The organism is Bradyrhizobium sp. Ec3.3, from assembly GCF_000472925.1.
Classification (GTDB): domain Bacteria; phylum Pseudomonadota; class Alphaproteobacteria; order Rhizobiales; family Xanthobacteraceae; genus Bradyrhizobium.
This window is the reverse complement of the sequence record NZ_AXAS01000017.1, coordinates 114,440-172,110: the sequence shown is the minus strand read 5'-3', so window position 1 is coordinate 172,110 and position 57,671 is coordinate 114,440. Positions and strand designations below refer to the sequence as shown.

The following is a 57,671-nucleotide window of genomic DNA, read 5'->3' as shown; positions in this document are numbered from 1 at the left end:
GCATGGGTCCCTACGCAGCCTCGAAGGCCGGCGTGCACCGCCTCACAGAGGCACTCGCCAACGAGTGGAAAGGCAAGGTCACAGTGAACGCGGTGCTGCCCTCGATCATCGATACGAAGGCCAACCGCGCCAGCATGCCGGATGCTGATTTTTCCAAATGGGTGCGACCTGAGGAACTCGCCGAGGTGATCCTGTTCCTCGCAAGCGACGCCGCAAGCGCCGTGACGGGCGCACTGATCTCGGTGAGCGGACGGGTTTAATCCGGCACCAGTAGCCGCAGATTGCCCTTGAAGCGGATGCTCTGCTTGCCGGCGAGCGCGATGCCTTCGCCACAGGCGGTCTCGTCGGCGTAGGTGCCGCTGAAGCCCATGGTCACGACCTTGCGGCCCCACACCGGCCGCTCGTCGAACGAGTGCGAATGCTCTTCGTTAGTCAACTCGCCCTTCCATTTGCCGTCGGCCGAGGTGTAGCTGCCGTAGGCGAAGAAAAAAGAATCGCCGCCCCGCATGGCGCCGTCGCGCAGCATGACGCCTTGATTGCCGCCCTGCACGCCATCCAGCATCTCGATCCGGATGTGATAGAGCCCGTTCCTGATTGTCATCTTCTGCAAAGCGCCCGACTGTCCCGCTGGCAAGATAGCCGGCCCATCCACCCCCGATCAAATGGCGCGAGAAGCGTCTCAGATCCGGGCTAGACTGGCCGCAACTGATTCTCCGACGGAACGGCCTTTGGAAACCGCGCTTTATCTGCCTGTCAAACGCTTTCTCGAAGAGCTCGGCTTCACCGTGAAGGGCGAGATCGGCGGCTGCGATCTCGTTGGTCTCAGCCCCGGCGATCCGCCGGTCGTGGTGATCGGCGAGCTCAAGCTCGCCTTCAATCTCGAGCTGATCTTGCAGGCGGTCGATCGCGCCCCGGCCGGCGATGAGATCTGGATCGCCGCAAAAATGTCCGCGCGCGGCAAGGGGCGCGAGAGCGATGCGCGCTATCGCAATCTCTGCCGCCGCCTCGGCTTCGGCATGCTTGGAGTCACCGAGCGCGGCCAGGTCGAGGTGCTGGTGAAGCCGCCGACCGCGGCGCCGCGCCGCGAGCCGAAGAAGCGCTCGCGACTCGTCGCCGAACATCAGCGCCGCCACGGCGATCCAGTCCTCGGCGGCAGCACGCGCGCGCCGATCATGACCGCCTATCGCCAGCAGGCGCTGGCCTGTGCCTCGGCACTCGCCGACGGCCCACGGGCGGTGCGCGATCTGCGCGCGCGGTGTCCTGATGCCGGCAAGATCCTGCTGCACAACGTCTATGGCTGGTTCGCACGGGCCGAGCGGGGAATCTACGGATTGACCGACGCCGGACATGCAGCACTTAAACGCTGGCCGCAGCCGAAGATCGCGCTCGACGCCGGTCAGCCGTCACCGCCCTGACATGGGATCAATGCAAGAGGCGAATAACTGAGATGCCACACCAAATTCATATTGCAATGCAACATAGGCGGCACTAGGTATCCCGGATCGAAATGAGGCTACCATGAGCGCAGACTGGAATACCAAATATGGCACGCGGCGCGTCCGCCACGATCCGCCGACCCTGGACGAGGCGATTTTCGCCGCGATCGGCATCACCGACGATCAGGAGCAGCAGGCCGAGATCGCCGCGTCCCTGATGGGCATGCCGCTCGACGTCGTACAGGCCGAGGTGAAGAAGCAGGCCCGTACCAACAGCCGTATCACCGCCACGCGCGTCATCGCCGGCGAACAGGGCGCGCAGCGCTCGGTGGTGGTCGAGCGCCGCGTCGTGCGCCGCTTCGGCAACGACAAGCGTACTGGCACCTGAAGCGCTCTAGTCTTTGAAGATACGAAAGCGGACCGGCCTCGCCGGTCCGCTTTTTGATTCTCTTTGTCTGCGCACGATCTCGGTGCAAACACTTCGCGTTTGTCGCGAGGCAAAACCGCCGCGCACTTTTGCGAATCGTGCTCAGGCAGCGCGATTGCCGTACATGCTGGAAAACAGCTTCCACCACGTGCTGTTGAAGCTCAGCAGCGCGCGGCCGGCCTTGAATGGCGCAGCAGCGAGATCCGCAAGCTCCGCCTCCGGCGTCTTGGTGAGATCGATCGTGCCGGTCGACTCGCCGTGCCGGAATGCCAGATGCGCGCCGAATTTCTTCGCCAGCGCCCGCATCGCGTGATTCTCCGCGCCCGTCGTGATCCGCAGGCGACCAAAACCCTTCCAGCGCGCTTCCGCGATCAGCCGCCGGAACAGCACGGTCCCGACGCCCTGGCGGCGCGCGGAGGCTTCCACGCTGAACGCCACTTCGGGCAGCGAATCGCCTTCCGGCGGATGCAGCTCGGCCGCGCCGCGGACCACGCCTTCGACGATGTAGGCGACGATCACGGTACCGTCGTCCGCGCAGCGCGCGGCGTAACGCTCGATGAAGCTGTCGTCGAGAAAACCGTTGAAGCGGTCGTGCCGGCTCTCGGGATCGAGCCTCAGCAGATGATCGCGCAGGAGCGGCAATTCCTCTTGCTGGATCAGGGTCCGCACATAGCCCCGAACCGACTCTGTGCGGATGGTCTCTTCAAGTGCCACGTCAAAACTCCTCTTGGTGTCCCTCGAGGAGGCGTTCGAATCCCTAGGCCTCCTATATTGTGCGTCGCAGCATGGTTTGCAAGACGGGAACCTGCCCAAGTTAGAGGCATGGCAAACGACCAATTCGTTAACAAAATCAAAGCCCCGTAATCATACGAGGACCATCTGGGTCTGGGTCACCAGCGCCACCAGCTTGCCGTCCTCGGTCTCGAGACGGGTCTGCCAGACCTGCGTCCGCCGCCCCCGATGGATCGGAGTCGCCGTGGCGACCACCGTCGCCCCCTCCATCGCCCCGCCAATGAAATTGGTCTTGCTCTCCAGCGTCGTCGTGCCCTTGGCGTCCGCCGGCAGATTGATCACGGTCGCGGCCGCCCCGACCGAATCGGCCAAGGCCATGATGGCGCCGCCATGCGCGATGTGGCCGAGCGTGCAAAGGTCGGGCCTGACCGTCATTCTCGCCACCACGCGATCCGGCTCAGCCGCGACGAACTCCACACCCTTGAGCTCGGCGAACGGCATCTTCATCGCATGAAGTCTTTCGAGCGGCGTCATCGGATCTCCTCCCAGTGTCTTGAATTCTCAACGTGAATTGTCCCGCGGCGCAAAGCAATGACGTCCGAGGTCATAGCCGCGATGATATCGATGCTGCCTCCACGCGCCACGTTTGCCTGAGGACTCCAGGGTCGCCAAACCGGCTGCAACCGGACACAATGACAGGCCTGACGAGCCCTGAGGATCATGACAGCGCCGCGGAAGACCGCTCCCTTTGCGCCGTTCGAATGGATGCTGTCTGCGCGCTACCTGCGCGCGCGGCGCAAGGAAGGCTTCGTCTCGGTCATCGCTGGGTTTTCGTTTCTCGGCATCATGCTGGGCGTCGCGACCCTCATCATCGTGATGGCGGTCATGAACGGCTTCCGCAAAGAGCTTCTGGACAAGATCCTTGGGCTCAACGGGCATGTTCTGGTTCAGCCGCTGGAATCGCCTCTGACCGACTGGAAGGACGTGACCGAACGGATCAACCAGTTGAAGGGGGTTCGACTGGCGGCGCCCGTCGTCGACGGGACGGCATTGGCATCATCCGCAAACGCCTCCGGCGTTCTGGTGCGCGGGATCCGAGGGGTCGATCTCAACAAGCTCGCTTCGGTCGCCGGCAACATCAAGCAGGGGTCGATCGAGCATTTTGACGACGATCAGGGCGTTGCGATCGGCCAGGGCCTCGCCGATCAGCTTTCGCTGCATGACGGTGACGCCATCACTCTCGTCGCGCAGCACGGCGCGGTGACGCCAATGGGCGTCATGCCGCGTATCAAGAAATACAAGGTCACGGCCGTGTTCGAGATCGGCATGTCGGAGTACGACGCGAGCATGGTTTTCATGCCGATCGCGGAGGCGCAGTCCTACTTCAACCGCAGCGGCGATGTCACGGCAATCGAGGTGTTCACGACCGACCCTGATCGCATCGACATGTTTCGCAGGAACGTGATGGAGGCGGCCGGCCGGCCGATCTTCCTGGTCGATTGGCGACAGCGCAACTCGACCTTCTTCAGCGCGCTTCAGGTCCAGCGCAACGTGATGTTCCTGATCCTGGCCCTGATCGTCCTCGTGGCTGCCCTGAACATCGTGTCGGGCCTCGTCATGCTGGTGAAGGACAAGAGCAGCGACATTGCGATCCTGCGAACCATGGGTGCTTCGCAGGGCTCGATCATGAGGATCTTCCTGATCACCGGCGCCTCGATCGGCGTCGCAGGTACGCTGATCGGCTTCGTAGTCGGGCTTCTGGCCTGCCTCAATATCGAGTCGATCCGGCAATTCATGTCCTGGCTGACCAGGACCGAATTGTTTCCGCCAAAGCTCTACTTTCTTTCGAAGCTACCGGCGGACATCGAGGTCGGAGAAACCTCGGCAGTCGTGATCATGGCGCTGACGCTTTCGTTTCTCGCAACGCTCTACCCATCCTGGCGCGCCGCGCGGCTCGATCCCATCGAGGTGCTGCGACATGGGGGCTAGGGGTGGTTACGGCCAACATGGTGGGTTACGCTTCGCTACCCCACCCTACGAGCGTCGAGGTTAGGCGCGCAGCTCTATCAACGCTGTCATTGCGAGGAGCTCTTGCGACGAAGCAATCCAGACTGCCTCGGCGGAGACAGCCTGGATTGCTTCGCTGCGCTCGCAATGACGGGGTGTGGGCGCAGGCGCACCACACTATCGACGTCGCTATCTCCTGCTGTCGCCGGCCAGCGTATTCTTGTAGATCTTTCCGCCTTTCATGATGACGACGAAATTCTTCGCGGGGTCTGCGACCAGCTTGATGTTCTCGATCGGGTTGCCATCGACCAGCAGCAGGTCCGCCAAGGCGCCTTCCTCGACCACGCCGAGCTTGCCGGGATAGGGATTGCGCGGACCGGACAGGCTCAGGAGCTCGCCGTTCGCCGATGTCGCCATCGCCAGCGCCTCGGCCGGCGTGTACCAGCGGGTGAGGTCGGCGAGCATCGCGCCCTGCCGCTCGGCGAGCGCCTTGGAGAACAGGACGTCGGTGCCGAAGGCGGTCTTGATCTTGTACTTCTTGGCAAGTGCATAGACCCTGTCGGTGCCGGTGACCACCTGCTGCATCTTGTCCTGCTCCGAGGGCCCCAGCGCGGCGGCACCGGCGAGATCGAGGAACGGCTGCGTGCTCAGCCAGATGCCCTTCTCGGCCATCAGACGCGCCGAGGCCTCGTCCATGAGATGGCCGTGCTCGACGCATTTCGCGCCCGCCGCGATCGAGCGCTGGATCGCCACCGGCGTGTAGGCGTGCACGGCCACATAAGTGCCCCAGTTCTCGGCCGCCTCGACCGCCGCGCGCAGCTCGGGCTCGGTGAAGGTGGAGACGTCGAGCGGGCTGAACGGCGAGGCCACACCGCCGCCCGCCGTGAGCTTGACCTGCGTCGCGCCCTGCATGAGCTGCTCGCGGGCGCGCACGCGGACCTCGTCCGGACTGTCGGCGACCATGCTGCCGCCAATCAGCTCCATGCGGCTCAGCATGCCGCCGATCGTCCGCGGCAGGTCGGACAATTGCCGGAAGTCCCCATGGCCGCCGCTGATGGTGATCATCGCGCCGGAGGGATAGATGCGGGGACCTGCCACGAGATCCTCGTCGATGGCGCGCTTGAGCCCGAAGCTCGGGCCGCCCATGTCGCGCACCGTCGTAAAACCTCGCATCAGTGTGGCGGTGGCTTCCGCGGCCGCTTGCAGATTCAGGTAGCCGACGTCGCCCGCAATCGCAGCCGCCGGCGTCGGGCGCACCAGCATCGCGTGCCAATGCGCGTCGATCAGCCCGGGCATCAGCACGCGATTGCCGCCATCGATCGCCTGCGCATCCGCGGTCAGCGGCGCGGCCGAGATCTTCTCGATCTTGCCATTGCGGATAAGCACATTGAATGGCGCCGAGAGCGTACTGTTCCGGCCATCGAAGATGCGGACGTTCTGGAAAAGGACCGCGGAGTTCTGTTGCGCCTGCGCAGGCCGCGAAGCAACAAGGCTCACGCCAATTGCGACGAGCAACACAAAGACGATGAAGATGCAACCAGGCTTGCGCACTTCGAACATTTCCGCCCTCCTGCCGGCACGTCTGCTCGTTCCCCGGCAGCGATGCCTTGGGACTGACTCAGCGCCGGCGTGTGGAGCAAGTCAACTTACAACCCATACGGAAACATGCAGCCCAGCCATCCGGCACGAGCGGAGGTGCGATTGGAGCTGTCGCGCCTGGCTTGAATTGATTCAAGCTAGAGGCGTTCCGTCCAGGCGCGAGCGACGTCAGGCGCATCCCCGCTTGACGAATTCATAACTATCGGGTTATACGACAATTCATAACCAATGAGTTATCAATCTCACATGGCCAACACCCACGATGTGCTGTTCCGGACCCTTGCCGATCCGACTCGGCGGGCTATCTTCGAACGGCTGTGCCGCCACGGCGAGCAGACCGTTGGCGCGTTGACAGCGCGGGCCGGCGTGTCGCAACCAGCCGTTTCGAAGCATCTGATGGCGTTGAAACAAGCGGGCCTCGTGCGCGACCGCCACGAGGGCCGCCAGACGCATTACAGCGCGCAGCTTCGCGCGCTCGCCCCGCTGATCGACTGGACCAGCAAGATGACCGGCTTCTGGCAAAGCCGGTTCGATGACCTCGAGGATCTTCTCAAGAGGATGGACCAATGAACAAGACCGAGACCCGTTCCGTCGTCGTCGAGCGCGAGTTCGCACATCCGCCCGAGAAGCTTTGGCGGGCCCTGACGCAGCCGCATTTGATCTCGGAGTGGCTGATGAAGAACGATTTTGTGCCGGTGCCGGGCCATCGTTTCAAGCTCACCGGCGAGTGGGGCGGCGTGCTCGACTGCGAGGTCCTCACGATCGAGCCGAACAAGGCGCTCGCCTACACCTGGAACTTTGCGCATCAGGATGCGGCCTACAATCTGGAGAGCGTGGTGACCTTTACCCTCACCCCGACGCGCGGCGGAACTCTGCTCCGCGTCGAGCAGGTGGGATTCCGCCCGGACCAGAAGCAGGCCTATGGCGGCGCGCATGCCGGATGGAAGCAGTTCTTGGCGAAGCTGGAAGAGGTCCTGCCGCAGGCAGACTGACGCCGCCGTTGCACTCTAGGACAGGAGGTCTCATTGAACTGGAACATGTGGATTCGGCAGGTTCACCGCTGGCTGTCGATTGGCTTCACGGTGGCCGTCATCGTCAATGTCCTCGCCATGGGGCTGGAGATGCAGGCGGTCTGGATCGGCCTCCTGGCGCTGTTCCCGCTCATGCTGCTTCTGCTCTCCGGCCTCTATCTGTTCGCCCTGCCCTATGCCACCAAATGGCGAAGTGGCTGACGGCGATCGCTCGCCCGACGTAGAACAGGACCAGAATTGGGAGCACAGAACCTCAAATGACTCCATCGGAAAAAATCGACCAACTGATCGCCGGGATCACCGACTGGCGCGGCAAGATGTTTGCGAACCTGCGCAACGCCATCCTCGAGGCCGACAGCGAGATCGTCGAGGAATGGAAGTGGATGGGCAGTCCGGTGTGGGAGCGCGACGGCATCATCGCGGTCGCCAATGCCCACAAGGGCAAGGTGAAGCTGACCTTCATGTACGGAGCGCGTCTCGCCGATCCCGAAAAACTCTTCAACGCCGGCCTCGATGGCAACGAACGCCGCGCAATCGATTTCCTCGAAGGTGACAAGATCAACGCGCGGGCGCTGAAACAGCTCGTGCGTGCAGCGATCGAATACAATCAGGGCAAGGCGAAGAAGAAAGCGCCGGCAGCGCGCACGAAAGCGCGCAAGGCGGGTTGATACACAATCTCAGTCATGCCCTGGCTTGAACAATTGGGATACGACAGTGTGGATAGCGCTTGCCACAAGCTCGTCATTGCGAGGAGCGAAGCGACGAAGCAATCCAGAATCCCACCGCGGCGATAGTCTGGATTGCTTCGCTGCGCTCGCAATGACGTTGTGGAGACAGCGCGGGCTACGTCACCGCATTCACGACCTGGAATTCCGGTCGCCTCCATACTTCGCCAACGATCACCTCCTCGATGATCTCGGCGGCCTTCATCACCTCGTCCTCCCCGATATACAGCGGCGTCAGGCCGAAGCGCATGATGTCGGGGGCGCGGAAGTCGCCAATCACGCCGCGGGCGATCAGGGCCTGCATGGCGGCGTAGCCGCCGTCAAAGGCGAAGGAAACCTGCGAGCCACGCATCTCGTGCGCGCGTGGCGTCACGAGCTTAAGCTCCGGGCAGCGGCGCTCCACCTCCGCGATCAGGAGATCGCCGAGCGCCAGCGAGCGGGCCCGCACTTCGCCAAGATCGACGCGGTCCCAGATGTCGAGTGAAGCCTCCAGCGCAGCCATCGCGAGCACCGACGGCGTGCCGACGCGCATGCGTTCCACGCCGCCCGCGGGCGCATAGCCGAGATCGAAGGCGAACGGCTTTGCGTGGCCCATCCAGCCCGAGAGCGCGGCGCGCGCCCGATCGGCGTGGCGCGGCGCGACGTAAAGGAAGGCCGGCGCACCGGGACCGCCGTTGAGATATTTGTAGGTGCACCCCGCAGCGAAGTCGGCGTCGACGCCGGCGAGATCGACCGGCAGTGCGCCGGCCGAATGCGCGAGGTCCCAGACGGTCACGATGCCCAGCGCATGCGCCTTTGCAGTGAGCTGCGCCATGTCATGGCGGCGACCGGTGCGGTAGTCGACCTCCGTGAGGTAGAGCACCGCAATCTCCTCCGACAGCGCGGCCTGGACCGCCTCCGGCGCCACGAGGCGCAGCTGGTGCCCTCGCCCGAGCGTCGCGATCAGGCCTTCGGCCATGTAGAGATCAGTCGGAAAATTGCCGGTGTCAGAGAGCACGATTTTGCGCTCAGGCTTCATATCGAGCGCGGCGGCGAGCGCCTGGTAGGCCTTGAGCGAGAGCGTGTCGCCCATCATCACCGAGCCCGCCTCCGCGCCGATCAGCCGGCCGATGCGATTGCCCACGTTGCGCGGCTGCACGTACCAGCCCGCCGTGTTCCACGCGCGAATGAGCTCATCGCCCCATTCCTGCCGGATCACGCGGTCAACCTTTTCGGCAACGCCCAGCGGCAGCGCGCCGAGCGAATTGCCGTCGAGATAGATCACGCCCTCGGGCAGATGGAAGAGCGCTCTGGTGTCGTCGTAGACGCGAAGTCGGGTCTTGGTCATGGCTGGCTCAAAGAATGGTGCGGACGCGCCAAAGTTCGGGAAACAGCTCGACCTCCAGCATGCGCTTGAGATAGCTGACCCCGCCGGTGCCGCCGGTGCCGCGCTTGAAGCCGATGACCCGCTCAACGGTGGTGACGTGATTGAAGCGCCAGCGGCGGAAATAATCCTCGAAGTCGACGAGTTTTTCGGCGAGCTCGTAGAGCATCCAATGCGTCTCCGGCGCCTCATAGACCTCCCGCCACGCCTCCAGCACGCCTTCGTTCAGGCTGTGTGTCTCGCGGACGTCACGCGCCAGGACAGAAGGCGGCATCGCGAGCCCCTTGCGGTCGGCGAGGCGCAGCACCTCGTCATATAGGCTCGGCGTCGCCAGCTCCGCCTCGAGAAGATGCGTGACCTCGGCGTCATGCGCATGCGGCTTCAGCATCGCGTGATTGCGGTTGCCGAGGAGATATTCGATCAGGCGATACTGGCTCGACTGGAAGCCCGAGGATTGCCCGAGCTTGGAGCGGAAATGCGTGTACTCGCTTGGGGTCATCGTGCGCAGCACGTCCCAGGCGCTGTTCAGCTGCTCGAAGATGCGGGAGACGCGCGCCAGCATCTTCATCGCCGGCGATACCTCGTCACGCGCGATGGCGCGACGGGCGGCGCTGAGCTCGTGAATGGCAAGGCGCATCCAGAGCTCCGAGGTCTGGTGCTGGATGATGAACAGCATCTCGTCATGCGCATCCGACAGCGGATGCTGCGCGCCAAGGATCGCATCCAGCTGGAGATAGTCGCCGTAGGACATCCGCCGAGCGAAATCGGTCTCGGCGCCCTCGGCGGTGGGATCGTAGTCGTTGCTGGTCATGACATCCCCTCTCAGATCTGCGTCAGTCCAGGCCAACCAGGTTCGCGGTGATTTTCGACGAGGGATCCTTGAGCCCGTCGACGACCGTGAAATGGTTGTAGCCAGGCTCGACCACCAGACGCGTCGGCACGTCAAAACCGGTCCAGACGTTTGCCATCAGCTCGGCCTGGCGGACGAATTCGGGCCGCTCGGCGCCGCCGACCCAGGCCGTGAGCGGCACGTGTCCGCGCGGCAGATGCAGCGCGGCGCTTTCGAGCGTCGCCTCCTCCAGAGTCATGCCAAGCGTGGCGTTCATCTTGGTCTTCAGCAGCGGGCGCAGATCGTGCAGACCGCTGATCGACAGCGTCCCGGCGATGCGGTTGTAGACTGCAGGCTCAAGCCGGCTGTCTTTGCAGAGCATACGGGTGACGAGATGGCCGCCGGCGGAGTGGCCGGCAAGCCGGATCGGTCCGGCGACGAGCGCGGCCGCGGTGGCGATGGCAGCCGCCATCTCGGCCGTGATGTCGGAGATGCGCGCGGCCGGCGTCAGCGTGTAGCTCGGCAGCGCGACGGCAAAGCCATGGTGGCGCGCGCCTTCAGCAAGGTCGGTCCACGACGATTTGTCGAACCGCATCCAGTAGCCGCCATGGACGAAGACGACGAGGCCCTTTGTGTCGCCATTGGGCAGGATCAGGTCGAGACACTGGCGCTCGCCTGAGCCATAGGCGATGTCCGGACGAAATGCCCTGAGCCCCGCGCGATAGGACGCGGCGCGCTCGGCCCAGAGCGCGGGCAGTGTGTCCGATCCCGGCACATGAGCCGAGTTGGCATACGCATCATCCCAATCGCGCATCGTTACTCCCAGACTCGCAGGCGACAGGTCGCCAGTCTGCCACCGGCCGCGCCGCCATCCTAGTCTTTATTTTAAGCTTAAAGCATCTTGACGCGCCAGTGCCCTCCCCTCCCGAAGCGCTGCAAGCTACCAAGTCCGCCGATGGCCTTTTGGATACCAAACGCCTCGCCAGACTGGGGCTTCCATGTTGGGAATCGCGTGACCCTGGTCGAGCGTACGGATGTCTACGTCTTCGATCACCTCAGCCACGGCCAGCACGCCTTGCTCTTTGAAGACCGTTTGGCCGAGAATGGCCAATGCATCCTCATAACTGTAGGCCGTGACGCCACATCCTCTTTGGAGCGGGTCGTACGGTCCAATCCCGTCGAAACGAAACCAGTAGCGCCGCAACAGGCTTCTCATGGAGATAGGACCTACCCCTTCTCCACCCCGCACCATTCCGCGATGAACAGCGCCATCGCCTTGGTCGACTTCTTCAGCGACTCCAGATCGACATATTCATTGAAGCCGTGGATCTCGCCGCCGCTCGGGCCGAAGCAGAGGCTGGGGATGCCGTGGTTGAGGCCGTAGAAGCGGGTGTCGGTGAGCGCGGTGAAGACGAGGTCTTCGACCGCGCCGCCATAGACGGCGTTGAAGGCCTTGCCGAAGGCGGCTTCGGGCGCGGCCGCGTTGGTCAGCTCATAGCCTTCCGACAGGAAGCCGGACCATTCGACCTCGGGCGGATTGTTGGCGAGGAAGCGGTGGTTTCGCGCCGCGGCCGCGACGCAGGCCAGAATCTCCTTCTGGTGATCGGCGATGGACCAGCCCGGCAGAACCGCGATACGGCAATCGACGTCGCACCAGGCCGGCACGCTGGAGGCCCAGTCGCCGCCCTTGATGATGCCAGGGTTGAAGTTGATGGGATGGTTGAGCGTCTTGAAGTGACGATCACTCTTGGCGCGCTCGTTCCATTCTATCTCGAGCTTTTGCAACGCCTGGATCAGATGATAGGCGGCCATGATCGCATTCGCGCCGGAGCCGGCAAACGCCACATGGGTCGGATGGCCCTTCACGCGCAGACGAAACCAGATCACGCCGACCTGCGAGCGCACCATCTTGCCGCCGGTCGGCTCCGGAATGAAGCAGGCATCGGCGCGATAGCCGCGCTGGAGCGTCGAGAGCGCGCCGACGCCGGTGCTCTCCTCCTCGATCACGGACTGGAAATGGATCCGCGCCGTGGGCCGAAGGCCTGCGGCCTTGATCGCATCGAGCGCATAGAGTGCGCCGATGGTGCCGGACTTCATGTCGCAGGCACCGCGGCCGTACATTTTGCCGTCCTTGATGACCGGCGCAAATGGCGGGGTGTCCCAGAGCTCCAGCGGTCCCGCCGGCACGACGTCGCAGTGGCCTTGCAGTATCAGTGATTTGCCGCCGCTCGTTTGCGGGCGGTAGGTGCCGACCACCGTGCGCGCCTTGGAGAAATCATGCTCGATCGGACCGAAGCCGCGCAGATCCCTGAGTTCGTCGACGTTGACGTGCCAGTCGTCGACCTCATAACCCCGCGCGCGGAGCAGATCACCCATCATGTCCTGACAGGGCCCCTCAGCGCCGCGGGTCGAGGGGATCGCGACGAAATCGCGTGTGGTCGCAAGCTGGGCCTCGAAGCCGGCATCGACGGCGTCGAGAATCCTCTGCTGCGTATCGGCATTCATGCTGGCAACTCCGTCAGGCATTCCCAAGAGCGCCGCGAAGCTAGCCGATTTCAGCCCTCCGGGTACTCCTCAAAATAGGCATCCAGCAATGCATCTTCGAGCAGTCGGCCCTCCGAATAACCATTCAACGTCGCTGGCCGCGTGACGCCGTCGAGCAGGCGCTTGCAAGGTTCCGGCGCGCCGAGCACGGTGCGCACGGGGATCCGCTCCGCATAGATTGGCAATGCATAGTCTTCATCGTCGTCCGCAAGGCCCTTGGCGCGAACCTTGGCGGAGGCTTCCTCGATCTCCATCGCGATGAAGGACGTCGCCTTGGCCTCCTGCGTGCTGCTTGGGCGCAAGCCCGCACTGCGATCCGGGAAGAAGCGGTCGACCATGGCGACCAGCGCGCGCTGCTTCTCCTCCGCGTCCGTCACGAGGTAAGCGGTCCCGAAGGCCATCACCGCGCGATAGTCCGCCGAATGATTGAAGCCGCAGCGCGCCAGCACCAGGCTGTCGAGATGTGCAACGGTGAGACAGACCCTTTGCCCGCTCGACTGGTTGCGCAGCATGCGGCTCGCGCTGGAGCCGTGCCAATAGAGCTTGGTCCCTTCCCGCCAGAAGAAGGTCGGCGTGCAATAGGGCTGGCCGTCGATCACATAGGAGACGTGGCACAGCATCGAGGCGTCCAGGATGCGGTGAACGGTGGCGTGATCATAGGACCCGCGATCATGGCGGCGCTTCACCTGGTTGCGGGACGAGACCGGATAGGACGTGGTGGCGATACCGTCGGACACGGCGGCTCCTGTCGTGAAATTGAATCTGGAAGGAGTTGTAGCGCCCCATTTGGTCTGCGATAGTGCCAATTCCATGCGAAAAATTCCGACCAATTCAAAACCGCCCCCGAAAGCCGCGCCGCGCAGGGCCGAGCTGCCGCTCGATTTTTCGGGAGCGCACATTACGGCGAGCGCTCCCTCGGCGCACCGGCTCTACCAGGCGCTCTGCCACGCGATCGTGGAAGGCCTGGTCAGGCCGGGCGAGCCGCTGCCGCCATCGCGGACGCTGGCGAAGCAAACCGGTTTCCGGCGCAACGCCGTCGTCACGGCCTATGAGCGGCTGATCGCCGACGGGTTTGCAGAGGCAACCATCGGCTCCGGGACGTTTGTCGCCGCTAAAATTCCCTTGCGCGCAAGCGATGCGCGCAAGGCGAAGATCATCGTCGAGGCGCCGCGGCAGGGCACGCTGGCACTCGGCTGCACCCACATCGACGAGCGCTCACTGCAACGCTTCCGCGGCTTCGTCGGCCGGCGCATGCGCGCCTTCGGAAGTGAACATCTGCACTATGGTGATCCGCGCGGCAGCCGCGAGTTGCGCGTTGCGGTTGCCGATCATTTGCTCGCGGCGCGGGGCCTGCGCTGTGATCCCGACCAGATCATGCTGACCTCAGGCACGCTGCACGCCTTGCGCATCGTGCTCGGCGCGATCCTCAAAACCAACGACCAGATCTGGTGCGAGGATCCGGGCTACCCCACCGCGCGCGCGACTATCCTCCATTGCGGATATCGCGCTGTCTCCGTGCCGGTCGACGAGCACGGCCTGCGTGTCGCCAAGGGCCGGACGGCGGCACCAAGGGCGCGCGCGGCCTATGTCACGCCGTCGCATCAATTTCCGCTGGGCGTGCAGATGTCGATGCCGCGCCGGCTCGAGCTCCTGGACTGGGCGAGGGAGGCTGGCGCCTTCGTGCTGGAGGACGATTACGACAGCGAGTTCCGCTATGACGGCGCACCCCTGATGTCGCTCGCCGGCATCGATCAGCTCGAGCGCGTGATCTACATGGGCACATTTGCCAAGACATTGTTTCCGGGCCTGCGCATCGGCTATTGCGCGCTGCCGGAGCGCTTGATCGGCACGGTCGCGACTGCGCGGGCCGCGCTCGACCGTTTTCCCGGTACGCTGATGGAAGGCGCGGTCGCGGACATGCTCAACTCCGGTGCCTTCGCTGCGAACCTGAAGCGCGTGCGAAAGCTCTATCGTGAGGCGCGCGATGCACTGGCTGCGACGCTTCAGGCCGCGTCCGACGGCCGGCTGTCTGTTCCCGTGCCCTCGCAAGGCCTGCATCTGGTCGCGCGGTTCGAGCCGTCGGTGGATCTGCGCATCGCCTCGCAGGCCAAGCACGCGGCCGGCGCGGAAGGCTGGCTGCTGGCCGACACCTATGCGCGCGCCCGTCCCCTGCCCGGTTTCGTCCTCGGCTTTTCCGGCCATTCCGTTCCGCAACTGGTGGCGTCAGCCGAAAAGCTCGCGACGCAATCGCTGGCCGCGCTTCGCGGCAGCGACATGCCGGCACGGCGCGCGTGACGAAGGTTCACTATGAGAATCGCGCGCGGCTTTCTAACATCGCCGCATCGAGGTTTGGATTTTTCGTCATGACCCATTTTCGCGCGATGAGCCTGTGCGCGCTGTTTGCCGCAGCAACAATAACCTTGGCGCGCGCCGACACGGTCGGGCGCGAGCAGAATATCGTCGGCTTGCGGCTTGGCCAGCGCGTGATGGTCGATGACGGCACCTGCCCCGCCGGGCAGATCAAGGAAGTGCGCGGTGCTAAGATGACCGAAAGCGGCATCACGGCGACACGCACCTGCGTGCCGCGGTTTGGACCGAAGTCCAAATAGCGTGCGGTCTACTTCGCCGGGTCAAACATGCACTGAAGGGTCGGCTTGGCGATCTTGGTGAAGGTCGGTCCGATCTCGGACTGCTTGGCGGCCGGCACCCATTCGTTCTCGATGGTCGGCACGCCGGTCTCGCTGATGCCGCGAAGCAGCGCTTCGCGCAGGTCGCGGTCCTCGACGACGGCGGCGGCATGATCATGCAGGCAGCCACAGACTTCCTCCGGGTGCGCCCAACGCCCAAGCATGTGCGGCGCGCATTGGCGCACGAAATCGGTGCGCGGATCCGGCAACCTGTTGGGAGAGCGCACCTGAGCCTGGGCAGCGGTGATCGTGAGGACGGACGCGAGGAAAGCTGCGGCGCAGATGCGAAACATGATGGCTTTTCTTGATCCTACCGGTCTTTTTTTCTGCGATCAGAGACGCGCGGCCATCACGATCGGCTGAGGCGCCTTGGCCCCAACCGGCGAGCCGCTATAGGCAAAGGTCCCGACGCCCGGCAGTCCGCTGTCGCTCGTTCCGGCCAGCGAGGATCTGGCGAGGACGAAGCCGAAAGCGAGGATGAAGCGGAGCGCCCGCATGTGAAGTCTCCAGTTCCCGCGGCTGTGCGTCGCTACCGCTGATGGGGGTGATAACCATGGGCGGTTTCGTCCGTGATGCGCCAAATGCGGAAAATGGTTTCATCTTCGTGAGAATTGTTTCGTCGGCGCCGATGCGACGAAACATTAAGTCAAAAACCCCAATTATTTCAGTGAAGTCGCCTCGTGGCCGACGGCTGCTTCGCGGCCCTCTCCGGCGTTCCCGCAGCTGCCCGCGCGCGCTTGCGGTCACCGTCCCGAAGCAGCCGCTTCACACGCATTTTACGTTTCTCTGTTGAAGAGGAGCGCAAAGAAGCGCGAAGTTCCGCTGAACCGGGGTTGTTCCAGCGACGACCGACGCCTTCGAACATCGATAAGCCCGGCATCAAACCGAGGCTCAGGGTTGAGGGATGGCCATCATGATGGCTTTAGATCGCGCAATGGCGCGCGATGCGGACCAGGGTTCGGACCGCGCCAATAAGAGACAGAGGCAGTGCGGCGCCACCGGCGCGATGGCGCTGCAATCAGACCGCGGCTATGAGGCGGCACCGCAGGCGTTCGTGCGGCTGACCGGCTCGCTTCTCGCAAGGCCGCGCGCCAGCCGCAAACTCGTCACTGAGTGAAGAAGTCGCCGCACTTCTGAATGCTGGTATCGGTCGGCCCCCACGGCACGATCGGCACGGTCGAGGTCGAGTTCTTCGGCGAGCCCTCGATCAGCTTGTCGGAATAGACCATGTAGACCAGCACGTTGCGCTTGGTATCGCAGCCGCGCACGATCTGCATCTTCTTGAAGAACAGCGAACGGCGCCTTCGGAACATGTCGTCGCCCTGCTCCAGCTTGTCCTTGAACTTGATGGGACCGACCTGCCGGCAGGCGAGCGAGATGTCAGAGACCTCCTCGGCGAGCCCCAACCAGCCCTTGAAGCCGCCCTTCTCCGGTACCGTGAAATGACAGGCCACGCCCTCGACCTCGGGATCGTCGAGGCCATAGGTCGCGAGCTTGTCGTTCGGGCTCAGCCATTTGAACACGGTGGAGCGGCGGAAGATCAGATCGGGCTCATCGGCGGCTTGGGCGAAGCTGGCCGGCACGGCCATGAGCAGGAGGAATAAAGCGAGGCCTTTCAAGTGCATGCCAGAAAGACCGGGGAAACGAGATGACATGAAGTTCTCCGGTAACAAGTCCCCGCAATGTAGGGATGCGAGAGCTGATCAGGAAGGCGACCGGCTGACCCGCGCAGCCTCCGTTTACCGGTCTGTGAGGCTTTTTTGCTACGGCTTCGACAAAATTGGCTGATATCAGAACCGCTATAGTGGTGAACGCGTATCCCCTTTGCGAGACTAACTACTGATTTGGAAGACGGATTCGAGGATGAATAGCGTGAGCGTGACCGGTTCTTCTGGCGCAAGGGCGCGGTTGTGGCGGGTCGCCATTTTGACGGCGGCGGGTGCGATTGGCACCACGACCCATGCGGAAGCCGCGATGTATTACTGGTCGGACTACACCGACGGTTCTTACTATCACCAGCCGCAGCCGCGGATCGAGCGTGCGAATCCGCGCAAGCGCGCCACTGTTCTGGGCAAGAAAAAGAAAGAGAGCGGCGAGAAGGAGACCGGCGCCAAGCCGCAAGGGCCTCTGGTCATCGCCATCTCGATCGACCGGCAGAGGGTGACGGTCTACGATTCCAACGGCGTGTTCGCGGAATCGCCGGTGTCGACCGGCATGAAGGGGCATCCCACGCCGATGGGCGTGTTCAGCGTCATCCAGAAACACAAATTCCACCATTCCAACATCTATAGCGGCGCACCGATGCCGTATATGCAGCGCATCACCTGGTCGGGTGTCGCCATGCATGCCGGCGTGCTGCCCGGCTATCCCGCCTCCCATGGCTGCATCCGCATGCCGATGGCGTTCGCGGTGAAGATGTGGAATTGGACCAAGATGGGCGCGCGCGTGATCGTGACGCCCGGCGAGATGACCCCGCACAGTTTCTCGCATCCCCTGCTCGCGAGCCTGCGCGTCCCGCCGCAGCCGACGGCGAGCCTGGAGCAGCCTGCGACAACCGTCGCCGACAAGGCGGACAAGGGCGCCCCCGAGGCCATGTCTCCTGAGAGCAAGGCCGAAGAGAGCAAAGCCGCGGAGGTCAAGGCTGCTGAGGTCAAGAGTGTGAACGCCGAGCCGGCGATGGAGCTGCGCTCGACCGTCGGCCATACCGTGATGTCGGACGCAACCATCGGCAACGCGATGGCGCGCGAGGAGGCCCCCGCTGACAAGGCCGCTCCGAACGAAGACGCAAAGACGAACGGTGCGAAAACCGCTGACGCATCGGAGCCGGCAAAACCGCAAACGGACGAAGCGACCGCCAAGCCTGCTGCGAGCGCGAGCACCAAGCCCGAAGCTGTTCAGGCCGACGTTGCCAAGCCTGAACCGGCAAAGGCCGAAGCGGCCGAGGCCAAGAAGCCCGATGTCACCGTGACGGCGCCGACGCCTGCACAGCCCGCCGCCGATGCGAAAAAGGATCAGACCCGCATCGCCGAGCCCGCGCCAGCCGCAAAGCCCGAACCGCCGAAGCGTACCGGCCAGATCGCGGTGTTCATCAGCCGCAAGGATTCCAAGATCTATGTGCGGCAGAACTTTTCGCCGCTGTTCGATGCGCCCGTGACGATCGCGGCCAGCGACCGTCCGCTCGGCACGCATGTCTTCACCGCGGAAGCCGACAAGAGCGATGCCAACGCGCTGCATTGGTCGGTGGTGTCGGTGCCCGTCGCCGTCCGCTCGGTGGAGCGTGACGACGACAGCCGCATGACTCGCCGCCAGCGCATGGCCGGCGTCATCCCGATCGCCGCAAAGCCTGTGATCACACCGGACAGTCCGGCCGAGGCGCTCGACCGCATCTCCATCCCCGCCGACACCATGGCGAAGATCGGCGAGATGCTGACCACCGGCAGCTCGATCATCGTCTCCGACCAGGGCATCAATCAGGGCGAAACCGGCGAAGGCACGGATTTCATCGTCCGCTTGCGCTAGGCCTCCGCATAACGCGGTGTTGAGCGCGCTTGGTCGCGCGCGCGGAGTATCATCGTCCCCGGATCACCTTCGGGGACATCGCTATGCTGAACCGCAGGACAATGCTCACCGCGGCGCTTGCCGCGATCACCAGCCCCGTCGCGACTCGCGCCCTTGCGCAAGCGTCGATGAGCAAGATCTCGGCTTACGCCTTCTCCTTCCCCGCGCTCTCCGGCGACGATATCCGGCTTGCCGGGTTTACCGGCCGGCCGCTGATGATCGTCAACACAGCCTCGCTGTGCGGCTACACACCACAATATGCTGGTCTTCAGGAACTCTGGAACGAGTTCCACGAACGCGGACTAACCATCATCGGCGTGCCCTCGAATGATTTCGGCGGCCAGGAGCCGGGCGGAGTAACCGAGATTTCGGAGACCGCACATCACCAATACGGCGTTACCTTCCCGATCGCCGCCAAGGCCGTCGTGGTCGGTCCCAAGGCCCATCCGTTCTACAAATGGGCGGCGGAAGCCCGGCCGAAGGAAGTTCCGCGCTGGAACTTCCACAAATACCTCATCGGCCGCGACGGCTATATCGCCGAGGTTTTCGCCTCTGCTGTCGAGCCGACCGACACGCGGGTCAAGACCGCGGTCGCGAAGGCGCTCGCGGATAGCTGAGCTGGTCTCACGCGCCTGGGCACAATTGCCTAGCTGAGCCAAACAGCCGTTGCATTGGTGATGGCCCACCAACTAGGCTAGGATTGTCTGGGGCGGACAGGTTCGGACAGGGGCAAAAAAGCTACGGCCGAACAACGGGATCAATCTATCGAGGACAACATCATGCGTGTTGCGGCAGGACTGATTTTGGCGAGCGCGATCTCTCTTGCGATGGCGAGCGCCGCATGGTCGCAGACCCCAGCCGCGAAGCCCGCGGCAGCCGCGCAGGCCGCCCCCGCCGCAGCGCCGGCAGCGGCCCCTGCCGCGGCCGCCAGCCCGCCAGCAGCGGCACAGGGCGCGCAGCCGGCACGCGCCGCCTGCAGCAATCCCAGTGCGCTCGGCGTCGCCCGCACCGTCGAGATCGACACCACGGGTGGTCCAGGCTTCGGCTTCGAGCACTTCAAGGAGCTCGACTTCCTGCGCGACCACGAGGTCGTGCTGACCTTCGACGACGGCCCGTGGCCGAACAACACGCCTGCGGTGCTGAAGGCGCTCGCCGATGAATGCACCACCGGCATCTTCTTCCCGATCGGCAAGCACTCGACCTACGAGCCGGAGATCTTGAAGAAGGTCTATGCCGCCGGCCACACCATCGGTGCGCACACCTGGTCGCACGCCAACCTCAACAACAAGAAGCTCACCGATCAACAGAAGAAGGACGAGATCGAGAAGGGCTTCTCAGCGGTGAAATGGGCGCTCGGCGGCATCTCGCCCTCGCCGTTCTTCCGCTTCCCGGCGCTCCAGCACCCGCCGGAGATGGTGACCTATCTCGGCAACCGCAACATCGCGATCTTCTCCTGCGACCTCGACTCCTTCGACTTCAAGGCCTCCAAGCCGGAGAAGGTGATCGACACCGTGATGAAGAAGCTCACCAAGCTCGGCAAGGGCATCATCCTGATGCACGACTTCCAGAAGCACACCGCTGAGGCCTTGCCCGCGCTGCTCGCGCAGCTCAAGGCCGGCGGCTACAAGGTCGTGGCGATGCGCGCGAAGAGCCCGGTGTCGACGCTGCCCGAGTACGACCAGGAGCTGCTGAAGGACGTCAAGCTGCCGACTGTGAGCCAGCGCCCGGTCAACAGCGTGGTGACGACGGTCTCGGAATAGTCGCGCCGTTGTCTTTCCGTTTCGAAGGCTACGTCATCGTCTCCGCCGACGGCATGCTTGCCGACGCGCGGCACGTCATGCCCGACAGCCTGAAGTTCGAGGGCGACAAGAGGTTCTTCGAGCAGGCGCTCGATCGCACTGCGCTGATCGTGCACGGCCGGCACTCGCATGAGGGACAGCCGAATTCACCCAAGCGCAAGCGGCTGATCCTGACCCGCAAGATCGCAGCGCTCGTGGTCGATCCGGAGATGCCGAACGCGACACTGTGGAATCCGCTCGGCGCGAGCTTCGAGGAAGCCTGCTCTTTTGCCGACGTTGCCTCCGGCACGGTCGCGATCATCGGCGGCCCCGTCGTGTTCGACATGTTCATGGACCGCTACGACACCTTCTGGCTCTCGGAAGCCCCAAAGGTGCGCCTGCCTGGCGGCGAAGGCTGTTTCGTCGGTGTGCCAAAGCGAACGCCGCAGGAGGTGCTGACCTCACACGGGATGAATCCGGGCACACCGTATTTGCTTGACGCGGCGCATGGCGTGACTGTGACCCCGTGGCGGCCCGCGAGAGGGTCCCAATAAAACTCGAAAGACAACCCCATGCACAGTACCGGTGTTTTAATACCTGCGCATGCGTTTGCCACGCATAACGAACGACGCGCCTTTACCGGCATAACGACGCCCTCACCCACATAAGAGCGTGTGACATTCGAGAGTACGTGGCGCTACTGGACGGCGGATCGGGGCAAACTGCACTTCTCGAGTTCGGCCCGCACGTCCTGGAGGACCCTGCTCCAATCGCCGGGCTGAGGTTGGCGGAATTGGCGCAGCGTCGGATACCAGGGGCTGTCGTCGCGGTTCAGCAACCATCGCCAGCACCGATCGAAGCGATTGAGCAGCCAGACCGGGCGGCCAAGAGCTCCTGCAAGATGCGCCACCGCGGTATCGACACTGATGACCAGATCCAGTGCCTCGATCAGCGCCGCGGTTTCACCGAAGTCGTGGAGATCTTCCGTCCAGTCATGCAAGGACAGACCAGGCGGCGGCGACTGCCTGGCTCCCGATCCCTTCTGCAATGAGACGAAACTCACCCCCGGCAGGTCCGCCAGCTCCGAGAATCGTTCAAGCGGAATGGATCGGCGCCGGTCGCCGCTCATCGTCTGATTGCCGGCCCAGACGAGGCCGATCCGCAGGCCATCGAGCTGCCGGACCCGATGGCGCCAGGCCGCCACGCGTTGCGGATCGGCCCGGAGATAGGATGCCTGCTGCGGGATGGTTTCGATTGTGGTGCCAAGCACCCGCGGCAGACTCAATAGTGGACAATACAGATCGAATGGCGGCAGCGGATCGCCATGGGCGACGATGCTCTCAATTCCCGGCAACCCCGCCAGGAGCGGCACCAGCGGCCGCTGAACCTCGAGAACGACCCGCCGCCCCGCCGCAATTGCCGGCACGAAGCGACAGAACTGGAGCGTGTCGCCCAGGCCCTGCTCCGCATGCAGCAGCAGGACCTGATCACCGATATCTCCTCCATCCCAGAGAGGCTGGCTGAAGCCGCGCAGATGCTGCTTTTTCGTGTCCTGCTTCCACCGCCACTCATATTCCCGCCATCCCTCGTCGAACTGGCCGGCCAGCAACAGCGTGATCCCAAGGTTGAAATGCGCGTGGGCATAATCCGGCTTTTGCGACACCGCCGTTCGGAAGCTCTGGATGGCTTCTTCAGGCCGCCCGAGATCAAACAGCAGGGTGCCAAGATTGTTGAGCGCCTCCAGCCAGGTCGGATTGCGATCAAGAGCTGCCCGATAGCAAGACTCCGCTTCGTGGAAGCGGCCGGACTCGCGAAGGGCGTTGCCCAGGATCAGGTACGCCGGAACATAGTCCGGCTTCAGACGCAAAGCTTCCCTGCAGCATGCTTCCGCCTCTTCCAGCCGGCCCCGCAGTCGCAGCAAGTCACCGAGATTGTTCAAGGCCTCGGGGAAACATGAGTTCAGTTTGCAAGCTTCGCGAAGATTGACCTCCGCCTCGTCGAGGCGCCCCAATTTGATGAGAAGACCACCAAGATTGTTATGGGCCTCCGCAAATGTCGGGTTGAGGCGCAGGGCCTCACGATAGCAACGCTCGCATTCCTCGAAAGCGGACAGATTGAATAACACTGCCCCAAGGTTGCAGTGGGCCGCCGCAAAATCCGGTCTTTGCCGCAGCACCTGCCGAAACTCGCTGATCGCATCATCGAAATGCTTCCGTCTCATCAGCAGATTGGCGAGATGGAAACGAGCATCGACATGATCGGGAGCATACTGCAGCGCGCGCCGGTAATGGGCTTCCTCACCCGCGACGTCTCCGCATTCACCCAGCAGGATACCAAGCTGAATGTGCGTATCCAGATCGTCGGACTTATGCAGCAGCGCTTCCCGGTAGCTCGCGATGGCCTCGCCCCTTCGTCCGAGAGCGCGCAGAGTGGCAGCCATGCTGCTATGATACACGCTGTCGCGAGGCTGGAGCTTGACGGCACGGATGATGAGATCGAGCGCCCTGTCGGGGTGACCAGCCTGGAGCGAAACAAGGCCCAGGAGGTGAAGACTGTCCGCATGATCCGGCTCGGATGCTAGTATCTGCCGATAAATCGCCTCTGCTTGCGGCAAGCGGCCTGCGCAATGGTGCGCAAGACCGGCCTCGAATGATACAGAACCTGACGACTTATCAGCAAACATTACGATGGGCCCCATCATCGATGCGATTACGTAGGGTGCGAGACAGATGCCCCTTCGTGCGTTTGCCGCTCGTGCAGACTCTATGAAACGCGCCTGAGTCCCCCTACGAACTGCACAGCCAGACAAGCCGCCAGAACGCTGAGCAACTCTCGAATTTGCCTGACGCCTCGCTCCCCATCATTCTACAGCAACGACCTTGCGCGAAGCTGGGACGCACCACGCGCGTCCACGCGTCAGAAGTAGCCAACCCGCGATTTCTGCTACGATCTTGGGATTCCAGCTACAAGGGCACCAATTGCCGATCGAGACTACGCGCGGGCCCTCAATGCACCGCAGGCAGCTCAACGCGCCACGGAGCGATTGAACAACAAGGCCGGCTTCGTCTCGTCGCAACTTTCGCCGATCTGGTCGGCAAGACGCGGGCACGCTTTGCCGAGCATCGCGTTGTCCAGGATGTCAGGCAGCCTCGTATGTCGCACACAGACCGCGCCCGCAGGCGCCCAGGCCGCTTCGAAGGTCATCTCCGGTACTTTCCCGTCGGCGACGATACCGATCTTGTCGAAGATGTCGATCGCGGTGCCGTTGCGCGTATGCCCCTGCCCGTCACCGCAGTAATCGGCCCGTATCAGCCGAACGCAAGCCTGATAATAAGGCGCAAGCGAAGAGCCATCGGGCGTCGAGCCCCAGGGCTTATAGCCAAGACGGACGCATTTGCCTTCGGCGCCGCCGGTACAGGTGATCAACAGCCGGCTTCGTTCGGCTTCTCCCGAGGGAGGCAGGTACCGCCCGTCCTGGGTGAACGAACCGGCAAGCGGGAATCCGAGCCGCCTTCCCTCCGGATCGGGCTGGCAGAGATTGCGCCATTCTCCGCTCGCAGGCTCCTGTTCCGAGAGCTGGTACAGAACGACCTCTCCGCTTTGGTCCTTGGGATCGTGCTCCACCGCGTCGATACGGACCAGACGACGCGCTCCTGTCCCTTGACGACGGCGAACCGAGCGGGCTTGCGCCTTCGTCGATTCACCTGCACCCATTCTCGGGGAGCGAGAATATCTCTGCATGACAGATACTGTGCCTGAAGCGAACTAGTTCGCTTCCTTTTCTCAGGAATTCTGGTTTCGCTTCCCAATTTTTTCGATTTTGCAACAAGTGCCTTAGGCTAGAAACCGACGCGCAGCCCCGCGCGCCCACTCACGAGCGAGCTGTTGTCCGACAACGCGAGGTACTCGGCTGTCGAAAACAGCGAGACATTCCGCGTGCGCCATTCAAGCCCCAGGCCACCGCCGACCGCAAGGAACGGTTACGGCGTCGGAAAGTGATAGGCCAGCACGCCGCGCAGCGTGTGCACCGTACCGCCAGCGCTCAAGCTAGTCATGAAATCAGACGCCAAATCGTCTCTCGCCTCGAGATGCGTCACGCGATACTCGGCGCGGGCGGAGATCCTGTCGCTGAAGAAGCGCTCGAAGCCGCCGCCGAAGGTCGCGCCGTGATATTCCCGCGTCGGAGCGGTGCCGGGAAATCCCAGGAAGTTGTACGTGATCGACTGCGCGGTCGTTCCGCTGTAGCCGCCGAGCAGATAGACCAGCGTCTCCGGCGCAACGAGATAGCCGACGCGTCCGCCGACGGTCCAACCCCACTTCACCGCAGCGAGATCCGAGGAGATCGCCACACCACCTGCCCCGGTCGATGCACTGATCTTGGCGCCGCCATTCGTTCCGGCATCGATCAATCCGAACGCGCCGACGACCCATTTCGGCGCGATCTGGCGATCGTAGCCGATCGTGAAAGTACCGCCGACATCGGCGCCGCCGAGACTGGACGCGTTGAAATCCAGCACGCCTGCGAACGAGCCCGCGACATGAGGCGCGATGACATCGCCCCCCAAGCCCGCACCGACGTAGACGCCTGTCCATGTCGGATTCAACACCGGCGCTGCCGATGCGGTTACTGGCCCGCCGAACTGGCCGAAACGATAGGCCGCGCCGATCCGGACCACATGCTCGGACAGGTCGGTGGTCCAGACCGCGCCGAGCGGATCGACCGTCGTGTTGCGGCCGAGCGCGACGTAGCGGTATTCGCCGCGCAGCGACACGTTGTCAGCGAGGCGATATTCAGCGCCGGCACCGACCGTGTAACCATGCGACGTCAGCGTCGATTCCTGCGCAGTGAACGAGGGGCCTCACTTGCGGCCGCGCCTTGACGGGCAGATCGGCGGCACTTGCCGGCTGCGCGGCAAAACCCAAGACCTGTGCCACACAGAAAACCACGGCCGCGCGCGCAGCCGCGCCTCGCTTCGAATGAACCAAGCCCGCCCCCAATTGCCTCGAACCACGACGGCCGCCCCTTCACAACCGCACAACCGGTAGTATTCGGCGCCGGCGCACTCCGACAAGCCGAGAGATGCGCTTGCTTCACAGCGGTCGCGATTTTGCAGAAACCCTGTGATCCCAAAGCCATAATGTGTGAATGACGGTTCACGCGATCATCACAGACCGCGAGAATGGTCAGCTCGCGCTGCGAGCCTCCGACTCATGTCGGAGAGCAGGACGTCTGTCCGCAGCCAACGCCGCTAACTGGACTACACGTCCCCGTAGGCCGCCTCGGCCGGACGGGTGGCGCGGCCGTAGCCCATGATCATGAACAGCGCGCCGATGATCGAGAGGTTCTTCAGCGCGTCCACCAGCATTTTGCCGTTCTCGGGCGGGGTCTGGTTCCAGAAGTCGTAGAACAGGAAGGTCGCGGCCGCGACATAGATGACCAGCAGCATCGCGAAAAAGCGCGCGGCGAAATTCAGCGCGATCATCAGCCCTGCGATGATCTCGAGCCCGCCGACCGCGATCGCAAGCAACTGCGGCGTCGTCATGCTGGTGGCCTGCTCCACTTGCTGGGCATAGGGCGCGATCATCTCTGGAACAGTGACCTTGCTGGCGATGAAATCGGCAGTCGTCTGTATCGCGAACAGCTTCGTCGCGCCCGTATAGATGAACAGCACGGCGAACAGGATTCGCCCGAAAGTCACGAACGCTGGCATGGTCGGCCTCTTGGCAATGCTTTAAGGGCGGGACACGAAGCGATTATGAAGATTCCGCCCGCGGTTTTCAAACGGGGAAATGTCTTCCCCTCTCCCCTTGTACAAGGGGAGAGGATTTGCAGCTTCAATGCGGCTAGACTACGAGCTTACGTAAACAAACTCGGCTGCTGCCGTGCCGCGCGTTCCTGGGCCTCCACCACCGCGACTGCCGTCATGTTGAGGATGCCCCGCGCCGTGACACCCGGCGTGAGGATGTGCGCCGGGCGCGCCGGTCCGATCAGGATCGGCCCGACGGGAAGCGCGTCGGCCAACACCTTGATGGTCTGGTAGGCGATGTTGGCCGCGTCCAGCGTCGGCATGATCAGGATGTTGGCCTCACCTTCCAGGTTCGAGTGCGGCAGCACCAGCTTGCGCGCCGCGCCCGACAGCGCGGTATCGGCCTGCATCTCGCCATCGGCCTCGATCTCCGGATGCTTCTCCTTCAGCAGCTGCGTCGCCCGGCGCATCTTGCGCGAGGTGTCCGTGTCATAGCTGCCGAAGTCGGAATGCGACACGAAGGCGACCTTCGGCTTCAGTGCGAAGCGCTGCACGTGGATTGCCGCGAGCGCCGCGATCTCGGCCAGCTCCTCCGCGCTGGGATTGGGCCGCACCTGGGTGTCCGCGATGAAGAACGCGCCCTTGGTGGTGATCATCAGCGCCAGCGCCGCATAGTCGCTGATCCCGCTCGAGAAGCCGATGATCTCGCGAACGTGGCGCAGATGGCTCATGTAGCGCCCCTCGACGCCGCAGAGCATCGCATCCGCCTCGCCGCGCCCCACGGCAAGCGCCGCGATCACCGTGTTGTTGGTGCGGACCACCGTGCGCGCTCCCTCCGGGGTAACACCGCGGCGGCCGGCAACCTCGACATAGGACTGCACATAGGAGCGGTAGCGCGGATCGTCCTCGGGGTTGACGAGGTCAAAATCCTTGCCCGCCTTGATCGAGAGACCGAAGCGCTTGATGCGCGCCTCGACCACCGACGGGCGGCCGACCAGAATGGGACGCGCCAGCTTCTCTTCCAGCACGACCTGCGTGGCACGCAGCACGCGCTCGTCCTCGCCCTCGGCGTAGATCACGCGCACCGGCTGGGTCTTGGCCTTGGCGAACATCGGCTTCATGACGATGCCCGAGCGGAAGGCGAAGCGCATGAGCTGGGCCGCATATTCGTCGAAATTGGTGATCGGGCGCGTTGCGACGCCCGATTCCATCGCGGCCTTGGCGACCGCCGGAGCGATGCGCAGGATAAGGCGGGGATCAAATGGGCTCGGGATCAGCGAGCCCGGGCCGAAGCCGCCCGCCTCGCCGCTGTCGAAGCTGCCTTGCGAGACCGCATCCGACGGCGCCTCGCGCGCGAGCTGCGCGATGGCGTCGACCGCGGCATGCTTCATCTCCTCGTTGATCGCGGTGGCGCCGACATCGAGCGCGCCGCGGAAGATGAAGGGGAAGCACAGGACGTTGTTGACCTGGTTCGGGTAGTCGGATCGGCCGGTGCAGATCATGGCGTCGGGGCGCGCTTTCCGCGCCTCCTCCGGCATGATCTCCGGCGTCGGGTTCGCAAGCGCCATGATCAGCGGATGGTCGGCCATCGCCTTGGCCATGTCGGGCGTCAGCACGCCCGGTGCCGAGAGCCCGACGAAGATGTCGGCGCCGCCGATCACGTCGCCGAGCGTGCGCTTGTCGGTCTTCTGGGCGTAGACCGCCTTCCAGCGGTCCATCAGCGTGTTGCGCCCGTCATAGACGAGGCCGTCGATGTCGCAGACCCAGATGTTCTTGCGCTGCGCGCCCATCGAAACCAGGAGGTTCAGCGTCGCGAGCGCAGCCGCCCCTGCCCCCGACGCCACGATCTTGACGTCCGAGAGCTTTTTACCGTTCAGCCGCAGGCCGTTGGTGATCGCGGCGGCGACGATGATCGCGGTGCCGTGCTGGTCGTCATGGAAGACCGGGATCTTCATGCGCTCCTTCAGCCGCGCCTCGATCTCGAAACACTCTGGGCCCTTGATGTCCTCGAGATTGATGCCGCCGAAGGTCGGCTCCAGCGCCGCCACCGTCTCGACCACGCGCTCGATGGTATCGGCGGCGATCTCGATGTCGAAGACGTCGATGCCGGCGAACTTCTTGAACAGCACCGCCTTGCCTTCCATCACGGGCTTGGAGGCCAGCGGGCCGATATTGCCGAGGCCCAGGACCGCGGTGCCGTTGGAGACCACGGCGACCAGGTTGGCGCGGGTCGTCAACGAGGCGGCCTCCGCCGGGTTCTTGGCGATCTCGGTGCAGGCGGCGGCGACGCCCGGCGAATAGGCAAGCGCGAGGTCGCGCTGGTTGGCGAGCGGCTTGCTCGCCTGGATCTCTAGCTTTCCGGGACGCGGCAGGCGGTGATAGGCCAGCGCCGCCTGGTGGAGATCTTCAGAATAAGACGACATGCCCTGCCTCGCCTCGCGTTTTGCGGCCTCAAAACTTTCTTCCCCCGGACCCGCCCCGGCCCGAAGGCGGTATTCCGGATCATGGAAACGGGATCAAGCACGGCCGGCGGCTTGGTGGCAACATCCGATTGCGGCCCCATCAACAGACGGCGCCGTCAAACATTTGAAAACCATAGCTTTCCCTGGACCGCGCGGCGTTTCGCGAATATGGCAGGTTGTTCCGCCCCGAGCCAGCAACTGGAGCTAACCGCATGAGACGAATCCTGATCGGCCTGATCGCGCTTGCGTTGCTCGCAGGCGGCGGCTGGCTCGGCTTCAATCTCTACGCTCAGCACCGCGTCACGGCCGACGTCGAGGCCGCGTTCGACCAGATCCGCGGCCGCGGCGGCAAAGCGAACCACGGCAAAGTGGCGTTCGATTTGATGACGCGGACCCTGACGGTCGAGGACATCGCCGTCGAGCCGGGCCAGCAGTCGCAGATGCATATCAAGATTGCCGGCGTCAGGGCGATCGGTATGCGCCAAGCCGACCAGGGGCAGTTTTCTGCCGATACCATCGAGTTTTCGGGCATCGAGTTTGCGATCGACAGTGCTGTCGGCCCCTCGCAGATGAAGGCCGCCTACAAGATCGCACAGGCCACGATACGGGATTACACCGGAGCGATCGGGGCTCGGGCCTTGCCGCCGTCAAACGCCATCACCGACCTCTATCGATTTGGCCTCGAACAGTTCACCAGCGTCTCGGCATCCGCAATTGAGGTGCCGACTATTGCCGCAACCATCGTCACCAAGCCAGATACTGCCAAACCCGAGGGTGGCGATCTCACCTATTCGGGCCTTGCCATGAAAAATCTCAGGCACGGCAAGGTCGAAGCGACCAGGGCGGACCGGTTTGCCTTCACGTTCAAGACGGCGCAGCCGGGCAAGTCCGGCCAGTTCACGGGAGAGCTGTCGAACCTGGTCATGAGCGATTTCGATGCAGGCAGCATGCTCGCCGCGCTCGACCCGGAAAAGGCGAATGACGACGGCACCCATCAGATGTACAGGCAGGTTTCGGCGGGACCTTACACGGTGACGTCCGGGGATGTTCGTCTCCAGATCGACAGCTTCGCCGTCGACGATATTGGAGTGCAGCCGTCGAAGTTCCGGATGGCCGAGATGCTTGCGATGCTGCCCCAAGATCAGTCGGCGCCGCCAACGCCGGCTCAGGCGCGAGAGATGATGGAGAAGCTTGCCGGCTTCTATGAAGGCCTCCATGTCGGCAGGCTCGAGATCGGCAAGACGTCGATCGCGACGCCGCAAGGAACGGGCAGCATCAATGTGGTCAGGTTCAAGGACGGCGAGTTCGCGGTCGAAGGCGTCGACACGCCATCTCCACAGGGGCAATTCAAGATGGAACGCTTCGCGCTGAAGTCCTTCAGCGTGACGAACCTGATGCGCTGGGCGGCGAGTCTGACCACTCCCGGGCGGGCGCCCTCGCCCGACCAGATGCTCGGGCTGTTCGGTGTGCTCGCAGGCGCAGAGGTCAAGGGCGTGGCCGCGCCCTTCAAGAACTCCAAAAAGCTCGTCACGATCGACACGCTGAGCCTGGACTGGGGGCAGCTGATCGGCTCGATCCCGAGCAAGGCGCATGTGGTTGCGAAGTTCGTCACGCCTACCGATCCATCCGATCCGAAGCAGCTTCCGTTGGTTCTCGGCGGGATCGACAAGCTTCCAATCGACCTCGATCTCGGCGCAACCTGGACCGAGCAGTCCAACAGTTTCGCGCTGGCGCCGGCGACGCTCGACATCGGAGGAATCGCAAAAGCGCAATTGCGCATCGCACTCGGCAACGTGCCGCGTGGGCTGTTCTCTGCCGACTTGGCGCAGGTCATGGGCCAGGCGGCTCAAATCGAGGCCGGTACCATCGAGTTCTCGCTGCGCGACAATGGCGGCGTCGATTCCGCGGCGGCGCAGTACGCACGGGGGCAAAATGTCAGCCGCGAGGCCGCCCGTCAGGCGCTCGCCGACAGCGTCAGGGTGCACCGCGAGGAAGTCGCCGCCGCCAATCCGGATGCGGGCACGGCCGTGGATGCGATCGCAAGTTTTGTCGGGACGCCGGGTCAGACGCTCGTCATCAAGCTCACGCCCCGCGCCAAGGTGCCGCTGATGCAATTGATGCAGCTTCTGCAAACCGATCCGCAGAGCGCGCTGGCGCAATTCCGCATCGAGGCATCGACGGGGCTTTAACTCGGGCGGTTGCGGTCTCGTGTCCCGGACGCGCTGCAACGCGCGAGCGTTGCTGCGCAGAGCCGGGACCCAGAAAGCCTGTGTTTGCCGAGACATGGGCCCCGGCTCAGCAGCGCACCACTGCGTGCTGCGCTGCGTCCGGGGCACGAGACCAAATCACTTCTGCGGCAGGTTCACCCGGACGTGGAGCTCGCGAAGCTGCTTGGTCGTGGCTTCCGACGGCGCGCCCATCAGGAGGTCCATGGCCTGCTGGTTCATCGGGAACAGCGAGATCTCGCGCAGGTTCGTGGTACCGCAGAGCAGCATGACGATGCGGTCGACGCCCGCCGCCATGCCGCCATGCGGCGGCGCGCCGTACTGGAAGGCGCGGTACATGCCGCCGAAACGCTCGACCACTTCCTGCTCGCCATAGCCTGCGATCTCGAATGCCTTCACCATCGCTTCCGGCACGTGGTTGCGGATGCCGCCCGAGGCGATCTCGTAGCCGTTGCAGGTGATGTCGTACTGGAACGCCTTGATGGTCAGCGGATCCTGGCCCTTCAGCGCCTCCAGACCACCCTGCGGCATCGAGAACGGGTTGTGCGAGAAGTCGACCTTCTTGTCGTCCTCGTTGTACTCGTACATCGGGAAGTCGACGATCCAGGCGAGCTCGAACCGCTCCTTGTCAGTGAGGTTCAACTCCTCGCCGACCTTGTTGCGGGCAAGGCCTGAGAACTTCCAGAACTTGTCGGGATCACCGGCGACGAAGAAGGCGGCATCGCCCTCCTTCACGCCGAGTTGCGTGCGGATCGCAGCCGTGCGTTCCGGCCCGATGTTGTTCGCGAGCGGACCTGCGCCCTCGCCGCCTTCGCGCCACATGATGTAGCCGAGGCCGGGTTGGCCCTCGCCTTGCGCCCACGAATTCATGCGGTCGCAGAAGGCGCGGCTACCGCCGCCCGGGGCCGGGATCGCCCAGACCTGGTTCTTGGGGTCTTCGAGCATGCGCGCGAACACCTTGAAGCCGGAGCCGCGGAAGTGCTCGGAGACGTCCTGCATCTCGATGGGGTTGCGCAGGTCCGGCTTGTCGCTGCCGTATTTGCGAAGAGCTTCCGCGAACGGAATCCGCCGCCAGCCCTTGGTCACCGGCTTGCCTTTGGCGAATTCCTCGAACACGCCAGTGATCACCGGCTCCATCGCCGCGAAGACGTCGTCCTGCGTGACGAAGCTCATCTCGACGTCGAGCTGGTAGAACTCGCCGGGCAGACGGTCGGCGCGCGGGTCCTCGTCGCGGAAACAGGGCGCGATCTGGAAGTAGCGGTCGAAGCCCGACATCATCAGCAGCTGCTTGTACTGCTGCGGCGCCTGCGGCAGCGCGTAGAACTTGCCGGGATGGATGCGCGAGGGCACCAGGAAGTCGCGCGCGCCTTCCGGCGAGGACGCGGTCAGGATCGGCGTGTTGAACTCGAAGAAGCCCTGCGCCTTCATGCGCTGGCGCATGGAATCGATGATCGCGACACGCGTCATGATGTTCTGGTGCAGCTTCTCGCGACGCAGGTCGAGGAAGCGGTACTTCAGGCGGATGTCTTCAGGGTATTCCTGGTCGCCGAACACCGGCAGCGGCAGGTCGCCGGCCGGTCCCAGCACCTCGATCTCGCTGACGTAGACCTCGACCTTGCCGGTCGGCAGATCGTCATTGTCGGTCCCTTCCGGGCGGCGGCGGGCCTTGCCGTCCATCCGCACGACATATTCCGAGCGCAGCTTCTCGGCCAGCGAGAACGCCGGCGAGTCCGGGTCCACCACGCACTGGGTGAGGCCGTAATGGTCGCGCAGGTCGATGAACAGCACGCCGCCATGGTCGCGGACGCGATGGACCCAGCCGGAAAGGCGGACCGTCTCGCCGATGTGGCTCTCGCGGAGCGCGCCGCATGTATGTGACCGGTAGCGATGCATGGTAGTCCCAAAAATGATGTCGGAGGATCGAATCGGACGACCCAAAAGGCCGGTCCGAAGTTGCGGGTGGGTTTACCCGACGAGGCCGGGTGCGGCAACCAAGGGAACGGCCTGTTTTGGGCCCGAACCGTCCATTTTTGCTCAAGCTGGGCCTGAGCCTTTGCTGATGGGCGTTCCAGCCCTACATTTACCGCCATGACCGTCCATTTCCCGTTCCAGAACTCCTATTCGGCGCTGCCGGACACCTTCTTCGCCCGCGTGGCGCCGACCCCGGTCGCTGCGCCCCGGCTGATCAAGCTGAACCGGCCGCTTGCCGTCCATCTCGGGCTGGATCCGGACCTCCTCGAGACACCGGAGGGGGCGGAGATCCTGGCCGGCAAAACGGTTCCTGCCGGCGCGGACCCCATCGCCATGGCCTATGCCGGGCACCAGTTCGGGCAGTTCGTGCCCCAACTCGGTGACGGAAGGGCGATCCTGCTCGGCGAGGTCATCGACAAGGACGGCGTCCGCCGCGACATCCAGCTCAAGGGGTCGGGCCCCACCCCATTCTCTCGCCGCGGCGACGGCCGCGCCGCGCTCGGTCCGGTGCTGCGCGAGTACGTCGTGAGCGAAGCGATGTACGCACTCGGCATCCCGACCACGCGCTCGCTCGCCGCCGTCGTCACCGGCGAGCATGTGATCCGCGAGACCGCGTTGCCCGGCGCAGTCCTAACCCGCGTGGCCGCGAGCCACATCCGCGTCGGCACCTTCCAGTATTTTGCCGTGCGCCGCGACACCGACGCGATCCGCCGCCTCGCCGATCACGTCATCGCCCGCCACTATCCCGAGCTGTCGGGGGCCGAGCGCCCCTATCACGCGCTGCTCGCGGGCGTTGTCGCACGCCAGGCCGATCTCGTCGCGCGCTGGCTGCTGGTCGGCTTCATCCACGGCGTGATGAACACCGACAACACCTCGATCTCGGGCGAGACGATCGATTATGGCCCCTGCGCCTTCATGGACTCCTACGATCCCGCGCAGGTGTTCTCGTCGATCGACGAGATGGGCCGCTACGCCTATGCCAACCAGCCGCGCATCGGCTTATGGAACCTGACGCGGCTCGCCGAATGCCTCTTGCCGCTGTTCTCCGATGACCAGGAGAAGGCGATCGAACAGGCGCAGGAAATTCTTGGCGCGTTCCCGGACGCCTTCACCAGAGCCTATCAGGCGGGCCTGCGCATGAAGGTCGGCCTGTTCACCGAGCGTGACGGCGACGAGGCGCTGATCCAGGACCTGCTGGACGCGATGGCGAAGAACGCCGCCGACTTCACCCTCACCTTCCGCAAGCTGGGCGATGCCGCGCGCGATGCGGCCGCCGACGAGCACGTCCGCGCGCAGTTCATCGACCCGGCCGCCTTCGACGAATGGGCCAAGCGCTGGCGCGAGCGTATCGCCGCAGAGCCGCAGTCCGCATCCGAGCGGCAGGCCGCCATGCACGCCGTCAACCCCGCCTTCATCCCGCGCAATCACCGCGTCGAAGCGGTGATCCGCGCCGCCGTTGACAACGACGACTACGCGCCGTTCGAAGAGTTGGTGAAGGTGCTGGCCAAGCCCTACGACGATCAGCCGGAGTACGCCGCCTACCAGGACCCGCCGTTGCCGGACCAGCGCGTGCTGCGGACGTTCTGCGGGACGTGAGCGGCGGGCGCTCGCTGCTACGCTTCGCGCGATCCACTCCCTACCGCACCGCGAGACGACCCGGTTGACCCGGTCTGCCGTTCTGCCCAACAATTTGCGACGTCGGCAACCACTGTCATCAAACTGAAACACTCGCACTCTAACCGGCTGGCGGGCCGTCTTGCCGGAGGCGACCGTCCTCCCAGAGACCTGACACACGCGCCATGCCTTTCAAATTCATCCACCTCACCGACACGCATCTTGCGGGCCCGGGCCTGAAACTCTATGGCCTCGATCCGCGTGCCCGCCTCGACGCCGCCATCGCTGACATCAACAAGCACCATTCCGACGCCGCCTTCGCGGTCGTGACCGGCGATCTCACCCATTGGGGTGACGCCGCGGCTTATGCGGATTTCGCAGCTGCGATGGCCCCGCTCAGGATTCCCCACGTCGCCATGGTCGGCAATCATGACCGGCGCGTCGCCTGCCTCGACGGGCTCAAGGCCGCGCCGCGCGATGCCAACGGTTTCGTGCAGGGCACGCGGACCACGGATCACGGACTGTTCGTCTTCCTCGACACGCTCGACGAGACCAGCGACGCCGGCGAGATGTGCGCAAAGCGCCTCGGCTGGCTGGAGGAGACGCTCGCCAAGGCGCCGACTGATGTGCCGTTCGTTTTTTTCATGCATCATCCGCCCTTCCCGGTCGGCGTTCACGCGATGGATGAGATCGCGCTGAAGCAGAGCGCTGAATTTGCCGATGTGATCGCGCCCTATCGTTCCCGCATCCGCCACCTGTTCTTCGGCCATGTGCACCGGCCGATCTCGGGCAGCTACGGCAAGATCCCCTTCTCCACCCTGCGCGGCACCAATCACCAGGTCTGGTTCGAGCTCGATGCGAACGCTCCCCATCTGGCAAGCCACGAGCCGCCGGCCTATGGCGTGGCGCTGATCGACCAGGAGAACCTGGTCGTGCACAGCCACGACTTCCTCGACACCAGCCTGCGCTTCCCCTTCTCCCCACCAGAGGGAATGGACGATCGCGACTATGCGCTCAACTTTCCGGCGCGGTGAGATGAGCCTGGCCGAACCAGCACCTCTCGCCGTCACCAGATCAGGGCCACCGCGCCTCAACGTCCTCCAAAGGTTTATCGCCGGCTTCAAAGCCTCGCTTCCGGCTTACCTCCTGCTGTTGCCGTCGCTCATCTTCCTCGCGGCCTTCACCTATGGCGCGGTGGGACGGGTGATCGTCGATGCGCTCTACCAGCGCGCCACGCCGCGGGCGCCAAGCCGCTTCGTCGGGCTGGACAATCTGGTGGCCGTGCTCGCCGACCCCGCGTTCACAGGCGCTGTTATCAACAATCTCCTCTACGCAGTCGGCACCGTGGTGCCGAGCATGGCGCTCGCCTTCCTCTTTGCGCTGGCGCTGTCGCGCACCAATGCGGTGACCAGCGCGCTGCGCGCCGCGCTGTTCCTGCCGGTGCTGATCCCGATGGTCGCGGCATCGGCGCTGTTCCTGTTCATCTTCCTGCCCAACGTCGGGCTGCTCGACCACTATATCGGCCGCCTGCTTCCGGTACTGCCCAACTGGCTCGGCGATCCCGACATCGCACTCGTCGCGATCATGGTGATCACGATCTGGAAGAACGCCGGCTACTACATGCTGTTCTTCCTCGCCGGCCTCCAGGCCGTGCCGGAGGACGCGATGGAAGCCTCCTATCTCGACGGCGCCGGCCCGTGGCAGCGCCTGCGTTACATCATCCTGCCGGAGCTTAAGCCCACCTTTCTGTTCGTCACCGTGATCGCCGGCCTCAACGCGGTGACACAGGTCGACCACGTCTTCGTCTTGACCCAGGGCGGGCCGTCGAACGCAACCAATCTCGTGCTGTTCTACATCTACGAGCAGGCGGTCGAGCATTACGATGTCGGCAAGGCGTCGGCGGCGACACTGCTCTCGCTCGGCGTGCTGATGGGACTGACCGCGCTGTCCTTCCGTACGCTTGCCAACCGCGAGGGCGGGCCATGAAACTGTTCAAGGACGCCCCGCTCGCGACCCGCGACGAGATCACGCCGAAGCTCGGCTTCGTCCTCGTGGTGCTGCTCGCGCTGGTCTGGCTGATCCCGTTCCTCTGGATGGTAGTGGCGACGCTGCGACCGCCCTCGGACGGCATCAACGCGATGGCCGAGCTGATGCCGAGCCTGAAACCCACGCTCGACAATATCAAAGACGCCTGGGACATCGGCGACTTCCCGCGCTACTTCCTCAACACCACGATCATCTGCACCGGCATCCTGCTGGTGCAGTTCGTGACGGTGACGCTGGCGGGCTTCGCCTTTGCGCGGCTCTCCTTTGCCGGAAAGTCGCTGATCTTCTATCTCTTCCTGCTCCAGCTCATGCTGGTGCCGGTGCTGCTGATCGTGCCGAACCTGACGCTGGTCGCAAAGCTCGGGCTCTACGACACGCTGACCGGCGTGATGATGCCGTTTTTCGCCTCGGCTTTCGGTACCTTCCTGATGCGCCAGGCCTTCGAGGCCATTCCAACCGAGCTGGAGGACGCAGCCCTGATCGACGGCGCCGGCGTGTTCGCCCGCATCCGCCACATCTACGTGCCGCTGTCCCTGCCGAGCTTCTCGGCGTTTGCCATCGTCTCCGTCACCAGCCATTGGAACGACTTCCTGTGGCCGCTGATGGTGATCAACTCGCCGGACAAGCGGCCGCTCACCGTGGGACTCTCCGTCTTCACCAAGACCGCGGAAGGCACCCAGGCCTGGGGCACGATCGCCGCCGGCACCTTGATCGTGATCGCGCCGCTGCTCGTCACCTTCCTGATCTTCCAGAAGCGCTTCATCAGCTCTTTCGTCACCTCAGGCATCAAATAGGAGATTTTCGATGCTGCTCTCCCGCCGGCTTGCGCTCGGCCTCACCATCGCAGGCGCCCTCGCCTTTCCGGCCTTTGCCGAAGGCCCGACCGAGATCGACCTGTTCTTCCCCGTCCCCGTCGACGGCAAGCTCGCCCGCGACATGGGCACAATGATCAAGGAATTCAACGAGACCCATCCCGAGGTCAAGGCGACCGCGGTCTATACCGGTTCCTATGACGACACGCTGATCAAGACGCGCGCCGCGATCAAGGCCGGCAAGCCGCCGGCGGCCGTGATCATGTCGGCGAACTTCCTCCTGGACATGCAGATCGAGAACGAGCTCACCAATCTCGATTCCCTGATCGCAGCTGACGGCACCACCAAGGCGCAATTTCTCGGCCAGTTCTTCCCCGCGCTGCACGGCAATGCCGTGATCAACCGCTCGGTCTATGGCGTGCCGTTTCACAACTCGACGCCGCTGCTCTACATCAACGCCGAGCACGCCAAGGAAGCCGGCCTCGATCCGGACAAGCCGCCGCAGACCTGGGCCGAGGTCACCGAGTGGGCCAAGAAGCTCACCAAGCGCGAGGGCGACAAGGTCACGCGCTGGGGCATCGAGATTCCCTGCGCCTACGACTATTGCGGCTGGATGATGGAGACGCTCACCATGTCCAATGGCGGGCGCTACTACAACGAGGAGTTCGGCGGCGAGGTCTATTACGACACGCCCTCGATGCTCGGCGCGCTCTCCTGGTGGAACGACCTCATCGCCAAGCACAAGGTGCATCCGCCGGGCGCAACGCCCGGCCCGGCCGTGAGCACCGCCTTCATCTCCGGCAACGCCTCGATGATGATGCTCTCGACGGGCTCGCTCACCTACGTGCGCGACAACGCCAAATTCCCCTACAAGGTCGCCTTCATCCCGCGCAACGTCCGCAATGCCGTGCCGATCGGAGGCGCCTCGTTGATCATTCCGGCGGGCCTCGAGGCCGACAAGCAGAAGGCAGCCTGGACGCTGATCAAATGGATGACCTCGCCGGAGAAGAGCGGCTGGTGGAGCCGCGCCACGGGCTATTTCGCCCCGAACATGGCCGCCTACAAGACGCCGGAGATGCTCGACTTCCTCGGCAAGAATCCGGACGCGAAGACCGCGGTCGACCAGCTCGAAGTCGCAAAACCTTGGTTCGCGACGTACAAGACCGTGCCGGTCCGCAAGACCCTCGAGGACGAGGTGATGCTGGTCCTGAACGCCAAGAAGCAGCCGAAGGACGCGCTCGCCGCCGCTCAGAAAGCCGCCGACGAGTTGCTCAAGCCCTACAACGCGGAGACCGCGCTGAAGCTGCCGTAAACTTCAGCGAGCACGAAACAGAAGACATCGGCGCCCCAGGACCTGGGGCGCCGTACTGATTCCGGCCCCCGGTAACAGCCGGTCTTGAGCCTGAGCCCCTGAACATGGTCAAGTGGGCCCGACCGCGCATTTCCCAAAACTTCCGACAGCTCTTCCCAAAAATTCCTTTTCTGCTGTCGCCTGCTCGTTTGGGCCCATATCGTGCTAGCGGCAGGTTTGTCGCACGCGAACCTGGTTACGTCGGAAGGGCACCAACTGCGCGCGTGGCAGATCGGAAAAACGTCGAGACATGGCAGAGCACCCACACAGCGGCATCCCCCATTCGGGCCTCGACACGCGTGGTCTCCCGGGAAAGCAGGCATTCACCCTCTGGCAGGAGCACCTGAGCCGGCACTACGACCTGCGCGCGCAGAAGGAATATCCGCAGGCCTTCGACGTCCGCGCGAACTTTTGGCAGCTCGGCAACGTTCTCCTCAGCGATTTTCAGGTGCCTTCCCAGGACTGGAGCCGCTCCCGCGCCTGCATCGGACGCGACGGGATGGACCTGTTCATGGTGCAGCTCTATCGCAAAGGCTGGAACGGCCCGCGCGACAGCGGAACGATGGCCCGCGCTGGCGACATCCTGATCTTCGACATGGCGCAGCCATCGGACAGGCGTGGCGGCGACAACGACACGCTCACTCTGTTCCTGCCGCGCAGCCTGCTCGGCCCGCATCTCAAGGCGCCCGATGAACACAATCTGCAACTATTGTCATCGCGCGACCCGCTGGCCGCGCTTCTCCGCGATCATCTCGTAGGCCTTCACGCACGCTTGCCCGAGATGTCGCTTGACCAGGCTCAAGCGGTTTTCCCCGCCACCGTGCAATTGACCGCCGCGGCCCTCAACGGCAGGGTTCGCGAGGAACAGGCCAGCGGCGTACGGATGGCGATGTCCGAGCGGATCGGCTCCTACATCAACGCCCATATCCTCGCCCCCGACCTCAATCCGGAGACGATCGCCGCCCGCTTCGGCATGACACGGCGCAACCTCGGCTATCTCTTCGAATCCCAGGGCGGCGTTGCCGCCTACATCCGGCAAAAGCGCCTGTCGATGATCCGTGCGGCGTTGAGTGATCCGGCGCACAAGGGACAATCGATCGAAGCGATCGCCGAAGCGCATGGATTCAATCACTATCGCAGTTTTGCTCTCGCCTTTCAGCGGCAGTTTGGTGTCACGCCACGCGAGGTGCGCGCGCGAGGGGTCGAGCGCCAAGCCCTGTCGTCAACACCGGGCGACAAGCTTGCGGAGTGGGCGCGCTGGATCAGGAGCATGACGTGACGGGCTGGCGAACCTGCGCGGCGAAGACGCTCCCGTCCTCGCGATATCCTGATTCACGTCGTGCAATTTCTGATTTCTTGTCGCGTCTCAGCTTGTCCCATATCGTGCCAACGGCGGCGCTGCCGGTCTCAATCGGAAAGGCACTCATCGTTCGGGGGTGATTGGGACTTCGTTCAGGCATGACAGAGCACACAGACGGCGACATCCCCCATTCGGTCCTCGACACGCGCGGCCTGCCTGGAAAGCAGGGATTCGAGCTCTGGCAGGAGCATATGGGTCTGTACTACGACCTGCGCGCGGACAAGGACTCTGCGCAAGCCTTCGACGTGCGTGTGGATGCTTGGCATCTTGGCAAAGCTCTGCTGGCCAATTTTCAGCTGCCTCCGCAGGATTACAGCCGTTCTCGCGCGTGTATCGGACGCGATGGGACGGACGCCTACATTCTGCAGATCATTCGCAAAGGCTGGACCGCTTCGCGTGACAGCGACGCAATGGCTCGCGCCGGCGATATCATGATTTATGACATGGCGCAGCCATCGGCCAACCGCGGGGGCGATAATGAGCTGTTCGCCCTGCTCTTGCCGCGCAATCTGCTCGCGCCTCATCTCAAGGCACCGGACGAGCATAGTCTGCGGCAATTGCCGGCGGGCGACCCTCTTACCAGCCTTCTCGGAGAGCATCTCGTAAGCCTACGCGCGAATCTGCCCAGTATGTCGCTGGATCAGGCTCAAGCGGCCATGCCTGCCACCGTGCAACTGGTCGCGGCAGCACTGAACGGCACGGTTCGCGAAGCACAGGCTGGCAGCGTACGCATGGCCATGACCGAGCGGATCTGCACGCACATCAACGCCCACATCCTCGAGCCGAACCTCAATCCGGAATCCATCGCCGGCCGATTTGGCATGACCCGGCGCAATCTCGGCTATCTCTTCGAATCCTATGGCGGCGTTGCCGCTTATATCCGACACAAACGCCTGTCCTTGATACGCGCGGCCCTGACCGATCCGGCGCGCAAGGGAGCGTCGATCGAAACCATCGTCGAAGCGCATGGATTTAATCACTATCGCAGCTTTGCCCTCGCCTTTCAGCGACAGTTTGGTCTCACACCACGCGAGGTTCGCGCACTGGCGCACTTGGGCCATGCGCTGCCGTCAGCGCCCGACAGCAGGCTGGCGGACTGGACGCAATGGATCAGAGGCTTGAAGTGAGTTGGCGACCGAACGGCTGCCCCACACGAACCTTGCTCGATTGGATAGAGACCAACTGCTCGCGGCAGGTTAGAAATTCGTTCAGGCATGACAGAGCACACAGACATTAGCATCCCCCATTCGGTCCTCGACACCCGCGGTCTCCCGGGAAAGCAGGGTTTTGAGCTCTGGCAGGAGCATGGAGGCCTGTACTACGACCTGCGCGCGCACAAGGAACATGCGCAAGCCTTCGACGTACGCGTGGATGCCTGGCATCTCGGCAACGTTCTGCTCGCCAATTTTCAGGTGCCTGGCCAGGATTACAGCCGTTCTCGCGCGTGTATCGGACGCGATGGGGCGGACGTGTACATGCTTCAGATCGTTTGCAGAGGTTGGAGCGGCGCGCGCGACAGCGGGGCGACGGCGCGCACCGGCGACATCATGATCTATGACCTGGCACAACCATCCGTCAGCCGCGGAGGCGACAATGAGGTGTTCAGCCTGATCCTACCGCGCAATCTGCTCGCGCCTCATCTCGAGGCGCCGGACGAGCACAGCATCCACCAATTGGCGGTAGGCAACCCGCTGACCAGCCTGCTCGGGGAACATCTCATAGGCCTTCGCGCGCGTCTGCCCAGTATGTCGCTGAATCAGGCTCAGGCAGTCATGCCTGCCACGGTGCAACTGGTCGCCGCGGCGCTGAACGGCACGGTTCGCGAAGAGCAGGCTGGCAGCGTACGCATGGCTATGACCGAGCGGATCTGCACGCATATCAACGCTCACATCCTCGATCCGAACCTCAATCCGGAAGCCATCGCCAGCGGATTTGGCATGACCCGGCGCAATCTCGGCTATCTCTTCGAATCCTACGGTGGCGTTGCCGCTTATATCAGACGCAAACGCCTGTCCTTGATCCGCACGGCCCTGGTCGATCCGGCGCGCAAGGGAGCGTCGATCGAGGCGATCGCCGAAGCGCATGGATTCAATCACTATCGCAGCTTTGCCCTCGCCTTCCAGCGGCAGTTTGGTTTCACACCACGCGAGGTGCGCGCCCTGGCGCACGAGGGGCAAGCCCTGCCGTCAGTGTCGGACAGCAGGCTTGCGGATTGGACGCAGTGGATCAGAGACTTGAAGTGAGCTGGCGGCCGAAAGGCTGCATGCCCAGGCCCATCGTTTTCCCGCCCCTTCCCATTTTACTTCCCGATTTTTCCTATTTCGCGATGGCAGGTCATACGATCTGTTCATCCTGCGCGCGCTCCGGCAGAACCATGAGACCGGCGTTGAAATCGGATCGGAATGATCCGGCATAGATTGATCGTAACAACCGTCCATGACTGCGACGAAGCCGACCTCCTCCCCCATCGCGATCTCGACGGAAGATATCCCGCCCCACCAGCGCCTCATCCAGTGGCGCAAAATCTACGGCCGCAGCATCGCTGGAGTAGACATCAAGCTGATCGACGACGAGCCGTTTCGTGCCAGCGTGACGTTCCAGGCTTTGCCGAGCACCGAGTTCGTCACTCGCTTCCAATCGGCCGCCATCTCCGGGATCGAACCGTCCGCCAATACGATGCACAGCCACTGGAGTTTCCTGACGATCGTGCTGGCCGGGCCTAGTCTCCCGGCGCTGGTGCAGGTTCTCGATTCACCCTATCCAAGTCAGATCGCTGCCGACAACAACGCCCTTCAGCTCCTCATCCGTTACGTGAAAATGCTGCATGACGACGGTCCGCTCGACGACGCGGCGCTCGCGCAAGCCGTCGCAAAACAGATCATCGATCTTGTCGGACTTGCAATCGGCACTGGCGCAGACGTCGCGCACGAGCCCCGGCAGCGCTGGGATGGCGCGGCGCGCCTACGGGCCATCAAGGCCGACATCCGCAACTGTCTTGGCGATCGAACCCTGTCGTCCACGACGATCGCGGCTCGCCACGGTGTCAAGCCGCGCTATGTGCGCAAGCTGTTCGAAGGTGATGGCACAAGCTTGTCGCAGTTCGTGCTGGCGCTCCGTCTTCAACGTGCACTGGAGATGCTGAAGAACCCCGAATTTGCGGGTCATGAGATCAGGGCCATCGCGCTCGATTGCGGTTTCAGCGACATCTCGTACTTCAACCGGAGTTTCCGCCGGGCCTACGGCACGAAACCATCAGATATTCGCGCGGCAATCTACCGCGCGAGCTGACGCATCGGGCTCGCTGAATGGGCGAGCTGGATCAGGGACTTGAAGTGAGCTGACGACCGAACGGCCGCATGAAGACGCGCCTATAGCGACATGAATCGGAACGGTTATGTTCGCGACGCCACGCGCACGATAGCTGACTTCTGCCGCGCTCATGCAGCGCGCGATTCTCCGGTAGATCTACGGTGAGCAGGGATGCCGTGTCTTCCCTCAATTTCGTGTTTCATTTCCTGTCATTTCCAATTTCACGACAATTCGTTACTCGATCTGTCTTTTCCTCACGCCTTCCGCCAAAGAAGAAGCACGAGTCAGGCTGCGCACGCGAACGAGCGTGATGCGTCCCTGGCAATGATGCGAGCTTGCTGTCTGAGGGACATGAGGAGACGACAATGTTGAAACGCATACGGACATGCCAAGCCGCATCCGCGGCTGTCGCAAGCTCTGGTCTACTGCAATTGAGGCGCGGGTGCCTGCCTACAGTTGGGGCCGCCCTCGGCGGACTCTTCCTGCTCCTCGCACCCGGCACGGCCTCCGCGCAGTTCATTTGCGTTGACGGATCAGCCTCGAATGGCGGATCAACCGCGGCAACCAGTGCCATGGCTTGCGGCGTTTCCCAGACCGCTTTCGGCCCGAGCAGCGTGGCTGTTGGCGCCGGCAACCAGGCGCTCGGCCAACAGAGTGTGGCCATTGGCAGCGCCAACACGGCAAGCGGTCAGTTCAGTGCTGCTGTCGGAACTTTGAACACGGCTAGCGGAGCCTCGAGTACGGCCGTCGGGGTCAACTCATCTGCAACCGCCGCTGGAACGATCGCCGTGGGAGCAGGGAGCACCGCGAGTGGGGTCTCCTCGACCGCGATTGGCGAGAATACGGCCGCCAACGGCACCGGCGCGATCGGCGTGGGCACTTCCGCGGTCGCAGCTTCGGCCGGCTCAATCGCTGTTGGTGCCAGAGCCTCTGCGACCGGCCTCGGCGCAATTGCCTCCGGCATAGCAAGCAGCACGAACGGCGTGGAAGCCAGTGCATACGGCTCCCGCAGCGTCGCCAGTGCCGACTATACGACCGCTGTCGGCATGACTGCGAGCGCGACCAACGTCGGCGCAACCGCCGTCGGCCAAGCAAGCCAGGCGAGCGGCGTGAGCGCCGCTGCGTTCGGCGCGGGCAGCATCGCCGGCGCCGACAATGCGACCGCAATCGGCACGACAGCGAGCGCGACAGGCGTCGGTGCAACCGCGCTCGGTGCGGGTGCGAGCGCTACCTTCGCCAACTCCACTGCGATCGGCAATGGCGCCTCGACCAGCGCGGCCAACCAGGTCGCGATTGGCACCGCTGCGAATACCTATCGCCTGGCCGGCGTCACCTCCGCTGCCAGCCTCGCTGCGCAATCCGGGACGACCTACATCGTCACGTCAGATGCGAACGGCAATCTTGCCACCACCGGCTTCAGCTCGGCAAACCTGACCTCGCTGCAGTCGCAGATCACCTCCCTGCAATCCCAGGTCCTCGACAACAGGACCGAGGCGCGGACCGGCACTGCCATCGCCTTGGCGGCATCCTCCATGCCGGCACTTCAGCCCGGCCGAAAGTTCGCGCTTTCCGCTGGCTACGGTAATTTCCAGGGCAGCAACGCGTTCGGCCTCGGTGCGACCGCACTCGTCTACGACAGCAAGAGCTACGCCGTCGTCGTGAACGCCGGCGCCGGCATCGGCCTCGAGCGCAATATCGCCGGTGGCCGCGGCGCGGTTTCGGTTCAGTGGTGAGACGTCCTTGATCGAGCGCGCGGTGCGTCGGCGACAAGACGGGTCGCTGATCGTTTCGGAGCCGAGGAGCAGCAGTTCGCGCCGTCTGTGCGAACTGCTCGTTGCCTCGCTCGCGCTCCTGGCTTCCTGCAATGTGATCGCCGAGGCGCAGCAGCGGCCCGGCCACGAAGCCGCGCAAGCGCCGAAGCCGGCCAACATCGACCGCAACGGCGTTCTGACGCTGGTGCGCGGAACGCTGCTTGCGCTGGACCACGGCAACAAGACCGGCAATTACACGGTCCTGCGTGACCTCGGCGCGCCCGCATTCTATGCCGGCAACAGCGCCACACGGCTGGCTGAGATCTTCGCCAAGCTCCGCAACGACAAGCTCGACCTCTCGGGCGTTGCCGTGATCGATCCGCAGCTCTCGCTGCTGCCGCAGATCGAAGCGAACGGCATGATGCGCATGGCAGGATTTTTCCCGTCGGTGTCGTCGCAGATCAACTTCGAACTGATCTATGCGCCGGTCGATGGTCAGTGGCGCCTCTTCGGGATATCGGTCGCGGTCGGCCAGTCCGGTCCAGTGGCACCGGCGCCGCCGCCCGAGGCGTCACAGCCAGCAGCGAAGCCGCCGACCATCGAGAAGAAGCCGCCCGCCCCGCAGCCGCCTGCGAAACAATGACGCCTTCGGCTTGTTCTGCCGCAGCCGCTTCAACAAATTCAGTGTCGTTCCCGCGCAGGCGGGAACCCATAACCCCAGGCTGCACTTGTGGCGCGAGATAGGGGTTAGCGATCTTCCAAACACAATCTTGGGGTTATGGGTCCCGGGCTCGCGCTTCGCGCGCCCCGGGACGACGATGTTCTCCCATATGCGATTGCCTTGACCAGTCGCGCGACAGTGACGATGTCTATGGCGCCATGAACTCGAGTCCGTAAGCGAACGGGCTCGCGTGCTTTTTCCCGCCGTTTCCTCTTTCGTTTCCCGTCATTTCCGATTTCGCGATAATTCGTGAGTCGACCTGTCCTTTCCGCACGCCTTCGGTCAAACAGACCAAAATGGCAGAGCACCAGGACAAACATCTTCCCCGCTCGATCCTCGACACGCGCGGTCTCCCGGGAAAGCAGGCACTCACCCTCTGGCAGGAGCACGCAAGCGTCATCTACGACGTGCGCACACCGAAGGACTACCCGCAGACCTACGACGTGCTCGTGGATGCCTGGCAAGTCGGCAACGTTCTGATCGGCGATGTCCACGTACCCGCCCAGGATTGGAGCCGCTCCCGCGCGTCTATCGCTCGCGATGGAATGGATCTGTTCATGGTGCAGATTCTTCGCAAGGGTTGGAACGTCCAACGGGACGGCGGTCAGATGGTTCGCGTCGGCGACATCATGGTCTATGACATGGCGCAGCCGATAGACAGACGTGGGGGCGACAACCAGGCACTCATCCTGATGTTGCCGCGCAATCTGCTCGGCCCTCACCTCAAGGCGCCGGACGAACACAACCACCATGTGCTGTCGTCGATGGACCCGCTCGCGACGCTGCTCAGGACCCATCTCACCGAGCTTCACTCCCTTTTGCCTGCAATGTCGCTGGATCAGGCCCAGGCGCTCATACCCACGACCGTGCAACTGATCGCCGCGACGCTCAACGGCACGGTTCAGGAGGAACAGGCCGGGCCCGTGCGCATGGCCATGACCGAGCAGATCGGTTCGTACATCAACGCCAACATCCGTGATCCCGGCCTCAATCCGGAAACCATTGCCGGCCGATTTGGGATGACACGGCGCAATCTCGGCTATCTCTTCGAAACCCATGGTGGCGTTGCCGCTTATATCAGACGCAAGCGCCTGTCCCTGATCCGTACGGCCTTGGCGCATCCGGCGCACAAGGCACAGTCGATCGAGGCGATCGCCGAAGCGCATGGTTTCAACCACTACCGCAGCTTTGCCCTCGCCTTTCAGCGGCAGTTCGGTCTCACGCCACGCGAGGTGCGCACACTGGCGCACGAGGGCCAAGCCCTGCCGTCAGCACCGGACAGCAGGCTCGCAGACTGGGCGCACTGGATCAAAGGCCTGAAGTGACGGGGTCGCCAAGCCCTGCGACTGCACCGCGATAGTTGCGGCCCGCCGCGACATGAATCGAGGAGAACATGTTTGCAGCGCCACGCGCGGAATCGCTGCTTCAATCCAGCTCTTGTCGCGCACGATTGTTCGCTAACCCTCAGGGCAATAAGCGCGCTCTTCTCTTCCTGCAATTTCCTCTTTCATTTCCTGCCATTTCCGATTTCGCGGCAATTCGTTGCTCGATCTGTCCTTTCTGCTCGCCTTCCGTCAAACAGACATGAGACAGGCCGCAGTCGTGCCTGCGGAATGAATGACGGAATTGCAGATGATCTCGACAGGACGCGCGCGAAAGCCAGCCCATCCCTTCTCCCGCTTCATCCTGGGATCACCACGACCGCTGTCAACGAAGCGCTCGCGCGCTCATTCGCTGCTGCTGGCGTCGACGGCGCTGACCGCCTTGATTTCAGCGCAACCGGCTGAGGCCGGAACTCCGGTCTGGACCGGAGCCTTTTCCTCGGACTGGTTCCTCACCAGCAACTGGAATCCAACCGGGCTGCCGAACGCTAGCGACACCGTGACGATCGACCAGATCTCCCCCAATGCGACCGCCATCAATGGAGGCGCGGCAAATGCATTGTCGACGTACGTCGGTGCCGCAGCCACCGGTCAACTCACCATCAGCAATGGCGGCACCTTGACCGATAGCAATGCCGCGCTCGGCTTCCAGGCCGGCAGCACGGGCATTGTCACGGTCACCGGCAGCGGTTCGACATGGACCAACACCGGTGATCTCTCGATCGGTCGCCTCGGCAGCGGCACGCTCCAGGTTCTCTCGGGCGGCAGCGTCAGCGCGGCAAACGCCTATCTCGGCGATCTCGGGAGCAACTCAAGCGGCAGCCTGACCGTGAGCGGCGCCGGCTCCTCGTTCACGACATCGGGCGGAATGGTCGTCGGAAACACAGGCACGGGCAGCCTGACGATCGCAAATGGCGGCCAGGTTACGAACAACGGCTTCATTGGCGCCGTCGTGGGCGGTATCGCGAACGGGACGGCAAGTGTCGATGGCGCCAGCTCAAGCTGGAGCATACCCGGAAACTTCATCATCGGCGATCAAGCTCAAGGCAGCCTCTCGATCAGCAATGGCGCCACGGTGACGGCTAGTAACACCGTTCTCGGTTTCCAGTCCGGGGGTGTTGGTGGATTGACCGTCAGCGGCGCGGGATCGTCCTTGACCACAGGTTCGCTCACAATCGGCTATGGCGGCGGCGTCAACGGCCTCAATTACGTGGCGATCGGCAATGGCGGTTCGGTGACGGTGACGTCCGATGTCGTCAATCTCGGGTTCGGCGGCGCCGTCGGGGTACTCTACATCGGAGCGGGCACATGGCAGGCAGCCGCTGCGCCGGGCACCTTGAATGCGTCGCTGATCCAGTTTTCGACGGGAGCCAACCCGTTGGGCGGGGTCGACTTCAATCACACCTCGTCGAACTACGTATTCTCTTCCCAATTCGCTGGTAACGGCGACATCAGCCAGTTCGCCGGCGTCACGCAACTGACCGCCGACAGCAGCGGTTTCACGGGCAGAGTCTGGGTCATCGGCGGCACGCTGGCGGTCACCGGTTCGATCGCCAATGCCACAAGCTTCTATGTGGCACCCAATGGTACGCTCGCCGGTACCGGCACGATCGGCAGTTCTGTCGATGTCCATGGCGGCATCCTTGCACCCGGTTTCAACGGCACGGGCACCCTGAACATCCAGGGCAGCCTCGTGATGAACAGTGCCGCGACCTATCTGGTCCAGGTCTCGCCCGCGAGTGCGACTAGCACCGATGTCACGGGCACCGCGACTCTCGGGGGCGCAACCGTGAACGCGGTTTTCGCCCCTGGTACCTACATCACGAAACAGTACACCATCGTCCACGCGACCGGTGGCATCAGCGGCACCTTCGGGACATTGGTCAACACGAACCTGCCGTCGGGCTTTACCAGCAGCCTGAGCCAAGACGCCAACAACGCCTATCTCAATCTGACCCTCAATCTGACGCCCGGCCTCGCGCTGCCCTCCGGGCTGAACGTCAACCAGCAGAACGTCGCCACGTCCATCACCAACTTCTTCAACGCGGGCGGCAGCGTGCCGATCGCATTCGGCGGCTTGACGCCGGCCGGGCTGACGCAGCTGTCCGGTGAGGTCGCGACCGGCTCGCAGCGGGCGACTTTCAACGCGATGGGTCTGTTCCTGGGTCTCCTGACCGATCCGGTTTCGCGAGGCGATGCCGGCGTAGCCACGGCGTCCGGCGCCACCGGATTTGCCGATGAGAAGCACGATACCGCGCAGCGGCGCACCGGCGACGCGTTTGCCATGGCCATGGATCCGTCGCGGCGCGCTCTGTTCGAGCAGCGCTGGAGCGTTTGGACCTCGGCGTTCGGCGGCTCGCAGTCGACGAACGGCAATGCGACCATCGGCTCCAACGACACGACCAGCCGCATCTTCGGTGGCGCGGTCGGCGCGGACTATCTGTTCTCGCCGAACACGTACGCTGGTTTTGCGCTCGCCGGCGGCAGCACCAACTTCAGCGTCACCGGCTCTGGCTACGGCCGCTCGGATCTGTTCCAGGCCGGCGCCTATGTGCGTCACACCAAGGGGCCAGCCTATGTCACGGCCGCGCTCGCCTATGGCTGGCAGGACGTCACCACCGATCGCACCGTCACCGTCGCGGGCATCGATCGCCTGCGTGCCAATTTCCAAGCCAATGCCTATTCGGGGCGCGTGGAAGGCGGCTATCGCGTCATCGCCCCATGGACGGGCGGCATCGGCATCACCCCCTATGCCGCGGCTCAGGTCACGATGTTCGACCTGCCCGGCTACGCCGAAACGGTCCTGGTCGGCACTGGCACCTCCGCCCTCACCTACGCGGCGAAGAGCGTCACGGACGCCCGCAGCGAGCTCGGCGTGCGCACGGACAAGTCGTTCGCCGCGCAGGACGGCGTCCTCACATTGCGCGGCCGCTTCGCCTGGGCCCACGACTTCAACCCGGACCGCTCGATCGCCGCAACGTTCCAGGCACTGCCCGGCGCAAGCTTCGTCGTGAACGGCGCCGCACAGGCCACGGATGCTGCGCTGGTCACGGCCGCGGCGGAAAAGAAGTGGCTGAACGGCTGGGTTGCCGCCGCGACGTTCGAGGGCGAGTTCTCGAACGTGACCCGGTCCTATGCGGGTAAGGGAGTCGTTCGGTACCAGTGGTGACCGGGATGACGCCCGAGGGGCTTACGCGTGATCGGTGGACAGGCAGGCCTCCCTTTCCCAAACCTTCCTGTTTCACTTCCTGATTTTTCCGATTTGGCGACAGCTCGTCGTTCGGCCTGTTCATCCTGCGCGCGCTTCGGCAAGACCATACGAGGGGCATCTGAATCGGGTCATGCCAAACAGATTGGGTTGGGGATTGAAATGAAAAAACTTCTGTTCGCGCTGGGCACGGTCACGGCAATGACCGGGGCGGCCTCGGCGGCCGACCTCGCGGCCATGCCCTATGTGAAAGCGCCGGCGCCAATCGCCGCGCCGAGCTGGACCGGCTTCTACGTGTTCGGTGGCGGCGGCGGTGGTCTGTGGAACGCCGACAGCAATGAGGTGGCGGTAGGAGCTGGATTTGGCGGATTTCCGGCTGGGACCACGCTCACGCGTGATCAGCGCCTCGGCGGAAGCGGTTGGTTTGGTACTGTCGGTGCCGGTTACGATTGGCAATCCAGCAACTGGGTGGTCGGCATCTTTGGCGACGGCCAATTCGGCGACATCCGCGGTTCGCTGTCCGACGCTTACTTCGCCCTGGAGGGCCGTGAAAAATTGCGCACCAGCTACGCGGCCGGCGCGCGCCTTGGTTATCTGGTTGCGCCGAATGTGCTGTCCTATGTCAATGGGGGCTACTCTGGCTCGGATTGGTCGGGAGCCACCCTGAGCACGTTGTACGCAGTGCCCGTACCTTCTGTCACTACGGCGACCTCGTCGTTTCGGCGTGACGGCTGGTTTGTCGGTGGTGGCGTCGAGAACAACCTCAATATCTTCGGCATCAACGCCCCCGGCTGGTTCATGAGGACCGAGTACCGCTCGGCCTACTACAACCGCATCGCTTTGCCTGAGACCAGGACCGATAACGGCCTGCTGACGGGCACCGCCGTCACCTTCAAGCCGTGGGTGCAGACCATCAGCACTTCGCTGGTCTACCGCTTCAACTCGGGCGGCCCGATCGTTGCGGCAACCGACCTCGCAGCCCGGCCCTATGTGAAAGCGCCGGCGGCCGTTGTCGGGCCGAGCTGGACCGGCTTCTATGGCTTCGGCGGCGCTGGCGGCGGCCTGTGGAATGCTGACAGCAACATCGTCGCCACCTCGACCGGCGGCCTTGGACCGGCCGGCACCGTGCTAGCGCGCGACCAGCGACTGGGCGGCAGCGGTTGGTTTGGTACGGTCGGCGCCGGCTATGATTGGCAGTTCAGCTCCAACTGGGTGGCCGGTATCTTTGGCGACGGTCAGTTCGGCGATATCCGGGGTTCGTTGAGCGAAACCATCGTTTTCGCGGAAGGTCGCGAAAAGCTGCGCACCAGCTACGCAGCGGGCGCTCGTCTGGGTTATCTGGTCGCGCCGAACGTACTGTCCTACGTCAACGCGGGTTACTCGGGCTCGCAGTGGTCCGGGACCACTCTATCCGCCTTCGACGACGGCACGCCCTACCACACCACGCCTTCGTTTCATCGTGACGGCTGGTTCGTCGGAGGCGGCGTGGAGAACAGTCTCAACCTTTTCGGTATCGCTGCCCCCGCCTGGTTCATGAAGACCGAGTATCGCTCGGCATTCTACGATCGCATCAGCTTGCCCACTACCGATGTATTTGGCCGACCGGGCGGCAGCGCGCTTACCTTCAAGCCCTGGGTCCAGACCATCAGCACCTCGCTGGTCTACCGCTTCAACTCGGATGGCGCGGTGGTCGCCAAGTACTGATCCGATCTGCATCTCGAACATCAAAGCCCCGGCATCGTCCGGGGCTTTTTCGGTGGCGAGTCAGGCTGTGCGGCCCCTGCGTTAACCCACCGTCCACCATCCCGCCCACGCGTCCGCCGGTAACCACGACAATTAACAGACCGTCAATTCACCCCCGACAAGTCTAGCGATCTTTCGGGGAGTTTGGCCGTGGATCTCTTGGTTTTCGAGTTTCTGGGACTGGCGATGCTCGCCATGTGCGTGGTCGTGGTGGCGCTGCCCTGCGGGCGGAAGCCGTCGCGGCGGATCCGGTACGAGTAGGATTTCCGCGTCCGCGACCTAACGGATTGGCCCGTCCGCGGCCGGGAGGGGCGATTCCGGTCGAAATCAACCTTCGAATTCGTTCCAACCCCCTTGACATCACAGCACTTTCGGCAGAACGGCTGATGTACGTGTCATGGGCCGTTCATGGATCTGATTACCACCACCGCTGACCTTGCCGCTGCCTGCAGCCGTCTGGCCGAGCACCCCGTCATTACCGTCGATACCGAGTTCCTGCGCGAGACCACCTACTACCCGCTCCTGTGCGTGGTGCAGATGGCGAGCCCGAAGGAGGCCGTGGTCATCGATGCCCTCGCCGAGGGCATCGACCTCAAACCCTTCTTCGAGCTGATGGGCAACGAGAAGGTCCTGAAGGTCTTCCACGCCGCCCGCCAGGACATCGAGATCATCTGGCACCAGGCCAACATCATCCCGCATCCGGTGTTCGACACCCAGGTCGCGGCCATGGTGCTCGGCTATGGCGACAGCATCGCTTATGACCAGCTCGTCGAGAAGGTCACCGGCCACCGGCCGGACAAGACCCATCGCTTCACCGACTGGTCGCGCCGGCCGCTGACGAAGGAGCAGATGCACTACGCGGTGTCTGACGTCACGCACCTGCGCGAGGTGTTCGCCGCGCTCGACGCCGACCTGAAGAAGCGCCGGCGCAACGAATGGGTCTCCATCGAGATGGAGATCCTGACCTCGCCCCGCACCTACGACTTCCACCCCGAGCGCGCCTGGGAGCGGCTCAAGACGCGGGTGCGCAAGCCGAAGGATCTGGCGGTGCTGATGGAGGTCGCGGCCTGGCGCGAGCAGGAGGCGCAGAGCCGCGACGTGCCGCGTGGCCGCGTGCTGCGCGACGATGCGATCAGCGACATCGCGACCCACGCCCCGACCACGGTGGAGAAGCTTGCTCATCTACGCTCGGTGCCGAAGGGGTTTGAAAAATCCAGGTGGGGCGCGGACATCATCGCCGCGGTCGAGCGCGGGCTGGCGCGCGACCTCTCGAAGCTGCCGAAACTGGAGAAGCCGCGCAACAATTCCAACGGCGCGGCGATCGTCGAGCTGCTGAAGGTGTTGCTGCGGATGACCGCGGAGCGCCATGCGGTGGCGAGCAAGGTGATCGCGACCGTCGACGATCTCGAAGAGATCGCCGCCGACGACGAGGCCGACGTGCCCGCGCTGCGCGGTTGGCGCCGCGAGCTGTTCGGCGACGCCGCGCTGAAGCTGAAGCACGGCCAGCTCGCGCTCGCGATCGACAAGGGCCGCGTGGTCGGCGTCACCCGGGCGTAGGAGCCGGCGACTCTCGCAAAGTCGTCATGGCGAAAGCCAGGTAGCGGCAGGGACGCCCATTGCCGGACGCCCTCCGCACCGGTCCGTACGTGCCCAATTGAGACATACGGCTCCCACCTCGGGTGGGTACCGCAGGCCGCGGATATGCGACTGGCGGTATGCGACCCGCTACCCACGGCCGTAACCTCCACCTGCCCCAGAGCCAAATTTGCTCGCCGAAGCATAATCGTTTGCCCGAAACGCGGCTTGCGCCCGTTTAACACACGGTGCGGAACAAACCGTCCAACCGGAAAGGGCAGGTATGAAAGGGCAAACTGGAGAGGCCGCGCGCGCAGAAGCAATGGTCGCCCTTCTGAACCGTGGCAATCACATGATGGATCAGGGCGAGTTGGCAAGAGCGATCGAGGCCTACCGCGAACTGATCACCCTTGCTCCTCAATTTGGCCCGGGACATCGCAATCTCGCATTGGCGCTCGAACAGGTTGGAGAGCTTGCTGAAGCGCTATCGGTATGCCGCCATGCGGTAGAGATTCAGCCCGATGATCTCGAAGCCTATCTGATTATGGCCAGCCTGTTGCTCAGGCTTGAGCGGACAGATCAAGCGGTCTCCATGTACCAACTTGCCGCCTTGGCGGCGCCTGGCCGATCCGATGTCCAAGCCAGCCTGGCGGCCGCGTTGACCCGGCAGGGACGGCTGGATGAGGCGAGCGCAGCGTGCCAAAAGGCAATTGAACTCTCCCCGCAAAACGTCGGCGCGTATCTCAACCTCGGGATCGTTCACAGCAAGAGAGACGATTTCGAAGGCGCAGTCGAGATCTACAGAAAAGCGATCAGCATCGATCCGAATTCGCCCGAAGTCTCGACGAATTTGGGCGTGGCGTTGAGCAATCTAGGCTTGAGCCAGGCGGCGATAGCGACGTCCCGTCGCGCAATTGAGCTTAGGCCCGGCGACCCGATGCTTCACTACAATCACGCGATGCTTCTCCTCTTGGCTGGTGATCTCAAAGCGGGCTTTCGAGAGTTCGAGTGGAGGCATTCTCACCCAGCTCCGCGGTTCAGGCCTGGCGCATTCGATGTCCCTCGCTGGAGGGGAGAATGTCGCAACGGCCGGACCCTGTTGATTCATGCCGAGCAAGGACTTGGCGACACCCTGCACTTTGCTCGCTTCGTATCTGCAGCAGCCGCAACAGGAGGCCCGGTCGTTCTGCAGGTTCAGCCCCAATTGGTTGAGTTGTTACGAGACAGTCTCGACGTGACCGTGATCTCGCGCGACGAGCCAGCGCCACCGTTTGACCTGCACGTGCCGCTAATGAGCCTCGCCTATGAGCTCGCTACCAGCATCGAGACGATCCCGGCAGAACGACCGTATCTCAAGGCTGCGCCGGCAAGAATTTCTGCTTGGCAACGGAGGCTTGCCAAATACTCAGGCCTCAAGGTCGGGGTCGTTTGGGCAGGAAACCCCGGCCATCTGCATGACCGGAAGCGGTCTCTGCCGGCCGAAGCTCTTCTACCAAACCTTCTGATTCCCGGCGTCCAACTCTTCAGCCTGCAAAAGGAGGTCCGCACGAGCGACCGTCCGGTACTCGAACAGCTGAAGGACAGGGTTGTTGATTTGGAGCCTCTCCTGACGAACTTCGCGGAGACGGTGGCTGCTGCGAGCGTAATGGATCTCGTAATCACCGTGGATACAGCGGTCGCACATCTGGCAGGCGCACTTGGCAAGCCAACCTGGATTCTGCTGCCGCATATTCTGGACTGGCGGTGGTTCTATGAGCGGGAAGATAGTCCGTGGTACCCGACTACTCGCTTGTTTCGTCAACATCGCCCCGGGGACTGGGAAAGTGTGCTCAATCGGCTACCTCGAGAACTGGAGCGTCACGCGGCGGATGTCCGACCGCCGGCGGAGCAGCAACAGGCAATCTGCCAAGTCTGAGGTCCTGGCTTTCGCCAGGACGACACCGAAGGCGTGACCAACGCGCTTCGCTCACGATGACGCTCTTCCCCTAGGCCGGCGTCAGCTTTGCAGCCTCCGTCTTCATGTCGTCCAGCACGCCCGCGATGGTGCCCACGAGCTCGTCGATCTGGCTCTTGGTGACGATCAGCGGCGGGCAGATGGCGATGGCCTCGAGCATGTTGCGCGAGATGACGCCGCGCTCCTGGAGCATGCGCGCCGCGATGCCGCCGACTGCGCCCGGCGTCGCCGCGGCCGTCTTGCGCTGCTTGTCGAGCACGAGTTCGATCGCGGCGATCATCCCGACGCCTCGGACCTCACCGACGAGCGGATGGCTCGAAAGCTCGCGCAGCCGCGCCTGCAGATGGGCTCCCGTCTCCGCAGCATGCGCAACCAGGCCGCGCTCCTCGATGATCTTGAGGTTTTCCAGCGCGACTGCCGCGCCGACCGGGTGACCGCCTGCCGTGAAACCGTGGCCGAGAACGCCGATCTTGTTGCTCTCGTCCGCAATCGGCTCGAACATCCGGTCATTCATCAGGACCGCCGAGAACGGGAAATAACTCGAGGTGATCTGCTTGGAGACGACGATCGCGTCGGGCTTGATGTTGTATGTGTCGCAACCGAACATCTTGCCGGTGCGGCCGAAGCCGCAAATGACCTCGTCGGCGACGAGCAGGATGTCATACTTCTTCAGGACTTGCTGGACCTTGTCCCAATAGGTCGCGGGCGGAACGATCACGCCGCCTGCCCCCATCACCGGCTCGCCGAAGAAGGCCGCGATGGTGTCCGGACCTTCCTTCACGATCAGCGCTTCCAGCTCCTCGGCGCGCCGCGTCGCAAAGGCTTCCTCGCTCTCGCCGGCCTGGCCGTCCTTGTAGAAATGCGGCGAGCCCGTGTGCAGGATGTTCGGCAACGGAAGATCGAAGGAACGGTGATTGTTCGGCAGGCCCGTGAGGCTTGCGGAGGCGATCGTGACGCCGTGGTAGGCGCGCATGCGGCTGATCACCTTCTTGCGCTGCGGCTGTCCGAGGGCGTTCGAACGATAGGCGATCAGCTTCAGCACCGTGTCATTCGCCTCCGAGCCGGAGTTGGTGAAGAACACCTTGCTCATCGGCACCGGCGCGAGCGCGACGAGCTTCTCGGCGAGATCGATCGAGGGCCCGTGCGATTTCGCGGAGAACGTATGATAGAACGGCAAGGCCTGCATCTGCCGGTACGCGGCCTCGACCAGCCGCTTCTCGTTGAAGCCGAGCCCGACGCTCCACAGGCCGGCCATCGCCTCGAAATAGCGCTTGCCCGCGGCGTCGAAGACATAGGGCCCCTCGCCGCGCTCGATCACCAGCGGGCCATTCTGCTGATGGGTGCGCGCGTTGGTATAGGGATGGAGCTGGTAGGCGACATCCCGGGCTTCTTGCGAATTGGGCAGCATGGTCATCACATCATTCCTTCAGCCTTCGGCGCGCGCCGAAACGGAGCTCGTCTGTCGACGACATCGTCACTTGGCTATTGCGGCGCGGCTCAACTTGCAACGTCAATTCGTCGGCAGCACAGCAGCGTTGCAGGAAACGGATAAAGCGTGGGTTCAGGCGGCTCCGTCATCGTCGCCGCCATCCGAGGCAGCCTCGGCCGCCTCGCGCACCTCGACGAGCGCCATCGAGAGCAGATAGACGGTCGTCGACAGGCCCAGCCGGCGCGCCGTTTCAAGGGCGAGCGACAGATCGCCTACGAGACTTTCCAGCTCTTGC

Annotated in this window: 53 protein-coding genes (2 of these 53 running past the window's edge); 32 read left to right on the top strand and 21 right to left on the bottom strand. The window is 63.7% G+C overall.

What is annotated here, in order from left to right; genetic code table 11:
* Positions 1–260 carry the end of an SDR family oxidoreductase gene (locus tag YUU_RS0119555; RefSeq protein WP_027523924.1) on the top strand. Its footprint begins 421 nt before the window's first position, so 260 of the gene's 681 nt are visible here — the last part of the coding sequence; its start codon lies beyond the left edge, outside the window; its stop codon occupies positions 258–260.
* Here the strand turns inward: YUU_RS0119555 and YUU_RS0119550 are convergent.
* Complete coding sequence (locus tag YUU_RS0119550; RefSeq protein ID WP_027523923.1) at positions 257–601, bottom strand: hypothetical protein; 345 nt, start codon at positions 599–601, stop codon at positions 257–259. The genes YUU_RS0119555 and YUU_RS0119550 overlap by 4 nt on opposite strands.
* 127 nt (positions 602–728) lie before the next feature.
* Here YUU_RS0119550 and YUU_RS0119545 point away from each other — a divergent pair, with 127 nt between their 5' ends.
* Both YUU_RS0119545 and YUU_RS0119540 read left to right on the top strand, forming a co-directional pair.
* Positions 729–1,415: a DUF2161 domain-containing phosphodiesterase gene (locus YUU_RS0119545; RefSeq protein ID WP_027523922.1), complete on the top strand. Its 687-nt coding sequence runs from the start codon at positions 729–731 to the stop codon at positions 1,413–1,415.
* A gap of 103 nt (positions 1,416–1,518) precedes the next feature.
* Positions 1,519–1,824: a hypothetical protein gene (locus YUU_RS0119540; RefSeq protein ID WP_027523921.1), complete on the top strand. Its 306-nt coding sequence runs from the start codon at positions 1,519–1,521 to the stop codon at positions 1,822–1,824.
* 141 nt (positions 1,825–1,965) lie between these two features.
* On the opposite strand, the gene YUU_RS0119535 is transcribed toward YUU_RS0119540, so the two are convergent.
* Positions 1,966–2,577 carry a GNAT family N-acetyltransferase gene (locus tag YUU_RS0119535; RefSeq protein WP_027523920.1) on the bottom strand — a complete coding sequence of 204 codons (612 nt, stop codon included), beginning with the start codon at positions 2,575–2,577 and terminating at the stop codon, positions 1,966–1,968.
* A gap of 150 nt (positions 2,578–2,727) precedes the next feature.
* Positions 2,728–3,129 carry a PaaI family thioesterase gene (locus YUU_RS0119530; protein ID WP_027523919.1) on the bottom strand — a complete coding sequence of 134 codons (402 nt, stop codon included), beginning with the start codon at positions 3,127–3,129 and terminating at the stop codon, positions 2,728–2,730.
* 186 nt (positions 3,130–3,315) lie between these two features.
* On the opposite strand from YUU_RS0119530, the gene YUU_RS0119525 reads away from it, so the two are divergent.
* Positions 3,316–4,584, top strand: a complete 1,269-nt coding sequence (locus YUU_RS0119525) for a lipoprotein-releasing ABC transporter permease subunit (RefSeq protein ID WP_027523918.1) — start codon at positions 3,316–3,318, stop codon at positions 4,582–4,584.
* Positions 4,585–4,791: 207 nt separating this feature from the next.
* On the opposite strand, the gene YUU_RS51175 is transcribed toward YUU_RS0119525, so the two are convergent.
* Positions 4,792–6,162: an amidohydrolase family protein gene (locus YUU_RS51175; RefSeq protein ID WP_051389799.1), complete on the bottom strand. Its 1,371-nt coding sequence runs from the start codon at positions 6,160–6,162 to the stop codon at positions 4,792–4,794.
* Positions 6,163–6,447: 285 nt separating this feature from the next.
* Here YUU_RS51175 and YUU_RS0119515 point away from each other — a divergent pair, with 285 nt between their 5' ends.
* The 4 genes from YUU_RS0119515 to YUU_RS0119500 are packed head-to-tail and all read left to right on the top strand — an operon-like array spanning position 6,448 to position 7,900.
* Positions 6,448–6,771 (top strand): helix-turn-helix transcriptional regulator, encoded by a 324-nt coding sequence (locus YUU_RS0119515; protein ID WP_027523917.1) that lies wholly within the window; start codon positions 6,448–6,450, stop codon positions 6,769–6,771.
* Positions 6,768–7,193: an SRPBCC domain-containing protein gene (locus YUU_RS0119510; RefSeq protein ID WP_027523916.1), complete on the top strand. Its 426-nt coding sequence runs from the start codon at positions 6,768–6,770 to the stop codon at positions 7,191–7,193. The genes YUU_RS0119515 and YUU_RS0119510 overlap by 4 nt, the downstream gene beginning before the upstream one ends.
* 33 nt (positions 7,194–7,226) lie before the next feature.
* Entirely contained in the window at positions 7,227–7,433 is a 207-nt protein-coding gene (locus tag YUU_RS0119505) for a hypothetical protein (RefSeq protein ID WP_027523915.1), read from the top strand.
* Between the two features lie 56 nt (positions 7,434–7,489).
* A complete protein-coding gene (locus tag YUU_RS0119500) occupies positions 7,490–7,900 on the top strand; it encodes a DUF1801 domain-containing protein (protein ID WP_027523914.1) in 411 nt (136 codons plus the stop codon).
* Between the two features lie 175 nt (positions 7,901–8,075).
* Here YUU_RS0119500 and kynU read toward each other — a convergent pair whose 3' ends face one another.
* From kynU to YUU_RS0119470, 6 genes are all read right to left on the bottom strand, one after another.
* Positions 8,076–9,284, bottom strand: a complete 1,209-nt coding sequence (kynU, locus tag YUU_RS0119495) for a kynureninase (protein WP_027523913.1) — start codon at positions 9,282–9,284, stop codon at positions 8,076–8,078.
* Between the two features lie 7 nt (positions 9,285–9,291).
* On the bottom strand, positions 9,292–10,131 hold the full coding sequence (gene kynA, locus YUU_RS0119490; RefSeq protein ID WP_027523912.1) for a tryptophan 2,3-dioxygenase: 840 nt from the start codon (positions 10,129–10,131) through the stop codon (positions 9,292–9,294).
* A gap of 22 nt (positions 10,132–10,153) precedes the next feature.
* The gene (locus YUU_RS0119485; RefSeq protein WP_027523911.1) at positions 10,154–10,963 is read right to left on the bottom strand and encodes an alpha/beta hydrolase; all 810 of its coding nucleotides are present in this window, start codon (positions 10,961–10,963) and stop codon (positions 10,154–10,156) included.
* 126 nt (positions 10,964–11,089) lie between these two features.
* On the bottom strand, positions 11,090–11,353 hold the full coding sequence (locus YUU_RS0119480) for a hypothetical protein (protein ID WP_156944390.1): 264 nt from the start codon (positions 11,351–11,353) through the stop codon (positions 11,090–11,092).
* A 23-nt stretch (positions 11,354–11,376) separates the two neighbouring features.
* Positions 11,377–12,654, bottom strand: a complete 1,278-nt coding sequence (locus tag YUU_RS0119475; RefSeq protein WP_027523909.1) for an ArgE/DapE family deacylase — start codon at positions 12,652–12,654, stop codon at positions 11,377–11,379.
* A gap of 50 nt (positions 12,655–12,704) precedes the next feature.
* Positions 12,705–13,430, bottom strand: coding sequence for a pyridoxamine 5'-phosphate oxidase family protein (locus tag YUU_RS0119470; RefSeq protein ID WP_027523908.1), 726 nt, complete (start codon positions 13,428–13,430; stop codon positions 12,705–12,707).
* A gap of 73 nt (positions 13,431–13,503) precedes the next feature.
* Here YUU_RS0119470 and YUU_RS0119465 point away from each other — a divergent pair, with 73 nt between their 5' ends.
* Complete coding sequence (locus YUU_RS0119465; RefSeq protein WP_027523907.1) at positions 13,504–14,988, top strand: PLP-dependent aminotransferase family protein; 1,485 nt, start codon at positions 13,504–13,506, stop codon at positions 14,986–14,988.
* Positions 14,989–15,056: 68 nt separating this feature from the next.
* Positions 15,057–15,302 carry a DUF6719 family protein gene (locus YUU_RS0119460; RefSeq protein ID WP_027523906.1) on the top strand — a complete coding sequence of 82 codons (246 nt, stop codon included), beginning with the start codon at positions 15,057–15,059 and terminating at the stop codon, positions 15,300–15,302.
* Between the two features lie 8 nt (positions 15,303–15,310).
* Here YUU_RS0119460 and YUU_RS0119455 read toward each other — a convergent pair whose 3' ends face one another.
* Together YUU_RS0119455 and YUU_RS60280 are read right to left on the bottom strand one after the other, a co-directional pair.
* Entirely contained in the window at positions 15,311–15,676 is a 366-nt protein-coding gene (locus YUU_RS0119455; RefSeq protein WP_027523905.1) for a hypothetical protein, read from the bottom strand.
* A 36-nt stretch (positions 15,677–15,712) separates the two neighbouring features.
* Positions 15,713–15,877 carry a hypothetical protein gene (locus YUU_RS60280; protein WP_198031779.1) on the bottom strand — a complete coding sequence of 55 codons (165 nt, stop codon included), beginning with the start codon at positions 15,875–15,877 and terminating at the stop codon, positions 15,713–15,715.
* Between the two features lie 416 nt (positions 15,878–16,293).
* On the opposite strand from YUU_RS60280, the gene YUU_RS0119445 reads away from it, so the two are divergent.
* Positions 16,294–16,497, top strand: a complete 204-nt coding sequence (locus YUU_RS0119445) for a hypothetical protein (protein ID WP_027523904.1) — start codon at positions 16,294–16,296, stop codon at positions 16,495–16,497.
* Here the strand turns inward: YUU_RS0119445 and YUU_RS0119440 are convergent.
* Positions 16,487–17,035, bottom strand: a complete 549-nt coding sequence (locus tag YUU_RS0119440) for a CreA family protein (protein ID WP_027523903.1) — start codon at positions 17,033–17,035, stop codon at positions 16,487–16,489. The genes YUU_RS0119445 and YUU_RS0119440 overlap by 11 nt on opposite strands.
* Positions 17,036–17,243: 208 nt before the next feature.
* Between YUU_RS0119440 and YUU_RS0119435 the strand changes: the two genes are divergently transcribed.
* The 4 genes from YUU_RS0119435 to YUU_RS0119420 all read left to right on the top strand — a co-directional run bounded on the left by YUU_RS0119435 (position 17,244) and on the right by YUU_RS0119420 (position 21,270).
* Positions 17,244–18,899 (top strand): L,D-transpeptidase family protein, encoded by a 1,656-nt coding sequence (locus tag YUU_RS0119435; RefSeq protein WP_027523902.1) that lies wholly within the window; start codon positions 17,244–17,246, stop codon positions 18,897–18,899.
* An 83-nt stretch (positions 18,900–18,982) separates the two neighbouring features.
* The gene (locus YUU_RS0119430) at positions 18,983–19,555 is read left to right on the top strand and encodes a glutathione peroxidase (RefSeq protein WP_027523901.1); all 573 of its coding nucleotides are present in this window, start codon (positions 18,983–18,985) and stop codon (positions 19,553–19,555) included.
* A gap of 162 nt (positions 19,556–19,717) precedes the next feature.
* Positions 19,718–20,698, top strand: a complete 981-nt coding sequence (locus tag YUU_RS0119425) for a polysaccharide deacetylase family protein (RefSeq protein WP_027523900.1) — start codon at positions 19,718–19,720, stop codon at positions 20,696–20,698.
* An 8-nt stretch (positions 20,699–20,706) separates the two neighbouring features.
* Positions 20,707–21,270 carry a dihydrofolate reductase gene (locus YUU_RS0119420; protein WP_027523899.1) on the top strand — a complete coding sequence of 188 codons (564 nt, stop codon included), beginning with the start codon at positions 20,707–20,709 and terminating at the stop codon, positions 21,268–21,270.
* A gap of 143 nt (positions 21,271–21,413) precedes the next feature.
* Here the strand turns inward: YUU_RS0119420 and YUU_RS0119415 are convergent, their stop codons facing one another.
* The 5 genes from YUU_RS0119415 to YUU_RS0119390 all read right to left on the bottom strand — a co-directional run bounded on the left by YUU_RS0119415 (position 21,414) and on the right by YUU_RS0119390 (position 28,886).
* On the bottom strand, positions 21,414–23,399 hold the full coding sequence (locus tag YUU_RS0119415) for a tetratricopeptide repeat protein (protein ID WP_210164176.1): 1,986 nt from the start codon (positions 23,397–23,399) through the stop codon (positions 21,414–21,416).
* A gap of 341 nt (positions 23,400–23,740) precedes the next feature.
* Positions 23,741–24,430 (bottom strand): ADYC domain-containing protein, encoded by a 690-nt coding sequence (locus YUU_RS51170; RefSeq protein WP_156944388.1) that lies wholly within the window; start codon positions 24,428–24,430, stop codon positions 23,741–23,743.
* A gap of 266 nt (positions 24,431–24,696) precedes the next feature.
* Entirely contained in the window at positions 24,697–25,545 is an 849-nt protein-coding gene (locus tag YUU_RS51165) for an outer membrane protein (protein ID WP_245288050.1), read from the bottom strand.
* A 429-nt stretch (positions 25,546–25,974) separates the two neighbouring features.
* Positions 25,975–26,427 carry a DoxX family protein gene (locus tag YUU_RS0119395; RefSeq protein WP_027523897.1) on the bottom strand — a complete coding sequence of 151 codons (453 nt, stop codon included), beginning with the start codon at positions 26,425–26,427 and terminating at the stop codon, positions 25,975–25,977.
* Positions 26,428–26,573: 146 nt separating this feature from the next.
* Positions 26,574–28,886: an NADP-dependent malic enzyme gene (locus tag YUU_RS0119390; RefSeq protein WP_027523896.1), complete on the bottom strand. Its 2,313-nt coding sequence runs from the start codon at positions 28,884–28,886 to the stop codon at positions 26,574–26,576.
* A 251-nt stretch (positions 28,887–29,137) separates the two neighbouring features.
* On the opposite strand from YUU_RS0119390, the gene YUU_RS0119385 reads away from it, so the two are divergent.
* Positions 29,138–31,114, top strand: a complete 1,977-nt coding sequence (locus YUU_RS0119385) for a hypothetical protein (RefSeq protein WP_027523895.1) — start codon at positions 29,138–29,140, stop codon at positions 31,112–31,114.
* 156 nt (positions 31,115–31,270) lie between these two features.
* Here the strand turns inward: YUU_RS0119385 and aspS are convergent, their stop codons facing one another.
* Complete coding sequence (gene aspS, locus YUU_RS0119380; RefSeq protein WP_027523894.1) at positions 31,271–33,043, bottom strand: aspartate--tRNA ligase; 1,773 nt, start codon at positions 33,041–33,043, stop codon at positions 31,271–31,273.
* Positions 33,044–33,238: 195 nt separating this feature from the next.
* Here aspS and YUU_RS0119375 point away from each other — a divergent pair, with 195 nt between their 5' ends.
* From YUU_RS0119375 to YUU_RS51135, 16 genes are all read left to right on the top strand, one after another.
* Entirely contained in the window at positions 33,239–34,717 is a 1,479-nt protein-coding gene (locus YUU_RS0119375; RefSeq protein WP_027523893.1) for a YdiU family protein, read from the top strand.
* 203 nt (positions 34,718–34,920) lie between these two features.
* Positions 34,921–35,769 carry a phosphodiesterase gene (locus YUU_RS0119370; RefSeq protein WP_027523892.1) on the top strand — a complete coding sequence of 283 codons (849 nt, stop codon included), beginning with the start codon at positions 34,921–34,923 and terminating at the stop codon, positions 35,767–35,769.
* Between the two features lies 1 nt (position 35,770).
* The gene (locus tag YUU_RS0119365) at positions 35,771–36,721 is read left to right on the top strand and encodes a carbohydrate ABC transporter permease (protein WP_027523891.1); all 951 of its coding nucleotides are present in this window, start codon (positions 35,771–35,773) and stop codon (positions 36,719–36,721) included.
* Positions 36,718–37,575 (top strand): carbohydrate ABC transporter permease, encoded by an 858-nt coding sequence (locus YUU_RS0119360; protein ID WP_027523890.1) that lies wholly within the window; start codon positions 36,718–36,720, stop codon positions 37,573–37,575. Before YUU_RS0119365 ends, YUU_RS0119360 begins: the two co-directional genes overlap by 4 nt.
* Before the next feature lie 10 nt (positions 37,576–37,585).
* Complete coding sequence (locus YUU_RS0119355) at positions 37,586–38,905, top strand: ABC transporter substrate-binding protein (protein ID WP_027523889.1); 1,320 nt, start codon at positions 37,586–37,588, stop codon at positions 38,903–38,905.
* A 289-nt stretch (positions 38,906–39,194) separates the two neighbouring features.
* Positions 39,195–40,223: a helix-turn-helix domain-containing protein gene (locus YUU_RS51160; protein ID WP_051389795.1), complete on the top strand. Its 1,029-nt coding sequence runs from the start codon at positions 39,195–39,197 to the stop codon at positions 40,221–40,223.
* Positions 40,224–40,402: 179 nt separating this feature from the next.
* Positions 40,403–41,431: a helix-turn-helix domain-containing protein gene (locus YUU_RS51155; protein WP_051389794.1), complete on the top strand. Its 1,029-nt coding sequence runs from the start codon at positions 40,403–40,405 to the stop codon at positions 41,429–41,431.
* A gap of 87 nt (positions 41,432–41,518) precedes the next feature.
* Positions 41,519–42,547, top strand: coding sequence for a helix-turn-helix domain-containing protein (locus tag YUU_RS0119340; RefSeq protein WP_035662753.1), 1,029 nt, complete (start codon positions 41,519–41,521; stop codon positions 42,545–42,547).
* A 193-nt stretch (positions 42,548–42,740) separates the two neighbouring features.
* Entirely contained in the window at positions 42,741–43,592 is an 852-nt protein-coding gene (locus tag YUU_RS55125; protein ID WP_051389793.1) for an AraC family transcriptional regulator, read from the top strand.
* Between the two features lie 386 nt (positions 43,593–43,978).
* Positions 43,979–45,346: a hypothetical protein gene (locus tag YUU_RS51145; protein WP_084801482.1), complete on the top strand. Its 1,368-nt coding sequence runs from the start codon at positions 43,979–43,981 to the stop codon at positions 45,344–45,346.
* A 118-nt stretch (positions 45,347–45,464) separates the two neighbouring features.
* The gene (locus YUU_RS51140) at positions 45,465–46,007 is read left to right on the top strand and encodes a hypothetical protein (RefSeq protein ID WP_245288049.1); all 543 of its coding nucleotides are present in this window, start codon (positions 45,465–45,467) and stop codon (positions 46,005–46,007) included.
* Between the two features lie 374 nt (positions 46,008–46,381).
* Entirely contained in the window at positions 46,382–47,410 is a 1,029-nt protein-coding gene (locus tag YUU_RS0119320) for a helix-turn-helix domain-containing protein (protein WP_027523887.1), read from the top strand.
* A gap of 307 nt (positions 47,411–47,717) precedes the next feature.
* The gene (locus YUU_RS0119315; RefSeq protein ID WP_198031778.1) at positions 47,718–50,636 is read left to right on the top strand and encodes an autotransporter domain-containing protein; all 2,919 of its coding nucleotides are present in this window, start codon (positions 47,718–47,720) and stop codon (positions 50,634–50,636) included.
* Between the two features lie 27 nt (positions 50,637–50,663).
* The gene (locus tag YUU_RS0119310) at positions 50,664–52,379 is read left to right on the top strand and encodes an outer membrane protein (protein WP_245288041.1); all 1,716 of its coding nucleotides are present in this window, start codon (positions 50,664–50,666) and stop codon (positions 52,377–52,379) included.
* 447 nt (positions 52,380–52,826) lie between these two features.
* On the top strand, positions 52,827–53,975 hold the full coding sequence (gene rnd / locus YUU_RS0119300) for a ribonuclease D (protein ID WP_027523884.1): 1,149 nt from the start codon (positions 52,827–52,829) through the stop codon (positions 53,973–53,975).
* Between the two features lie 301 nt (positions 53,976–54,276).
* Complete coding sequence (locus tag YUU_RS51135; RefSeq protein WP_084801480.1) at positions 54,277–55,908, top strand: tetratricopeptide repeat protein; 1,632 nt, start codon at positions 54,277–54,279, stop codon at positions 55,906–55,908.
* Positions 55,909–55,978: 70 nt separating this feature from the next.
* On the opposite strand, the gene YUU_RS0119290 is transcribed toward YUU_RS51135, so the two are convergent.
* Both YUU_RS0119290 and YUU_RS58745 read right to left on the bottom strand, forming a co-directional pair.
* Positions 55,979–57,361, bottom strand: a complete 1,383-nt coding sequence (locus YUU_RS0119290; RefSeq protein ID WP_027523883.1) for an aspartate aminotransferase family protein — start codon at positions 57,359–57,361, stop codon at positions 55,979–55,981.
* A 147-nt stretch (positions 57,362–57,508) separates the two neighbouring features.
* On the bottom strand, positions 57,509–57,671 hold the 3' portion of the coding sequence (locus YUU_RS58745; RefSeq protein WP_156944386.1) for a hypothetical protein. It continues 20 nt past the right edge of the window; 163 of the gene's 183 nt are visible here — the last part of the coding sequence; its start codon lies off the right edge, out of view; it ends in the stop codon at positions 57,509–57,511.

Coding starts and splice junctions, on each gene's coding strand:
- YUU_RS51160 (WP_051389795.1), top strand. CDS start 39,195: ATGGCAGAGCACCCACACAGCGGCATCCCCCATTCGGGCCTCGACACG.
- rnd (WP_027523884.1), top strand. CDS start 52,827: ATGGATCTGATTACCACCACCGCTGACCTTGCCGCTGCCTGCAGCCGT.
- YUU_RS51145 (WP_084801482.1), top strand. CDS start 43,979: ATGTTGAAACGCATACGGACATGCCAAGCCGCATCCGCGGCTGTCGCA.
- YUU_RS55125 (WP_051389793.1), top strand. CDS start 42,741: ATGACTGCGACGAAGCCGACCTCCTCCCCCATCGCGATCTCGACGGAA.
- kynU (WP_027523913.1), bottom strand. CDS start 9,284: ATGACCAAGACCCGACTTCGCGTCTACGACGACACCAGAGCGCTCTTC.
- YUU_RS0119370 (WP_027523892.1), top strand. CDS start 34,921: ATGCCTTTCAAATTCATCCACCTCACCGACACGCATCTTGCGGGCCCG.
- YUU_RS51170 (WP_156944388.1), bottom strand. CDS start 24,430: ATGGGTGCAGGTGAATCGACGAAGGCGCAAGCCCGCTCGGTTCGCCGT.
- YUU_RS0119515 (WP_027523917.1), top strand. CDS start 6,448: ATGGCCAACACCCACGATGTGCTGTTCCGGACCCTTGCCGATCCGACT.
- YUU_RS0119395 (WP_027523897.1), bottom strand. CDS start 26,427: ATGCCAGCGTTCGTGACTTTCGGGCGAATCCTGTTCGCCGTGCTGTTC.
- YUU_RS51135 (WP_084801480.1), top strand. CDS start 54,277: ATGAAAGGGCAAACTGGAGAGGCCGCGCGCGCAGAAGCAATGGTCGCC.
- YUU_RS0119510 (WP_027523916.1), top strand. CDS start 6,768: ATGAACAAGACCGAGACCCGTTCCGTCGTCGTCGAGCGCGAGTTCGCA.
- YUU_RS0119445 (WP_027523904.1), top strand. CDS start 16,294: ATGATGGCTTTAGATCGCGCAATGGCGCGCGATGCGGACCAGGGTTCG.
- YUU_RS0119465 (WP_027523907.1), top strand. CDS start 13,504: ATGCGAAAAATTCCGACCAATTCAAAACCGCCCCCGAAAGCCGCGCCG.
- YUU_RS0119530 (WP_027523919.1), bottom strand. CDS start 3,129: ATGACGCCGCTCGAAAGACTTCATGCGATGAAGATGCCGTTCGCCGAG.
- aspS (WP_027523894.1), bottom strand. CDS start 33,043: ATGCATCGCTACCGGTCACATACATGCGGCGCGCTCCGCGAGAGCCAC.
- YUU_RS0119425 (WP_027523900.1), top strand. CDS start 19,718: ATGCGTGTTGCGGCAGGACTGATTTTGGCGAGCGCGATCTCTCTTGCG.
- YUU_RS0119550 (WP_027523923.1), bottom strand. CDS start 601: ATGACAATCAGGAACGGGCTCTATCACATCCGGATCGAGATGCTGGAT.
- YUU_RS0119485 (WP_027523911.1), bottom strand. CDS start 10,963: ATGCGCGATTGGGATGATGCGTATGCCAACTCGGCTCATGTGCCGGGA.
- YUU_RS0119415 (WP_210164176.1), bottom strand. CDS start 23,399: ATGTTTGCTGATAAGTCGTCAGGTTCTGTATCATTCGAGGCCGGTCTT.
- YUU_RS0119460 (WP_027523906.1), top strand. CDS start 15,057: ATGACCCATTTTCGCGCGATGAGCCTGTGCGCGCTGTTTGCCGCAGCA.
- YUU_RS0119475 (WP_027523909.1), bottom strand. CDS start 12,654: ATGAATGCCGATACGCAGCAGAGGATTCTCGACGCCGTCGATGCCGGC.
- YUU_RS0119385 (WP_027523895.1), top strand. CDS start 29,138: ATGAGACGAATCCTGATCGGCCTGATCGCGCTTGCGTTGCTCGCAGGC.
- YUU_RS60280 (WP_198031779.1), bottom strand. CDS start 15,877: ATGCGGGCGCTCCGCTTCATCCTCGCTTTCGGCTTCGTCCTCGCCAGA.
- YUU_RS0119430 (WP_027523901.1), top strand. CDS start 18,983: ATGCTGAACCGCAGGACAATGCTCACCGCGGCGCTTGCCGCGATCACC.
- YUU_RS51155 (WP_051389794.1), top strand. CDS start 40,403: ATGACAGAGCACACAGACGGCGACATCCCCCATTCGGTCCTCGACACG.
- YUU_RS0119390 (WP_027523896.1), bottom strand. CDS start 28,886: ATGTCGTCTTATTCTGAAGATCTCCACCAGGCGGCGCTGGCCTATCAC.
- YUU_RS0119290 (WP_027523883.1), bottom strand. CDS start 57,361: ATGACCATGCTGCCCAATTCGCAAGAAGCCCGGGATGTCGCCTACCAG.
- kynA (WP_027523912.1), bottom strand. CDS start 10,131: ATGACCAGCAACGACTACGATCCCACCGCCGAGGGCGCCGAGACCGAT.
- YUU_RS0119320 (WP_027523887.1), top strand. CDS start 46,382: ATGGCAGAGCACCAGGACAAACATCTTCCCCGCTCGATCCTCGACACG.
- YUU_RS0119525 (WP_027523918.1), top strand. CDS start 3,316: ATGACAGCGCCGCGGAAGACCGCTCCCTTTGCGCCGTTCGAATGGATG.
- YUU_RS0119435 (WP_027523902.1), top strand. CDS start 17,244: ATGAATAGCGTGAGCGTGACCGGTTCTTCTGGCGCAAGGGCGCGGTTG.
- YUU_RS0119355 (WP_027523889.1), top strand. CDS start 37,586: ATGCTGCTCTCCCGCCGGCTTGCGCTCGGCCTCACCATCGCAGGCGCC.
- YUU_RS0119440 (WP_027523903.1), bottom strand. CDS start 17,035: ATGTCATCTCGTTTCCCCGGTCTTTCTGGCATGCACTTGAAAGGCCTC.
- YUU_RS0119540 (WP_027523921.1), top strand. CDS start 1,519: ATGAGCGCAGACTGGAATACCAAATATGGCACGCGGCGCGTCCGCCAC.
- YUU_RS51175 (WP_051389799.1), bottom strand. CDS start 6,162: ATGTTCGAAGTGCGCAAGCCTGGTTGCATCTTCATCGTCTTTGTGTTG.
- YUU_RS0119365 (WP_027523891.1), top strand. CDS start 35,771: ATGAGCCTGGCCGAACCAGCACCTCTCGCCGTCACCAGATCAGGGCCA.
- YUU_RS0119360 (WP_027523890.1), top strand. CDS start 36,718: ATGAAACTGTTCAAGGACGCCCCGCTCGCGACCCGCGACGAGATCACG.
- YUU_RS0119500 (WP_027523914.1), top strand. CDS start 7,490: ATGACTCCATCGGAAAAAATCGACCAACTGATCGCCGGGATCACCGAC.
- YUU_RS0119315 (WP_198031778.1), top strand. CDS start 47,718: ATGATCTCGACAGGACGCGCGCGAAAGCCAGCCCATCCCTTCTCCCGC.
- YUU_RS0119375 (WP_027523893.1), top strand. CDS start 33,239: ATGACCGTCCATTTCCCGTTCCAGAACTCCTATTCGGCGCTGCCGGAC.
- YUU_RS0119340 (WP_035662753.1), top strand. CDS start 41,519: ATGACAGAGCACACAGACATTAGCATCCCCCATTCGGTCCTCGACACC.